46 protein-coding genes, 1 tRNA gene, 1 rRNA gene and 1 pseudogene (1 of these 49 cut by a window edge) are annotated in these 57,310 nt (G+C 71.8%); 17 read left to right on the top strand and 32 right to left on the bottom strand.

Translation table 11 applies throughout. The annotated features are described in order from the left end of the window. From ACZ5NW_RS00245 to miaA, 4 genes are all read right to left on the bottom strand, one after another. Nucleotides 1-1,091 carry the 5' portion of a RelA/SpoT family protein gene (locus ACZ5NW_RS00245; RefSeq protein WP_468741417.1) on the bottom strand. 1,138 nt of this gene lie to the left of the window's left edge, so the window shows 1,091 of its 2,229 coding nt (coding positions 1-1,091); the start codon lies at nt 1,089-1,091; its stop codon lies off the left edge, out of view. 297 nt (nt 1,092-1,388) lie between these two features. Continuing rightward, nucleotides 1,389-2,258: a diaminopimelate epimerase gene (dapF, locus tag ACZ5NW_RS00240; RefSeq protein ID WP_468741416.1), complete on the bottom strand. Its 870-nt coding sequence runs from the start codon at nt 2,256-2,258 to the stop codon at nt 1,389-1,391. A gap of 190 nt (nt 2,259-2,448) precedes the next feature. Beyond that, nucleotides 2,449-2,898 (bottom strand): hypothetical protein, encoded by a 450-nt coding sequence (locus tag ACZ5NW_RS00235; RefSeq protein ID WP_468742946.1) that lies wholly within the window; start codon nt 2,896-2,898, stop codon nt 2,449-2,451. 372 nt (nt 2,899-3,270) lie between these two features. Further along, nucleotides 3,271-4,209 carry a tRNA (adenosine(37)-N6)-dimethylallyltransferase MiaA gene (gene miaA, locus ACZ5NW_RS00230; protein ID WP_468741415.1) on the bottom strand — a complete coding sequence of 313 codons (939 nt, stop codon included), beginning with the start codon at nt 4,207-4,209 and terminating at the stop codon, nt 3,271-3,273. A 268-nt stretch (nt 4,210-4,477) separates the two neighbouring features. On the opposite strand from miaA, the gene ACZ5NW_RS00225 reads away from it, so the two are divergent. Further along, nucleotides 4,478-4,723 carry a gliding motility protein gene (locus ACZ5NW_RS00225; RefSeq protein WP_468741414.1) on the top strand — a complete coding sequence of 82 codons (246 nt, stop codon included), beginning with the start codon at nt 4,478-4,480 and terminating at the stop codon, nt 4,721-4,723. A 24-nt stretch (nt 4,724-4,747) separates the two neighbouring features. Next, nucleotides 4,748-5,008 carry an antitoxin gene (locus ACZ5NW_RS00220; protein WP_468741413.1) on the top strand — a complete coding sequence of 87 codons (261 nt, stop codon included), beginning with the start codon at nt 4,748-4,750 and terminating at the stop codon, nt 5,006-5,008. A 208-nt stretch (nt 5,009-5,216) separates the two neighbouring features. Here the strand turns inward: ACZ5NW_RS00220 and ACZ5NW_RS00215 are convergent, their stop codons facing one another. The 3 genes from ACZ5NW_RS00215 to ACZ5NW_RS00205 all read right to left on the bottom strand — a co-directional run bounded on the left by ACZ5NW_RS00215 (nt 5,217) and on the right by ACZ5NW_RS00205 (nt 8,347). Beyond that, nucleotides 5,217-5,951, bottom strand: coding sequence for a class III extradiol dioxygenase subunit B-like domain-containing protein (locus tag ACZ5NW_RS00215; RefSeq protein ID WP_468741412.1), 735 nt, complete (start codon nt 5,949-5,951; stop codon nt 5,217-5,219). Nucleotides 5,952-5,992: 41 nt separating this feature from the next. Then, complete coding sequence (miaB, locus tag ACZ5NW_RS00210) at nt 5,993-7,510, bottom strand: tRNA (N6-isopentenyl adenosine(37)-C2)-methylthiotransferase MiaB (RefSeq protein ID WP_468741411.1); 1,518 nt, start codon at nt 7,508-7,510, stop codon at nt 5,993-5,995. 87 nt (nt 7,511-7,597) lie between these two features. Next, complete coding sequence (locus tag ACZ5NW_RS00205; RefSeq protein ID WP_468741410.1) at nt 7,598-8,347, bottom strand: PP2C family protein-serine/threonine phosphatase; 750 nt, start codon at nt 8,345-8,347, stop codon at nt 7,598-7,600. A 600-nt stretch (nt 8,348-8,947) separates the two neighbouring features. Between ACZ5NW_RS00205 and ACZ5NW_RS00200 the strand changes: the two genes are divergently transcribed. Beyond that, the gene (locus tag ACZ5NW_RS00200; RefSeq protein WP_468742945.1) at nt 8,948-10,426 is read left to right on the top strand and encodes a hypothetical protein; all 1,479 of its coding nucleotides are present in this window, start codon (nt 8,948-8,950) and stop codon (nt 10,424-10,426) included. Between the two features lie 6 nt (nt 10,427-10,432). Here ACZ5NW_RS00200 and ACZ5NW_RS00195 read toward each other — a convergent pair whose 3' ends face one another. Beyond that, a complete protein-coding gene (locus ACZ5NW_RS00195; RefSeq protein ID WP_468741409.1) occupies nt 10,433-10,840 on the bottom strand; it encodes a pyrophosphohydrolase domain-containing protein in 408 nt (135 codons plus the stop codon). Between the two features lie 144 nt (nt 10,841-10,984). Here ACZ5NW_RS00195 and ACZ5NW_RS00190 point away from each other — a divergent pair, with 144 nt between their 5' ends. Continuing rightward, complete coding sequence (locus ACZ5NW_RS00190) at nt 10,985-11,983, top strand: TAXI family TRAP transporter solute-binding subunit (RefSeq protein WP_468741408.1); 999 nt, start codon at nt 10,985-10,987, stop codon at nt 11,981-11,983. Between the two features lie 32 nt (nt 11,984-12,015). Here the strand turns inward: ACZ5NW_RS00190 and ACZ5NW_RS00185 are convergent, their stop codons facing one another. Both ACZ5NW_RS00185 and ACZ5NW_RS00180 read right to left on the bottom strand, forming a co-directional pair. Then, nucleotides 12,016-13,425 carry a sensor histidine kinase gene (locus tag ACZ5NW_RS00185; protein WP_468741407.1) on the bottom strand — a complete coding sequence of 470 codons (1,410 nt, stop codon included), beginning with the start codon at nt 13,423-13,425 and terminating at the stop codon, nt 12,016-12,018. 9 nt (nt 13,426-13,434) lie between these two features. Beyond that, the gene (locus ACZ5NW_RS00180) at nt 13,435-14,121 is read right to left on the bottom strand and encodes a response regulator transcription factor (protein WP_468741406.1); all 687 of its coding nucleotides are present in this window, start codon (nt 14,119-14,121) and stop codon (nt 13,435-13,437) included. Nucleotides 14,122-14,433: 312 nt separating this feature from the next. Between ACZ5NW_RS00180 and ACZ5NW_RS00175 the strand changes: the two genes are divergently transcribed. The 8 genes from ACZ5NW_RS00175 (at nt 14,434) to ACZ5NW_RS00140 (ending at nt 20,962) form a co-directional block, all read left to right on the top strand. Continuing rightward, nucleotides 14,434-15,210, top strand: coding sequence for an amino acid ABC transporter ATP-binding protein (locus ACZ5NW_RS00175; protein WP_468741405.1), 777 nt, complete (start codon nt 14,434-14,436; stop codon nt 15,208-15,210). 110 nt (nt 15,211-15,320) lie between these two features. Further along, nucleotides 15,321-16,163, top strand: a complete 843-nt coding sequence (locus ACZ5NW_RS00170; RefSeq protein ID WP_468741404.1) for a glutamate ABC transporter substrate-binding protein — start codon at nt 15,321-15,323, stop codon at nt 16,161-16,163. Between the two features lie 117 nt (nt 16,164-16,280). Beyond that, nucleotides 16,281-16,946: an amino acid ABC transporter permease gene (locus tag ACZ5NW_RS00165; protein WP_468741403.1), complete on the top strand. Its 666-nt coding sequence runs from the start codon at nt 16,281-16,283 to the stop codon at nt 16,944-16,946. Beyond that, nucleotides 16,943-17,845, top strand: a complete 903-nt coding sequence (locus ACZ5NW_RS00160) for an amino acid ABC transporter permease (protein ID WP_468741402.1) — start codon at nt 16,943-16,945, stop codon at nt 17,843-17,845. Before ACZ5NW_RS00165 ends, ACZ5NW_RS00160 begins: the two co-directional genes overlap by 4 nt. A gap of 175 nt (nt 17,846-18,020) precedes the next feature. After that, nucleotides 18,021-19,637 (top strand): FAD-dependent monooxygenase, encoded by a 1,617-nt coding sequence (locus ACZ5NW_RS00155; RefSeq protein WP_468741401.1) that lies wholly within the window; start codon nt 18,021-18,023, stop codon nt 19,635-19,637. Nucleotides 19,638-19,749: 112 nt separating this feature from the next. Next, a complete protein-coding gene (locus tag ACZ5NW_RS00150; RefSeq protein WP_313960178.1) occupies nt 19,750-19,836 on the top strand; it encodes a putative leader peptide in 87 nt (28 codons plus the stop codon). A 92-nt stretch (nt 19,837-19,928) separates the two neighbouring features. Beyond that, nucleotides 19,929-20,471 (top strand): cupin domain-containing protein, encoded by a 543-nt coding sequence (locus ACZ5NW_RS00145; RefSeq protein WP_468741400.1) that lies wholly within the window; start codon nt 19,929-19,931, stop codon nt 20,469-20,471. 104 nt (nt 20,472-20,575) lie between these two features. Beyond that, on the top strand, nt 20,576-20,962 hold the full coding sequence (locus ACZ5NW_RS00140) for a rhodanese-like domain-containing protein (RefSeq protein ID WP_468741399.1): 387 nt from the start codon (nt 20,576-20,578) through the stop codon (nt 20,960-20,962). Between the two features lie 166 nt (nt 20,963-21,128). On the opposite strand, the gene ACZ5NW_RS00135 is transcribed toward ACZ5NW_RS00140, so the two are convergent. The 6 genes from ACZ5NW_RS00135 to ACZ5NW_RS00110 all read right to left on the bottom strand — a co-directional run bounded on the left by ACZ5NW_RS00135 (nt 21,129) and on the right by ACZ5NW_RS00110 (nt 28,642). Further along, complete coding sequence (locus tag ACZ5NW_RS00135) at nt 21,129-23,705, bottom strand: FtsX-like permease family protein (protein WP_468741398.1); 2,577 nt, start codon at nt 23,703-23,705, stop codon at nt 21,129-21,131. After that, the gene (locus ACZ5NW_RS00130) at nt 23,702-24,454 is read right to left on the bottom strand and encodes an ArsR/SmtB family transcription factor (RefSeq protein WP_468741397.1); all 753 of its coding nucleotides are present in this window, start codon (nt 24,452-24,454) and stop codon (nt 23,702-23,704) included. The genes ACZ5NW_RS00135 and ACZ5NW_RS00130 overlap by 4 nt, the downstream gene beginning before the upstream one ends. A gap of 296 nt (nt 24,455-24,750) precedes the next feature. Next, nucleotides 24,751-25,686 (bottom strand): recombination regulator RecX, encoded by a 936-nt coding sequence (gene recX, locus ACZ5NW_RS00125; RefSeq protein WP_468741396.1) that lies wholly within the window; start codon nt 25,684-25,686, stop codon nt 24,751-24,753. A gap of 3 nt (nt 25,687-25,689) precedes the next feature. Continuing rightward, on the bottom strand, nt 25,690-26,814 hold the full coding sequence (recA, locus tag ACZ5NW_RS00120; protein WP_468741395.1) for a recombinase RecA: 1,125 nt from the start codon (nt 26,812-26,814) through the stop codon (nt 25,690-25,692). A 317-nt stretch (nt 26,815-27,131) separates the two neighbouring features. After that, nucleotides 27,132-28,388 carry an AI-2E family transporter gene (locus ACZ5NW_RS00115; protein ID WP_468741394.1) on the bottom strand — a complete coding sequence of 419 codons (1,257 nt, stop codon included), beginning with the start codon at nt 28,386-28,388 and terminating at the stop codon, nt 27,132-27,134. 59 nt (nt 28,389-28,447) lie between these two features. Further along, nucleotides 28,448-28,642, bottom strand: coding sequence for a DUF3046 domain-containing protein (locus ACZ5NW_RS00110; RefSeq protein ID WP_468741393.1), 195 nt, complete (start codon nt 28,640-28,642; stop codon nt 28,448-28,450). Nucleotides 28,643-28,722: 80 nt separating this feature from the next. Here ACZ5NW_RS00110 and ACZ5NW_RS00105 point away from each other — a divergent pair, with 80 nt between their 5' ends. Beyond that, entirely contained in the window at nt 28,723-29,667 is a 945-nt protein-coding gene (locus ACZ5NW_RS00105) for a hypothetical protein (RefSeq protein ID WP_468741392.1), read from the top strand. 124 nt (nt 29,668-29,791) lie between these two features. Here ACZ5NW_RS00105 and ACZ5NW_RS00100 read toward each other — a convergent pair whose 3' ends face one another. Genes ACZ5NW_RS00100 through ACZ5NW_RS00090 form a run of 3 tightly spaced genes read right to left on the bottom strand, consistent with a single transcriptional unit; the run spans nt 29,792 to nt 31,787 of the window. Continuing rightward, nucleotides 29,792-30,100, bottom strand: coding sequence for an AzlD domain-containing protein (locus ACZ5NW_RS00100; RefSeq protein WP_468741391.1), 309 nt, complete (start codon nt 30,098-30,100; stop codon nt 29,792-29,794). Then, nucleotides 30,097-30,924 (bottom strand): AzlC family ABC transporter permease, encoded by an 828-nt coding sequence (locus ACZ5NW_RS00095; protein WP_468741390.1) that lies wholly within the window; start codon nt 30,922-30,924, stop codon nt 30,097-30,099. Before ACZ5NW_RS00095 ends, ACZ5NW_RS00100 begins: the two co-directional genes overlap by 4 nt. Next, nucleotides 30,894-31,787 carry an AraC family transcriptional regulator gene (locus ACZ5NW_RS00090; RefSeq protein WP_468741389.1) on the bottom strand — a complete coding sequence of 298 codons (894 nt, stop codon included), beginning with the start codon at nt 31,785-31,787 and terminating at the stop codon, nt 30,894-30,896. Before ACZ5NW_RS00090 ends, ACZ5NW_RS00095 begins: the two co-directional genes overlap by 31 nt. Nucleotides 31,788-31,949: 162 nt before the next feature. Here ACZ5NW_RS00090 and ACZ5NW_RS00085 point away from each other — a divergent pair, with 162 nt between their 5' ends. The 3 genes from ACZ5NW_RS00085 to ACZ5NW_RS00075 all read left to right on the top strand — a co-directional run bounded on the left by ACZ5NW_RS00085 (nt 31,950) and on the right by ACZ5NW_RS00075 (nt 38,702). After that, nucleotides 31,950-36,878, top strand: a complete 4,929-nt coding sequence (locus ACZ5NW_RS00085) for an ATP-dependent helicase (RefSeq protein WP_468741388.1) — start codon at nt 31,950-31,952, stop codon at nt 36,876-36,878. Between the two features lie 93 nt (nt 36,879-36,971). Further along, nucleotides 36,972-37,874, top strand: coding sequence for an Fpg/Nei family DNA glycosylase (locus tag ACZ5NW_RS00080; RefSeq protein ID WP_468741387.1), 903 nt, complete (start codon nt 36,972-36,974; stop codon nt 37,872-37,874). Between the two features lie 63 nt (nt 37,875-37,937). Then, nucleotides 37,938-38,702: an SDR family NAD(P)-dependent oxidoreductase gene (locus ACZ5NW_RS00075; protein WP_468741386.1), complete on the top strand. Its 765-nt coding sequence runs from the start codon at nt 37,938-37,940 to the stop codon at nt 38,700-38,702. Nucleotides 38,703-38,777: 75 nt separating this feature from the next. On the opposite strand, the gene ACZ5NW_RS00070 is transcribed toward ACZ5NW_RS00075, so the two are convergent. From ACZ5NW_RS00070 to ACZ5NW_RS00025, 10 genes are all read right to left on the bottom strand, one after another. After that, nucleotides 38,778-39,047, bottom strand: coding sequence for a hypothetical protein (locus ACZ5NW_RS00070; RefSeq protein ID WP_468741385.1), 270 nt, complete (start codon nt 39,045-39,047; stop codon nt 38,778-38,780). An 89-nt stretch (nt 39,048-39,136) separates the two neighbouring features. Then, nucleotides 39,137-39,607 (bottom strand): Dps family protein, encoded by a 471-nt coding sequence (locus tag ACZ5NW_RS00065; RefSeq protein ID WP_468741384.1) that lies wholly within the window; start codon nt 39,605-39,607, stop codon nt 39,137-39,139. A 193-nt stretch (nt 39,608-39,800) separates the two neighbouring features. Further along, nucleotides 39,801-40,181, bottom strand: a complete 381-nt coding sequence (locus tag ACZ5NW_RS00060) for a helix-turn-helix domain-containing protein (RefSeq protein WP_167997591.1) — start codon at nt 40,179-40,181, stop codon at nt 39,801-39,803. Nucleotides 40,182-40,290: 109 nt separating this feature from the next. Further along, nucleotides 40,291-40,836, bottom strand: a complete 546-nt coding sequence (locus ACZ5NW_RS00055; protein ID WP_468741383.1) for a CinA family protein — start codon at nt 40,834-40,836, stop codon at nt 40,291-40,293. Continuing rightward, the gene (pgsA, locus tag ACZ5NW_RS00050) at nt 40,833-41,561 is read right to left on the bottom strand and encodes a CDP-diacylglycerol--glycerol-3-phosphate 3-phosphatidyltransferase (RefSeq protein ID WP_468741382.1); all 729 of its coding nucleotides are present in this window, start codon (nt 41,559-41,561) and stop codon (nt 40,833-40,835) included. The genes ACZ5NW_RS00055 and pgsA overlap by 4 nt, the downstream gene beginning before the upstream one ends. Further along, entirely contained in the window at nt 41,558-43,027 is a 1,470-nt protein-coding gene (gene rimO, locus ACZ5NW_RS00045; RefSeq protein WP_468741381.1) for a 30S ribosomal protein S12 methylthiotransferase RimO, read from the bottom strand. The genes pgsA and rimO overlap by 4 nt, the downstream gene beginning before the upstream one ends. Nucleotides 43,028-43,112: 85 nt before the next feature. Further along, on the bottom strand, nt 43,113-43,949 hold the full coding sequence (locus ACZ5NW_RS00040) for a helix-turn-helix domain-containing protein (RefSeq protein ID WP_468741380.1): 837 nt from the start codon (nt 43,947-43,949) through the stop codon (nt 43,113-43,115). 259 nt (nt 43,950-44,208) lie between these two features. Next, a complete protein-coding gene (locus ACZ5NW_RS00035; protein WP_468741379.1) occupies nt 44,209-46,923 on the bottom strand; it encodes a DNA translocase FtsK in 2,715 nt (904 codons plus the stop codon). 124 nt (nt 46,924-47,047) lie between these two features. Beyond that, entirely contained in the window at nt 47,048-47,731 is a 684-nt protein-coding gene (locus ACZ5NW_RS00030; RefSeq protein ID WP_468741378.1) for a response regulator, read from the bottom strand. Nucleotides 47,732-48,004: 273 nt separating this feature from the next. Next, nucleotides 48,005-53,473 carry a HAMP domain-containing protein gene (locus tag ACZ5NW_RS00025; protein WP_468741377.1) on the bottom strand — a complete coding sequence of 1,823 codons (5,469 nt, stop codon included), beginning with the start codon at nt 53,471-53,473 and terminating at the stop codon, nt 48,005-48,007. Nucleotides 53,474-53,848: 375 nt separating this feature from the next. On the opposite strand from ACZ5NW_RS00025, the gene ACZ5NW_RS00020 reads away from it, so the two are divergent. Then, nucleotides 53,849-56,590, top strand: a complete 2,742-nt coding sequence (locus tag ACZ5NW_RS00020; RefSeq protein WP_468741376.1) for a SpoIIE family protein phosphatase — start codon at nt 53,849-53,851, stop codon at nt 56,588-56,590. 61 nt (nt 56,591-56,651) lie between these two features. Here the strand turns inward: ACZ5NW_RS00020 and ACZ5NW_RS00015 are convergent. The 3 genes and pseudogenes from ACZ5NW_RS00015 to rrf all read right to left on the bottom strand — a co-directional run. Beyond that, a tRNA-Thr gene (locus tag ACZ5NW_RS00015) sits at nt 56,652-56,724 on the bottom strand. Nucleotides 56,725-56,798: 74 nt separating this feature from the next. Further along, nucleotides 56,799-57,156 (bottom strand): annotated as a pseudogene (locus ACZ5NW_RS00010) (DegT/DnrJ/EryC1/StrS family aminotransferase); the annotation flags it as partial. Nucleotides 57,157-57,205: 49 nt separating this feature from the next. Continuing rightward, nucleotides 57,206-57,310 (bottom strand): 5S ribosomal RNA (rrf, locus tag ACZ5NW_RS00005); the annotation flags it as partial.

Raw genomic sequence — 57,310 nt, 5'->3', positions numbered from 1 at the left:
CCGGAGGCCGGGTCCGTACGGGTCTGGGGAAGGGCTACGGCGGTGTGCAGCGACTGGTACAGGTTGAACTTCGGTACGGCGATGAAGTCCTTGAACTCCGAGACCACGGGCGTCATACAGGTGTGCAGTTCGCCGAGGACCGCGTAGCAGTCGGCGTCCTCGTTGACCAGGACGAGCAGCCGGCCGAAGTCGGTGCCGCGCAGCCGGCCCCGTTTGCGGGCCACGCGGTGCACGGAGACGAAGTGCCGTGGCCGGATGAGGACTTCGGCCGGGATGCCGGCGTCGCGCAGCACGGCGCGCGTCGCGTCGGCGAACTCGGCGAGCGGATCGTCGGCGCGGGAGGCGTTGTCGACGATGAGCTCGCGCGTGTGCTCGTACTCCTCGGGGTGGAGGATCGCGAAGACCAGATCCTCCAGTTCGGTCTTCAGGGCCTGCACGCCGAGCCGTTCGGCGAGCGGGATGAGGACGTCGCGGGTCACCTTGGCGATGCGGGCCTGTTTCTCGGGGCGCATCACGCCGAGGGTGCGCATGTTGTGCAGCCGGTCGGCGAGTTTGATCGACATCACGCGCACGTCGTTGCCGGTGGCGACGAGCATCTTGCGGAAGGTCTCGGGCTCGGCGGCCGCGCCGTAGTCGACCTTCTCCAACTTCGTGACGCCGTCGACGAGATAGCGCACTTCCGCGCCGAACTGCTCGCCGACCTGATCGAGCGTCACATCGGTGTCCTCGACGGTGTCGTGGAGCAGAGAGGCCGTCAAGGTCGTGGTCTCGGCGCCGAGTTCGGCAAGGATGAGGGTCACGGCGAGCGGGTGCGTGATGTACGGCTCGCCGCTCTTGCGCATCTGGCCGCGGTGCGAGGACTCGGCGAGGACGTAGGCGCGGCGCAGCGGTTCGAGGTCGGCGTCGGGGTGGTGGGCGCGGTGGGCGTCGACCACGTGTCCGATCGCGTCGGGCAGCCGGTCGCGTGAGGCGGGGCCGAGCAGCGCCGCCCGGCCCAGCCGGCGCAGATCGATGCGGGGGCGGCTGCGCCTGCGGGGCGCGGCAGGCGCTACCGGGCCTGGGGTCGCGGGATTCGTGGCCTCCGCACTCATGGGCACCTCCGGCTGCGTGGACCGGCGGACGGGGTGTCCCAGGGCGGACACGGCTCAGGGGACTGGCAACGGTCCCCCGTCCGGGCCGGTGCTTGATGCTACCGAGCCCACCACGCGCGACAGACCCGCTCTCGCCGAGCGTGAAACGGATCACCCATTCGAGCGATGAAAAGGAGGTTTACGGTTTCACGCCACCCTGAGCGGGTGGGACGCGATGTCGAATGCACGGACGATCCCCGGGAGCGCACTCGTGCCGTGCACGCCCCCCGGGCCTGTGATCCGAAGCCTGGGCGCCGGTCAGCGCACGGCGGTTTCCAGCCACTGCGGATCGATCTCGCCCTCGGCGACGATCACGGCGGGACCGGTCATCTCGATCTCGCCGTCGGGCCGCTCGGTGATGACGAGGCGTCCGCCTGGCACGTCCACGGTGTACGTGACCGGTGTGCCGGTGACGGCCGGGTCGGCGCCGTCACGGCGGGCGGTGGCCACGGCGACCGCGCACGCGCCCGTGCCGCAGGAGCGGGTCTCGCCGGAACCGCGCTCGTGCACGCGCAGGGCGACGTGCCGGGGGCCCCGGTCGACGACGAACTCGACGTTGACGCCGTCCGGGTAGGCGGAGGCCGGGCTGAAGGGCGGTGCGGAGTACAGGTCACCCGCGTCCGCGAGGTCGTCCACGTAGGCCACCGCGTGCGGGTTGCCCATGTTCACGTTGCGCGCGGGCCAGCTGCGCTCGCCGACGCTGACCGTGACGTCGCCCTCGGGGAGGCGCGCCCTGCCCATGCCGACGGTGACGTCTCCGTCCTTGGCGATGTGCACGCTCTTCACGCCTCCGCGCGTGGCGACGGCGAGGTCGCCCTCGCCGACGTGTCCGGCGTGCTGGAGGTAGCGCGCGAAGACCCGGACGCCGTTGCCGCACATCTCCGCGATGGAGCCGTCGCCGTTGCGGTAGTCCATGAACCACTCCGCCTCGGACGCCATGTCCTCGGCCTCGGGGTGGGTGGCGGACCGCACGACGTGCAGCACACCGTCGCCGCCGATGCCGGCGCGGCGGTCGCACAGGGCGGCCACGGCGGCCGGGGACAGGTCGATGGCGTTCTCGGGGTCCGGGACGATCACGAAGTCGTTCTCGGTGCCGTGACCCTTGAGGAAGGCGATCCGCGTGCTCATGCCTCGATCGTACGGGGCGCTTCGCGGGGGGAGCCGAAGCAGGGGTGAGGGGTGCGGGGCCGTTGTGGCTGTTCGCGCGGTTCCCCGCGCGCCTTTCGGGGCGCGCCGTGCCGGGACGCGCTGCACCGGGGCGCGTTTCAGGACGCGCTGTACCGGGGCGTGCTGTAACGGGGCGCGTTTGAGGGCGTCGTCAGCGCAGGCGCGCCACGCGCCATACCGCCAGGCTCACGACCGCGGCCACCATCACGACGTAGGCCAGGACGACGCGCCAGTCCGGTCTGCGACCGGAGCCCCGCTGCGGCAGGCCCGGCCACGTGTAACCGACCCTGCGGGCCGCCATCATGCCCCAGCCGGCCGCGCAGGAGCAGATGAGCAGGCCCAGCATGGCGATCACGGCCCCGCTGTCGCCGAAGTCGAAGGCGAGCGGGAAGGCGAACATCAGGGAGCCGGTCGCGGCCAGGGCAACGATGGGGGCGAGCTGCCAGATGCGCAGCCGGCGCTGCGGGCGCAGCTCGACCTCGACCTCGGGGCCGCCGGCGAACATCTCCTCGGGCTCGGGACCGTCGTCGGTCACGCCGTCGACCATGTCGTCGGACGGGTCGTCGTCGAATCCGTCGGAGATGAGGGTGTCGGACGTCAGCGCGTCGGAGCCGAGCACGTCCGGGCCGAGGGCATCCGAGCCGAGCGCGTCGGAGCCCAGCGCCTCGGAGCCGAACGCGTCGGTGTCCCGCACTGCCCCGTCGTCGCCGTCGCCGTCACCGTCGCCCTCGCCGAGCGCGCGGTCGTCGGCCCGCTCCAGGGGTGCCTCGCCCCGGTCCGGACGGTCGTCGTCCGGCTCCGCTTCACCACACTCGGTGGTGAGGGGTTCGGTCCCTTGTGCGGTGTCGCGAGGGCCGGCCTCCATCGCCACGCGCCCTCCCAACTCGGACTCCACTTGGTCGATCGAAGCTCGATGATGGCACGGCACCGCATGCCCGGACGGCGGCCTGGGCGTCCCGATGCCATGACGTGATCAGGCTGTAACCGGTCGTTCGACCAACGCCAGTGCGAGGTGCGGAAGTTCTGTGAGATCCGCCGCAGCCCCACTCAACCAGTGCACCCGGGGATCGCGCCTGAACCATGAATCCTGGCGGCGCGCGAAGCGCTTGGTGGCACGGACGGTCTCGGCGCGCGCCTCGTCCTCGGTGCACTCCCCGGCGAGCGCCGCGAGCACCTGCTGGTAGCCGAGCGCGCGCGAGGCCGTACGCCCCTCACGCAACCCGCGCGCCTCCAACGCGCGTACCTCGTCCACGAGCCCGGCCTCCCACATCCGGTCGACCCGGCGCGCGATGCGCTCGTCGAGCTCTGGGCGGGCCACGTCCACGCCGATCTGGACGGTGTCGTAGACGGAGTCGTGGCCGGGCAGGTTGGCCGTGAAGGGCTTGCCGGTGATCTCGATCACTTCGAGGGCGCGGACGATGCGCCGGCCGTTGCTGGGCAGGATCGCCCGCCCGGCCTCGGGGTCGGCGGCGGCCAGGCGGGCGTGCAGGGCGCCCGGACCGCGCAGGGTGAGCTCCTCCTCCAGCCGGGCGCGGACCTCGGGGTCGGTGCCGGGGAACTCCAGGTGGTCGACCGCGCCGCGCACGTAGAGCCCGGAGCCGCCGACCAGGACGGGCCAACGGCCCTCGGCGAGCAGGGCGTCGATCCGCGCGCGGGCGAGTCTCTGGTACTCGGCGACGGACGCGGTCTCGGTGACGTCCCAGATGTCCAGCAGGTGGTGCGGGACGCCGCCGCGCTCCTCGGGCGTCAGCTTGGCGGTGCCGATGTCCATCCCTCGGTAGAGCTGCATGGAGTCGGCGTTGACGACCTCGCCGCCGAGCCGCTGGGCCAGAAAGACGCCGAGATCGGACTTTCCGGCCGCGGTCGGTCCGACGACGGCGATGACGCGGGGGGAGGGGGGTGCACTGCTCACCGGAACAGTCTCCCAAACCTCGGGCCCCACCCTCGAACGGGTTACGTGACGGCACGGGTTCCGCGTCGTTGCCCGTTGCGAGGTTTCCCGGCGCCGGGGCGCGCGCGGGCGGCGAACGCGGACGCTTCCCGCTTCCGGCTTCGCCCGATCAGGGGAGCCCGGACCACGCGGGATGTCGCCCGCACGAGTAACGTATGGAGTGGATATGGGCGTTTTTGCGCGACTTCTCCGGAGGTCGAAGGCCACTGAGGAGACGGTCACGGACGGCGTGACCGCCGAGGAGGCTCCGGCCGCCGGTGAGGCAGCGGCCGGTACCGCCGAGGCCGGGCCCGAGGCCGAGCCCGAGGCGGAGCGGACCGCGGCCGAGCCGGCGACGGAGCCGGACGAGGCCGGGGACGCGGCGGAGGCGGCGGAGGACGCCGGTCCCGTCGCTGCCGAGGGCGTCGAGATCCCCCGGCAGCAGTCCGCCGACGAGGCGGCCGACAGCGAGGCCGACGAGGGCGCCCGTACGTAACGGGCCCACAAGGGAAGGTGACCCATGGGTCTTGTGGACAAGATGAAGGCCAGGCTCGCCCCGGCGAAGGACAAGGTCTCGGGCCTCGCCCACCAGCACGGGGACAAGATTCAGCACGGTCTCGACAGGGCGGCGAAGGTCGTCGACGAGAAGACCAAGGGCAAGTACAGCGGCAAGATCCACACGGGCACCGACAAGGCGAAGGGGGCCATGGACCGGCTCGCGCACAAGGGCGGTAAGGACAGGTCCGCCCCGCCTCCGGACGCGCCCCCGCCGGCTTCCTGAAAGCTGCGGACACATCCCCGAACGGCGGACGGCCGCGGAGCACCCCGCTCCCGGCCGTCCGCCGTGTGCGGGGGCTGCGCGCGAGCGGGAGGCGGCTGTCGGGGATCACGGCCGGGAGGCACCGTCGGGAATCTACGGCTGGAAGGCGCCCCTCAGGGATGTACGGCCGGAACGCGACCCTCGGGGATCTACGGCCCGGCGACGTGAACTACGACCACGTGGCGACGACGTATCCCACGCCGTACGGCGCGTCCTCGTACAGCAGGGCGCCCGTCAGCCCGGCGTTCTCGGCGGCGCCCGCGAGGACCTGCCAGGGGGCGCGGCCGTACGCCTTGAGTTCGGCCGCGAGGCCGGTGTCGAGCGCGCGCAGGGCCGCCACATCGGCCGTGCCGAGGGCCAGGCCGGCCGCGGCGTCGAAGGGGGCGGCGCGCTCGTCGAGGTACCCCGGCGCCTTCAGCGTCCGGCAGGCGCTCGCGTCGCCCATCACGAGCAGCGCGACCCGCTCGGCCCGCGCGGCGATCTCCCGTCCCGCCGCCGCGCACTCCTCGGGGGCGAGGGAGGTTGCCACGCCGACCGCCTCGACCGGGGTGCCGGCCCAGCCGACGCGTCCCAGCAGCCACGCAGCGACCGCGAGCGAGGGCGGCAGCGGGCGCTCGTCGTCCGCCCGCACGGCGTGCGCGGCCTCCGCGGCCCGACGGCCGAGGTGTACGTCCATGTCGACGCCGAAGCCGCGGAACGACCCCCGCGCGCCCTCCGGGAACGCCCCCTGCCCCGGCTCCTCGGCCGGCCCGACGACCACGAGCCGGTCCGGCCGTGCGGCGGCGAGCACGCCCAGCGCGTCCACGCATGCGGCGCGCGCCACGTCCAGCTCGGGCGCCGCTCCCGCGGCGACCTCGGGCACGAGCAGGGGCGGGCAGGGGCAGACTGCGGCGGCGACAAGCATGATCGGCAGCGTATCCCCGCGAGGCCGCGGGGCGTCACTCCTCAGTCGCAGCCGCAGCCGCTGGTCGCCGCCGGAAGCGGTGCGGGTACGCCGATCTTCGGCAGGCCGAGCATGACGCCGGCGGGCTGGGCGGCCTTCTCCGCGGTGCGCTTCTCCCAGGCGTCGCCCGCGCGCGTGCGGCGCACGTCGAGGACGGCGCCCTCGGCGAGCAGGTGGTGCGGGGCCGCGTAGGTGATCTCGACGGTGACGACGTCGCCGGGGCGCACGTCCTGCTCCGGCTTGGTGAAGTGCACCAGGCGGTTGTCGGGGGCGCGGCCGGAGAGGCGGTGCGTGGCGCCGTCCTTGCGGCCCTCGCCCTCGGCGACCATGAGCTCCAGCGTGCGGCCGACCTGCTTCTTGTTCTCCTCCCAGGAGATCTCCTCCTGGAGGGCGACGAGGCGCTCGTAGCGCGCCTGCACGACCTCCTTGGGGATCTGGTTCTCCATGGTCGCGGCGGGGGTGCCGGGGCGCTTGGAGTACTGGAAGGTGAACGCCTGCGTGAAGCGGGCCTCCCGCACGACGTGCAGCGTCTGCTCGAAGTCCTCCTCGGTCTCGCCGGGGAAGCCCACGATGATGTCGGTGGTGATCGCGGCGTGCGGGATGGCGGCGCGGACCTTCTCGATGATCCCGAGGTAGCGGTCCTGGCGGTAGGAGCGGCGCATCGCCTTCAGGACGGTGTCCGAGCCGGACTGCAGGGGCATGTGCAGCTGCGGCATGACGTTCGGCGTCTCCGCCATCGCCGCGATCACGTCGTCCGTGAAGTCGCGCGGGTGCGGGGAGGTGAAGCGGACGCGCTCCAGGCCCTCGATCGTGCCGCAGGCCCGCAGCAGCTTGCTGAACGCCTCACGGTCGCCGATGTCGGAGCCGTACGCGTTGACGTTCTGGCCGAGCAGCGTGATCTCGGAGACGCCCTCGGCGACCAGGGCCTCGATCTCGGCGAGGATGTCGCCGGTGCGGCGGTCCTTCTCCTTGCCGCGCAGGGCCGGGACGATGCAGAAGGTGCAGGTGTTGTTGCAGCCGACGGAGATCGACACCCACGCCGCGTACGCGCTCTCGCGCCGGGTCGGCAGGGTGGACGGGAACGCCTCCAGCGACTCGGCGATCTCGACCTGCGCCTCCTCCTGCACGCGCGCGCGTTCCAGCAGGACCGGCAGCTTGCCGATGTTGTGCGTGCCGAAGACGACGTCCACCCAGGGCGCCCGCTTCACGATGGTGTCGCGGTCCTTCTGCGCCAGACAGCCGCCGACGGCGATCTGCATGCCGGGGCGCGAGGCCTTCTTCGGGGCCAGGCGACCGAGGTTGCCGTAGAGCCGGTTGTCGGCGTTCTCACGCACCGCGCAGGTGTTGAAGACGACGACGTCCGCGTCGCCGTCCGACCCCTCGGGCGCGGGTACGTACCCGGCCTCTTCGAGCAGCCCGGACAATCGCTCGGAATCGTGGACGTTCATCTGGCACCCGTAGGTGCGCACTTCATAGGTCTTCACGCCCACTGCCTGGCTCCGGTCGCTGCTGCTGGTCATGCGTCAAGGGTAGGTGGTTCCCGCGAGCCCCTGTTCCCGCGAGCCCCTTTCCCCGCAGGGACGGGCGGCTGTACCGCGCGGTCCGCGCTACTCGTCCGCGACGCGTACGACGGCCAGCGTGATGTTGTCGGGGCCGCCCGCCTCGATGGCCGCCTTCCACAGCTCGAAGGCCGCCCGTCCGTCGTCGTACTCCCCCATCACCTCCTCCAGGGTCTCCGGCGGCACGGGGTCGGTGAGGCCGTCGGTGCAGATGAGGTAACGGTCGCCGGGAGACAGGGACGCGGCCGTCACATGGGGTTGGACGGGGCGGTACGCGCGCGTGCCGCCCAGGCACTGGGTGACGAGGGACGTGGTGCGCTGCCCCGGGTCGAGCGGGGGGCTGTCGTCGACGCTCACCTGGCGCAGCCCGTCCGGGGAGGCCGCGAAGACCCGGCTGTCGCCCACGTTGAACACCATCACCGAGCCGGGCCTCAGGACGGCGCCCGCGACCGTGGTCCCCATGGCCGTGAGCTCACTTCCGGCGTCGCCGCCCGAGGCCTCGAACACGGCGCGGTTGCAGGCGTTCAAGGCGTCGCGGACGGTGTCCTCGTCGCTCAGGGCGGGGCCGACCGAGGCGATGCGGCGCGCCACCAGGGCGCTGGCCACATCACCGCCGGGGTGTCCGCCGAGCCCGTCGGCGACGGCGACGACCAGAGGCGTCCCGGTCGGGAAGACGAGGGTCTGCGGGCTCTCGGTCACCGTGGCGCACAGGGTCCACGGTCCGACGACCAGGCTGTCCTCGTTGCGTTCGCGGAGCAGGCCGGGATGGCTCAGCGCGCTCACCGCCACGTACCGCATGGAACGCCACCGCCTTCCCGTACGGGACGACGCATCGCGGCCGGTCGGCCATGCCTCAAGCGTAGGGGTTGCGCGCGTGTCCGGAGCCGTGGCGCTCGTCGCGCCGGGCGACGGGGGTGGCCGTCCCGCGCCCCGCATCCTGGGACGGGCCGTGCCGGTGGTGCCCCGGCCGGCGTCGGCCTGCTCATCGTGATCGCGGGCTCAAGGTCACCGCCGGGATCGAGCCGTCCCTGGCGACGGCCCACGTCGTCCTCCTGGTGGTGCTCGGCCCGCTCACCGCGCGTTGCACGGAGCGGCTCGCGACCCGCTGGTCGCGGTGCCGCGGGCCTCCGCCCGGGCGTGGGCATCCCGGGCGCGAAGACGACGGAGAAGACGCCGGTGGGCGCCTGGGGTGACGCGTGACACATCACGGTGTGGCCGGATTGTGGAGTGCCGGTGAGGCCGCCGTGGCATGCTCACGCCTTATTACCGGCCGGTAGGAAAACTGGAGTTCCCGCCTGCGCGCGACTCGGCGCCCCCGCCCGCCGGTGTCCCCTCACCACCCCCCACCACACCTCAGGACTGACCTTGCGCAGACGCACGAGGCCCGCACGCGCCCTCATGCCCGCACTGGCCGCAACCGCCCTCCTTCTCGTCGTGGGCTGCTCCGCCGCTCCGGGCGGCACCGACGACACAGCGGCCGCCGCCTCCACTCCCCGGGCCGACGCGGGGGCGACGGCCGCCTCCGAGGACCGCCCGATGGCCGTCGCCGCGGCCCCGGCGGACGCCGCGACCGCCAGTGCCCACCCGGGCGCGTCCGGCGGCCGGGCCCATACGACGACGCTCAGCGTCAGCTCGTACGACAGCAAGACCCGACGCGCCGTCATCTCCCATCGGCCGAAGGGCTTGCGGAAGCCGACGAGCCCGGAGAGCACGGCGACCCCGAACAGCGGAGAGAAGCAAGAGAAGCCTCCGCAGTCGGCGGACCCGGCCGCCACGTCACCCTCCACGACCGCGACCGCCACCGCGTCCGCGTCCGAATCCGCAGCCCCGTCCGACCGGCCCGCCGTCGGCGACGTGATCGCCAGTGCTCCGGCGCCCGGTGCGCCCGACGGGCTGCTCGCCAAGGTCACCGAGGTGCTCGGCGAGACCGACGGGGGCACGGCCGTACGGACCGAGCCCGCGCGGCTCAACGCGCTCCTCGGCGACGAGACCGCGCAGGGCGCCGTTCCGGTCGACCCGGCCGCCTTCACCGTGGACAAGCTGCTGCCCGATGTCGACGTCTCCTGGTCGAAGGCGGGCGACGTACGGGTCGGCCCGAAGGGCGCCACCGTGCCGCTCGGCAGTCTGCGGCTCGATGTGACGGCCGCCCTGCCGACGGCGGGCGGCTCCGTCGCGTCGGCCTCCGCCTCCGTCTCCGGGTTCGTGCAGGTCGCCCCCCAGGTCGACTTCCGCTACGGCGGCGAGGGCACCGGCGCCGCACCCGCCTCGGCCTATCTGGGCGTGTCCGGCGACTGGGCCTCCGGCTGGGCGCTGAAGGGTCGTGCCGGCGCCTCGGCCACGCCGGTCCGCATCCCCTTCGCCAAGCTGCACGCCGACCCGGTGCTGCAGGTCGGCCCCGTCCCGGTCGTCGTCAACCTCGACCTGACCTGCTACGTCGAGATCAGCGGCGACGGCAAGGTCACCGTCGATGTGCGGCAGAGCCTGAAGGGCGACTTCCGGGCGGGCGGCACCTTCGGCCCCGCGCGGGGCTGGACGCCGGTCAGCGAGTCCGGCATCACGAGCACACCGGTGCGCACCTCCGTCACGAGCGCCGGTTCCGTGCGGGCGGCGCTCGGCGCGCAGGCGAGCGTCGGCCTCTACGGCACGGTCGGCGTCCTCGCCGATCTGGCGCCGTACGTCCGTGGCGAGGGCGCCGGAACGGTCACCGGCACCGGGACGGTGTTCGGCGCCGACGGATCCTGGGCGGTGTACGGCGGGGTCGATCTGACCGGCACCCTGCGTCTTCAGCTGTCGGTGTTCGGCACGCCGGTGCTCCACCGGGACATCCCGCTGGGCACGCTGCACCGGGAGTGGAGGCTGGCGGGTTCCTCCTCCTGACCCGGGTCAGGCCGCGCCGTCGGGTATCCAGCCCTGGCGGCGCAGCACCCCGGTCACGTCCGGCGCCTCGTAGTGCTCGCCCTTGAGGACCTTGCCGTCGGCGCGGCGGGCCACCTGGCCGTCGGGGCCCAGCTTGGTCATGTTGGAGCGGTGGATCTCGGCGATCACCGCGTCGAGGTCGATGCCGTGGACGAGGGCGGTGCCGTAGGCGACGTAGACGACGTCCGCCAGTTCGTGCGCGAGCTTGTCCAGGGGGCCGCTCACCGAGACCTCGGCGACCTCGGCGGCCTCCTCCGCGAGCAGTTCCCCGCGGTGCGCGGCCAGCTCGGGGGCCACCGCCGTCGGCACGGTGCGGGCGTCGAGGCCGAAGGCGCGGTGGAACTCACGGACCAGGTGGACGGGCGAGGAACTCATGCCACCGACTGTATCGACGCCCACTGACAATCCCCCGGCACCGATCCCCACCGACCACGTCGACGGCACCGCTCCCCCCATCACCGGGCCCTCCTGTGACCTCGGCCCTGTTCAGCGCCCCGCGCTGCTGGCAGGATCGCCGCCATGGTCAGGAAGTTCCCCCGTATCGGCAGGCGGCGCGCGCTGCAGGGCGCGGGTGTCGGTGTCGTCGTGCTGGGGTTGTTGCTGTGGTGGCTGCTGCCGCTGGGCGAGGAGCCGCCGAGCGGGACGATCACCTTCAGCACGGGGACGCCGGCCGGGGTCTACCAGGACTACGGCAGCCGGTTGCGCACCGAGCTGGCCAAGGACATGCCCGGCCTCGACGTGAGACTGCTGACCAGCAACGGATCGCAGGAGAACGTGGAGCGGCTGGCGACCGGCCAGGCCGACGTCACCATCGCCGCGGCCGACGCGGTGCAGACATACGAGGCCGGGCACAGCGCCGCGCGGGCCCGGCTGCGCGGAGTCGCCCGGCTCTACGACGACTACGTCCAGCTGGTCGTGCCGCGTGACTCGGATGTGCGGTCGGTCGCCGATCTGCGGGGCAAGCGGGTGGCGACGGGGCTGCCCCGCTCGGGTGTGCGGCTGATCGCGGACCGGGTGCTGGAGGCGGCGGGCCTGGATCCGGCGAAGGACGTCACGGCGGTCGCGGAGGGCATCGACACCGGCCCGCAGCGGCTGAAGGCGGGCGGGATCGACGCGTTCTTCTGGTCCGGCGGGGTGCCGACGGCCGGTCTGGCGGAGCTGGCCGACGGCTTCGCCTTCCGGTTCGTGCCGATCAACGCCGACCTGGTGGCGAAGATGCACATCCGGGACGACGCCACCGGCTACTACCGGGCCACGAACATGCCCGAGTCGGCCTATCCCACGGTTCAGAACGGTGTCGCCGTGCCGACCATCGCGGTGTCCAATCTGCTGATCACCCGCGCGGACATGGACCCCCGCCTCACCGAATGGCTGACCCGCACGGTGATCAAGAGCCGGGACGGCATCGGCGCGCATGTGCACTCCGCCCAGCTCGTGGACCTGCGCACGGCGATCTACACCGACCCGCTCCCCCTGCACGAGGGCGCCCGCCGCTACTACCGCTCGGTCAAGCCGTGAAGCACCACTCGGTGCCGTAGCCCCGCCGTTCGCTACTGCTCCGCCGTCCTCGGCACCCGCACCGTGACCGTCAGGCCGTGCGGCTCGTGGCGGTCGTAGGAGATCGAGCCGCCGCCCGCCGCGAGCAGGGTCCGGGAGATGGAGAGGCCGAGGCCGGAGCCCTTGATGTTCTGGTGACGGCCACTGCGCCAGAAGCGGTCGCCGATGCGGGCGAGTTCCTCGTCGGTGAGTCCGGGCCCGTTGTCGCTGACGACGACGGTCGCGGTGTCTCCGTCGGCGGTGACGCCCACCTCGACGCTCTCACCCTCGGGGGTGAACTTCACCGCGTTGTCGATCACCGCGTCCAGGGCGCTGGACAGGGTGACGGGGTCGGCCCAGGCGGTGGTGGGCGGGCAGGTGCCGGTCAGGCGCACCCCCTTGGCCTCGGCGGTGGGAGCCCAGGCGGCGACGCGCTCGGCGGTCAGCGCGCCAATGTCGGTGATCCTCAGGTCGGCCTCGGTGTGCTCGGCCAGGGCCAGGTCGAGCAGGTCGTCCAGGACCTGGGCGAGGCGTTTGCCCTCGGCCTGGACGGAGGCGATCTCCTCGTTCCCCTCCGGCAGTTCGTAGGCGAGCAGTTCGATGCGCAGCAGCAGCGCCGCGAGCGGGTTGCGCAGCTGGTGCGAGGCGTCGGCGACGAAGGCGCGCTGCTGCTCCAGCACGTCCTCGACGTTGTCCGCCATCTCGTTGAACGAACGGGCCAGCCGCTGGAGTTCCGGCGGCCCGCCGGCGGCCGCGACCCGGGACTTCAGGCGGCCGGTGGCGATGTCGTGGGTGGTGGCGTCCAGGACGCGGACGGGCCTGAGGACCCATCCGGTCAGGCGCAGCGCGGCACCGATGGAGAGGAGCATCGCGGCGATCTCGCCGGCGCCGATGACCAGCCAGCCGTGCAGGATGCGGGAGCGCATGGGCCCGGTGGGCGAGTCGGTGACGACGACGGCGATGACGTCGCCGTCCCGGATGACCGGCGAGGCGACGATCAGATGGCGGCGCTGCCAGGGCCACACCTGCTGCGGATCGTGGCTGCGGCGGCTGAGCAGCGCCTCCTCGAAGGCGTCCCGGACCTCGCCCGTTTCGGGGAGGAACCAGTCCCTGGGCGCCTGAGCCATGGGGGTGTCGGTGCGGTAGAAGACACCGGCACGGACGCCGTAGACGTCGTAGTAGCTGGCGAGTTCACGGGCGAGCGTGCGGCGGCGCTCGTTCATCGACGTGGAGGTGGTGCCGTTGGCGTCGGTCGTGGCGGAGACGAACTGGGCGAGGGCCGCGAAGCGTGTGGTGTCGTCGATCCGGTCGACGACGACCCGCTGCTGTTCGGCGCCGGCGACGCTGACGGCGAGCGGGACGCCGAGGGCGAGCAGCACGGCCGCCATCAGGACGATGAGCAGCGGCAGCAGTCGTGTGCGCACCCGGGCCCGCTACGCGGCCGGGGCGACGAGCCGGTAGCCGACGCCTCGTACGGTCTCGATGAGGGCGGGCATGCGCAGCTTCGCGCGCAGGGAGGCGACATGGACCTCCAGGGTGCGCCCGGTCCCCTCCCAGCTGGTGCGCCAGACCTCGCTGATGATCTGCTCCCGGCGGAAGACCACTCCGGGGCGCTGGGCGAGCAGGGCGAGGAGGTCGAACTCCTTGCGGGTGAGCTGGACCACCGTGCCGTCCACGGTCACCCTCCGGGTGGGCAGTTCGATCTGGACGGGGCCGAGCCGCAGGGCGCCCTCGCCGCCGGTGGCCGCGTCCTCCGGGACGGTGCGCCGACTGACGGCGTGGATCCGGGCGAGCAGCTCGCCGGTGTCGTAGGGCTTCACGACGTAGTCGTCGGCGCCGAGGTTGAGCCCGTGGATGCGGGAGCGCACGTCGGAGCGGGCGGTCACCATGATCACCGGGGTGGCGGTGCGCTTGCGGATCTTGCCGCACACCTCGTAGCCGTCCTGGTCGGGCAGGCCCAGGTCGAGCAGGACGACGCCGAATCCGGGGCCCTCGGGCACCAGCGCCTGGAGGGCCTCTTCGCCGCTGCGCGCGTGGGTGACGTCGAAACCGTGCCGCTTCAGCACCGCGGACAGCGCGGCGGCGACATGGTTGTCGTCCTCGACGAGCAGCAGTCTCATTCCGGCCTCCTCCGGTTCATCGTGCGTACGGTAGGACTCACTACAAACACCTACGGGTGGGGCGTGTCCCGACACGCGTCCACGCGCGCGTGCATCAAGGCAGTCACGCTGATGGACGAGGACGCCGTCAAGTGGGTTCCGGTTGCGGGTGACGACCGTTATCCGCCCGATACGCGCACTGGTCGCAAGTGCTACGACACGTGTCCGATTGCTATCGGATCGTGATGCTCAGATTCCCCTCAGATGTAATGACGCTGGTCGCGGCCGGTCACTACTGTCCTGCGAAACCGAGGAGGACGGAGCCCGATAGCGATGACCGAAGTATCGGTGACCAAGGAAGACGCGGTCCCCACCGGCGATCTGGTCGTCCTGAAGAGCGTCAACAAGCACTTCGGCGCGTTGCACGTTCTCCAGGACATCGATCTGACGATCGCGCGCGGCGAGGTCGTCGTCGTCATCGGGCCCTCCGGGTCCGGCAAGTCGACGCTGTGCCGCACCATCAACCGCCTGGAGACGATCGACGCGGGCACCATCACGATCGACGGCAAGCCGTTGCCCGCGGAGGGCAAGGAGCTGGCCCGGCTGCGTGCAGATGTCGGCATGGTCTTCCAGTCCTTCAACTTGTTCGCGCACAAGACCGTGCTCGAAAATGTGATGCTGGGCCAGATCAAGGTCCGCAGGAGTGACAAGAAGAAGGCCGAGGAGCGGGCCCGTGCCCTCCTCGACCGGGTCGGCGTGGGCACCCAGGCCGACAAGTACCCGGCGCAGCTCTCGGGCGGCCAGCAGCAGCGTGTCGCGATCGCGCGGGCGCTGGCCATGGAGCCGAAGGTGATGCTCTTCGACGAGCCGACCTCGGCCCTCGACCCCGAGATGATCAATGAGGTGCTGGAGGTCATGCAGCAGCTGGCCCGGGACGGCATGACCATGATCGTGGTCACCCACGAAATGGGTTTCGCACGATCGGCCGCAAACCGCGTGGTGTTCATGGCGGACGGCCGCATTGTCGAACAGGCTGCGCCCGACCAGTTCTTCAGCAACCCGCGCAGCGACCGCGCCAAGGACTTCCTCTCGAAGATCCTGCACCACTGAGGACTTCCCTCTCGAAGATCCCTCACCAGTGACGGCGCGACAGCGCCTCCACGATCCGCGCCACCCGCACCGACGGCCCCGCATCTGACACCACTCAAAGGATGTTCACCATGAAGCTCCGCAAGGTCACCGCCGCCTCGGCAGCCGTACTCGCCCTGTCCCTGGCCGCCACCGCGTGCGGCGGCGACAACAAGGACGAGAGCAGCAGCGGATCCAGCGGCGGCGGCAAGATCAAGGTCGGCATCAAGTACGACCAGCCCGGCCTCGGCCTGAAGAAGCCCGACGGTTCCTTCGCCGGCTTCGACGTGGACGTCGCCACCTACGTCGCCAAGGAGCTCGGCTACAAGCCGGACCAGATCGAGTTCGTGGAGACCAAGAGCGCCGACCGCGAGAACGCCCTCTCGCGCGGTGACGTCAAGTTCATCACGGCCACCTACTCGATCACCGACGAGCGCAAGCAGAAGGTCGACTTCGCCGGCCCGTACCTGCTCGCGCACCAGGATCTGCTGACCAAGAAGGACGCGAACATCACCAAGGGCACGGACCTCAACGGCAAGAAGCTGTGTTCCGTGACCGGTTCCACCTCGGCGCAGAACGTCCAGAAGTCGATCGCCCCGAAGGCCGACCTGAAGGAGTACAGCTCCTACTCCGAGTGCATCGCCGCGCTGCAGAACGGCGCCGTGGACGCGGTCACCACCGACGACTCGATCCTCGCGGGCTTCGCCTCGCAGGACCAGTACAAGGGCCAGTTCAAGCTCGCGGGCCTGAAGCTCAGCAACGAGAACTACGGCGTCGGAGTCAAGAAGGGCGACACCGCGACCGTCGACAAGATCAACAAGGCGCTGGAGAAGATGGTCAGCGACGGCTCCTGGCAGAAGGCCGTCGACGCCAACCTCGGCCCGGCCGGCTACCACAACGAGCCCGCGCCGAAGATCGGCGTCATCGTCAAGTAACGCGGCCCCCGCGGCCCAGCCCCGCAGGGCTCCCCGGCGCGCCGCCGTCCGTCGCGATCACGGCGGTGGCGCGCCCCGCCCTTCACGTACGCCACCCACCCGGAAGCGCGGGAGATCGTGTTCGATTTTCTTGAAGGTTACGACGTCCTCGGGGCGTTCTGGATGACGGTGAAACTCACCGCCCTCTCCGCCGTGGGCTCCCTGATCTGGGGCACCCTGCTGGCCGCGATGCGGGTCAGCCCGGTCCCGCTGATGCGCGGGTTCGGCACGGCCTACGTCAACATCGTCCGGAACATCCCCCTGACGGTCATCATCCTGTTCTGTTCGGCCGGCCTCGCCGACGTGTTCGGTGTGACGCTGGGCGCCGACAACTTCAAGGCCCAGGGCTTCCGGCTGGCCATCCTCGGTCTGGTCGCCTACACCGCCGCGTTCGTGTGCGAGGCGCTGCGCTCCGGCATCAACACGGTGCCGCTGGGGCAGGCGGAGGCGGCCCGCGCGATCGGGCTCAGCTTCAGCCAGACCCTGCGGCTGATCATCCTCCCGCAGGCCTTCCGCGCGGTCATCGGCCCGCTGGCCAACGTCCTGATCGCGCTGACCAAGAACACCACGGTGGCGGCCGCCATCGGCGTCGCCGAGGCCGCCTACCTGATGAAGACGATGATCGAGAACGAGGCGCAGACGCTGGCCATCGGCGCGGTGTTCGCGTTCGGGTTCGTGGTTCTGACCCTGCCCGTCGGCCTGTTCCTGGGCTGGCTCGGCAAGCGACTGGCGGTGAAGCGATGAGCTCGGTCCTCTACGACACTCCCGGCCCCCGCGCCAAACGGCGCAACCTGGCCTTGTCGGTCGTCTTCTTCGCCCTGCTGATCCTGCTGGCATGGTGGGTGTGGAAGGTCCTGGACGACAAGAACCAGCTGACCTCCGCCCTGTGGAAGCCGTTCACCGAGTCCGACGCCTGGACGACGTATCTGCTGCCCGGCCTCGGCAACACGCTGAAGGCGGCCTCGCTCGCCATGGTGATCGCCCTGCCGCTCGGCGCGGTCTTCGGCATCGCCCGCCTCTCCGACCATGCCTGGGTGCGGGCCGTGTCCGGCACGGTGGTGGAGTTCTTCCGGGCGATCCCGGTGCTGCTGCTGATGCTGTTCGCGAACGAGTTCGTCGCCCGCTCGATGAACGTCCCCAGCGAGGACCGCCCCCTGTACGCGGTCGTCATCGGCCTGGTGCTGTACAACGCCGCCGTGCTCGCCGAGGTCGTCCGGGCCGGCATCCTCGCCCTGCCCAAGGGGCAGACGGAGGCGGCGTACGCGATCGGTCTGCGCAAGGGCCAGACGATGAGCAGCATCCTGCTTCCGCAGGCCGTGACGGCGATGCTGCCGGCCATCGTCAGCCAGCTCGTGGTCATCGTGAAGGACACCGCGCTCGGCGGTGTGATGATCGGCTTCACCGAACTGCTCAACTCGCGCGGCACGCTGGCGGCCAACTACGCCAACCCCATTCCCAGCTTCATCGTGGTCGGGGCCATCTTCGTCGTGCTGAACTTCGCCCTGACGAGTTTCGCGAGCTGGCTGGAGCGCCGACTGCGGCGCAGCAAGCGCGGTACGGGCGCGGTGGTCGGTGTCGAGGACATCGAGGAACTCAACGCGGCCGAGGTCGGCGGCTCCTACGGTTCGGGCGCGTCGGCCTGACGCCCACTCAAGCGGCATGACCTGGACGGGGGCAGTGGCGAGCGCGCCACTGCCCCCGTCGCTTGACGCAATCCGCGCGAATGGGTTGCATACGTTCTGTGATCGTGCACCCTGCTCCCACCTCTAGTTCACTCACGTCCCTGAGGGCATCGTCGCGGGCAGGGGGCGCCACGCCGTGGATCCGGTGATCATCGTCGGAGCGGGGCCCGTGGGGCTCACGCTCGCCCTGGCGCTGGCGCGTCAGGAAGTGCCGTCGATCGTCCTCGACGAGGGCCCGGGCAAGGACGAGCCGCGCCTGGCCCGCACCGTCGTCCTGCGGGAAGACACCACCGCCCTCGTGGAGCGGCTCACCGGCGCCCCCCTCGACGAGGCGGGCCTGCGCTGGACCGGCTGGCGGTCGATGCGGCGCCGCCAGGTGATGCGCGACCTCTCCTTCGACGAGGAGCCCGGCCCCGCGCCGCTGCACATCGCCCAGCATGTGCTGACCGGTGTCCTGCGCACCGCCCTCGCGCGCGAACGGCTCATCAAGCTCGTCGTCGACAGCCGCCTGGACACCGTCGAACAGGAGCCCTCCGGCGTCACCGCCCACACCCGGGGCCCCAAGGCCACCTGGTGGCGCGGCAGTTACCTGGTGGGCTGCGACGGCCCCCGCTCCACGGTCCGCAAACTCCAGGACATCCGCTTCCCCGGCCGCACGGCGGTGGAGCGACACGCCGTGGCCGCGCTGCGCGCGGAACTTCCGTGGGACGGTCGCGCGTTGCTCCATCGGATGCCGCCGTGGCGGACGTCCGGACCGTCGGCCGGGGAGGTGACCGCCCGCCCCCTCCCGGACGGCGTCTGGCGCCTGGACTGGCTGCTCCCGCCGGGCAAGGACCTCGTCACCCCGGAGTTGCTGCTGGCGCGCGTCCGCGAGACCCTGACCGGCTGGAGCGACGTCCCCTCCCCGGCGTACGACCTGCTGGACACCGGCGTCCACATCGTGCACCACCGTCTGGCCCGCCGGTGGCGCGCGGGACGCGTCTTCCTCGCCGGGGACGCCGCGCACCTGCTCGGCGCGTTCGGCACCCAGGGGCTCGACGAGGGCCTGCGCGACGCCGACAACCTCGCCTGGAAGCTGGCGGCCGCCTGGCACCACGGGCCGCACGAGACGCTGCTCGACAGCTATCAGGTGGAGCGGCGCGCCGCCGTCGCCGCCCGGCTGCGCGCGGCCGACCAGGTGCTGCCCCTGCTGCGCGGGGGCGGCGGCATAAGGGCGTACGTCCCCGGCGCCGCCCGGGGCCACGACGCCCTGCTCACCGACGGCCACCTCGGCCGGGGCCCGCTGGGCGAACCCGGGACGTACGCGGGATCGCCCCTGGCACCGCGTCACCTGGAGGCCGAGGTCCCGGTCGACACCGCGCCCGGCGCCCCGGTGTCGGACGTGCGCGTGACGGCGGAGGACGGCTCCTTCGTACAACTGCGCGACCGGCTGGGGCGGGGCGCGCTGCTCGTGGTCCTCGTGGCACCCGGCACGGGCGTATGGGAGCGCAAGCACTGGGTGGGCGCCGGCCTGATGCCCCGGCTCGCCGCCGCCGTCACGGCGCTGCCCCACCCCGCCGAGCTGCTCGTCACGGAGAGCTACCCCGGCGCCGCCGCCCACACCGTGCTGCTCGTACGACCCGACGGACACCTGGTCACCGCGCTGAACGGGGTCCGGCCGGCCGATCTGTACGCGGCGGCCGAAGCGGCCGTGGGCGGGCCGGCGCGGGCCGAGGCGGAGGCCGGCGCCACGGCGGGCTCCGCCGCGCGATGATCCTCCGGTCCCGTCGCCGCCGTACGGCGGCGGGACGCCGCGCTCACCGTCCCCGTGTCCACGGAGTGACAGCGAGTTGACCGGGCCGGACCGGCATGGTCTACTCCGGAGGGTGACCGACACCTGTGTGCGCCTGTGGCGGAGGGTCCATATGGACCTCGTCCGCTATGCGGGCTGCGTGTGTCGTCCGTCCTGCTGAATTCGCATCCCCCTCCTCCACGGCGTGCGCCGTCGCCGCGCTCTCGCGCAGCCGTGCGCGCCGTTCCGCGAACACTCATCAGGACGGTACCCGTGTCTGCCTCCCCCTCCGTTTCCGTTCCCGCGTCCGCGCCCGCGCCCGCCGTTCCGGCACAGGCGGACCTCCTCGACTTCGTCCGGCGCGCGGCCGCCGACGAGACGCTGATCTCCACCCTCCCGCTCGACCCGGAGGGCCGCACCTGGGTGCGCCTGGAAGGACCCGGCGGGAGCGAGGCGTGGCTGATCGGCTGGCCGCCCGGCACCGGCACGGGCTGGCACGACCACGCCGACTCCATCGGCGCCTTCGTGACCGCGCGGGGCGAACTCACCGAGAACTCCCTCGCCGCGCGGCTGCCCACCGACGGCTGGAAGACCCTGGAGCTGTCGGAGGACGTGGACCGCACCCGCCGGCTGACCGCCGGCCAGGGCCGCGCCTTCGGCCACCACCACGTCCACGAGGTCCTCAACGAGAACCCGCGGGAGCACGCGATCTCCGTCCACGCCTACTACCCACCGCTGCCCCGCATCCGCCGCTACAGCCGTACGGGGCCGGTGCTGAGGCTGGAGCAGGTGGAACGCCCGGAGGACTGGCAGTGAGGAACGACGTGAGGGATTCTTCGGTGGGGTCGGCGGGGGCTGTGGGCTCTGCGGGCTCTGCATACCGTGCCGGCTCTGTTTCTCCTGTGGGCGCTGCGGGCGCTGTGAGTCCTGTGGGCATCGACGAGTTGTTGGAGCGGGTCCGCTCCGGATACGAGCGCGTCGAGCCGGCCGAGGCGTACGCGGCCGCGCAGGCCGGTGAGGCGCTGCTCGTCGACATCCGGTACGCGGCCCTGCGCGAGCGGGACGGGCTCATCCCGGGCGCGCTGGTCGTGGAGCGCAACGAGCTGGAGTGGCGGCTGGACCCCCGGGGCAGCCACCGCCTGCCCGAGGCCACGGGCCATGCGCTGCGCGTCGTCGTCATCTGCAACGAGGGATACGCGTCGAGCCTCGCCGCGGCGTCGCTGCACCAGTTGGGGCTGCGCCGTGCGACGGACCTGGTGGGCGGATTCCAGGCGTGGAAGGCGGCGGGGCTTCCGGTATCCCGGTAAGGAGTGCGGGGCTCGGCCGCGCGGACACGGCGCCGTCGGGCGGGGTTTCGAACCCACGCGACACATCCTTCGGGGAACGCAAGTGATGCTGCGTTCCCCGAAGGATGTGAAGGACGTGGGGTGGGCCACGGTTGGCCGGAGCCGGGTCAGCAGTCGATCGGCGGGGCTAGTCCTTCGCCGTCGCCACCGTCACCGGCCGCACCCGCAGGGCCATGCGTCCCGGGAGGGCCGTCCCGACGAGGGCCAGGAGTCCGGCCGCGGCGACCACGGTGACATACATGAGCGACGTGACCGCCGGGGCCGCGCGGCCGGTCATGCCGAGGCTGAACGCCGTCAGCACCGCGAGCGCGATACCGCTGCCGAGGCCGGTGGCGAGGAGGAGGACCGACAGCGCCTCGGAGCGCAACATGCGCAGCACCTGACGGCGCGTCGCCCCGGCGAGCCGCAGCAGCGCCAACTCGCGGACACGTTCCGTGATCGACATGGCGAGCGTGTTGACCACGGCGATGGCGGTGAAGGCGAGCACGAGAACCATGGTGAGCTGGTTGACCTCGGCATTCGCCTGCTCACGGCGGGCCTGAAGGTCGTCGGCGGCAGCGGGCGAAAGAATTTCCAGACCCGGGAACTCACGCAGCGTAGTCGAGAGTTGTGTCTGTGTACGGTCCGTACTCACCAGGACGGAGGTGGAAAGAGGGTTGTCGGCGTGGCGTGCGACGAGGTCGTGCGCGAAGGTGAGATCCCCGAAGCCGAGCCCACGGGCGTAGACGGCGGCGACGGTCAGTGTGGCGGGCGTGCCGTCGCCCAGTGTCAGCCCGAGCTTGCTGCCGGGGGCCAAGTGGAGTTGGTCGGCGGCCAGTTCACTGACGGCGACGGTGTGCTCGTTCAGCCGGTCGAGGGAGCCCGCGGTGACGTCGGGGTCCCAGGTACGGGCGAGGCCGGCCGAAGTGACGCCCTGGGCCGCGTACTTGTCGAGCCCGACCCGGACGGTCGTGCGGACCACCTCGGTGACGGCGTCGTCTCCGGTACGCAGCCGCCGCGCGGCCTCGGCCGGGACACCGGGGCCCCGCGACGCGACGACCCAGTCGGCGCGGACACCCTCGCGGGCCTGGGCGCGGGCCGCGTCACCAAGAGTGGGCTGGACGAACAGCACGGTGCAGGTCATACCGATGAGCAGAGTGAGAGGAGTGACGACGGAGGCCATCCGCAGGGCGTTCCCCCGCAGGTTGGCGACGGCGAGCCGGCCGCCGTGACCGGTCAGCCGCAGCGGGCCGGCCAGGAGCAGCGCGGCCGCCCTGACCAGCAGCGGACCCAGCAGTGCGACGGAGGTGGACAGGACGACGACAGCGAGGAAGGTCACGGGAGTCGCGGCGGGCTCGGTCCGCAGACCGCCCAGCACCACGACGAGTACGGCGCCGCCGACGAGCAACAGCAGACCGGTGAGGGCGCGTCCGACCGGGAGGCGCGCGGGTTCCGCCTTGGCCTCGGTGAGCGCCTCGGTCGGGCGGATACGGGCGACCCTCCGGGAAGCGATGCGCGCGGCACCCCAGGCGCCGAACAGCGTCACGGCGAGGGCAGCGAGCGGCGGTACGACACCGGTGGTGTGCTGAAGCGTCGCGGGCACCGCGCCCAGGGCGACGAACCTGCCGTGCAGCCAGGCGCCCAGCGGCAGCCCGGCGAGAGCACCGATCGCGCCGCCGGCCGCGCCGACGAGCAGGGCCTCCCGGCCGAGCAGCGTGCGGATCTGTCCGGACGTGGCGGCCACGGCCCGCAGCAGGGCGAGTTCACGATGCCGCTGGCGGACGGAGAGAGCGAAGGTACCTACGACGACGAGCACGGCGACCAGGAGTGAGGTGCCGGCCATGGCACCGCCCATGCTGACCAGGCGTGTGCGGGCGGCGGCGGCATCGAGGAACTCCACGGGGCCTCGGGAGTCGCCGGTGGTGAGGTGGGGGCGGAGGGTGGGGAGGGGGGAGGGGGAGGGGCCCCCGGCATAGGCGTCGTCCAAGGCTCCCGCCACCGCCCGGCGCAGTTCCGCCGCCGTAGTCCCCGGCTCGCCCAGCACGCCGAAGGCGGTCACCTGTCCGGGGTGTGCGGCGAGTCGGCGTGCCTCGGCGGTGGCGAAGAAGAGGGCGGTCTGGTGGTGTACGGCTGTGGCGGGGGCGGCGATGCCGCTGACGCGGTAGGTGCGCGGGGCCTGGGTGGACTGGACGGTGAGCCGGTCTCCGGGCTTGAGGTGGGCGCGCTCGGCGAGGTCGTCGTCGATGACGAGATCGGTGGCGGCCCGGGGCGCGGTGCCGACGGTGAGACGGTAGGGGGTCAGTGCGGCGGAGTCCCAGGAGTGGCCGTAGGCGGGTCTGCTCGCGCTGCTCGCTGTGCCGTCCGGTGTCAATGGTTCGGCGAGGAAGGTGAGTTCGGGGATGACGCGGGCGACGCCGGGGGTTTCGGCGAGTGTGCGGCCGAGTCCTTCCGGAAGCCAGGCGCGTTCGGCGATCGGCTTGGCCTTGTGTTTGACCTTGGTCTTGCCCTTCTTGTGTTTGACGGTGGTCCGGTGGACGTTCTGGTCGGCGGAGACGACGAGGGGCGTCGCGGCGTAGCGTTCCGTGCGGATCGTGCCGCGCAGGCCGGTTTCGAGGAGGGTGCCGCACGCGGTGATGAGGGCGGCCGCGCACGTCAGGGCGAGGAAGGCGCCGAGGAAGCTCGCCTTGCGGGCGCGGACGGACTTCAGGGCGTAGCGCAGCATCATGAGGGCTTGTTCTCTTTTCTGTTGTGTGCGGGAGGGGTGGTTTCGCGTCGGCCGCCTGTGGGGGCCGGGGGGACTTCGGCCGCGTTGTGGTCGGCTTCGGGGGCGGGGAACGCGAGGAAGCGGGTGAGGAGGGTGCGTGCGCCGGGCGGGGTTTCGGGCTCGGGGCGCTTGTAGCGGTTGAGGAGGGCGATGTACTCCTCGAAGAAGTCCCGGAGTTCGGGGAGTGTGAGCCGGATGGTGCCGCGCGAGTAGGGGAAGGCGTCCCTCCACGGGTCGCTGTCGTCCGCCTGGCCGGCCTCTCGCTGGAGTCGTTCGAAGAGGTCCAGGTCGGCGGCGTAGGCATGGTGGTTGAGCTCGTCCATGACGTGCCGCATCTCGGGGCTCTGCCGGCTGCGGGGCGGGAAGCGGAGGTCTCCGGGGACGGCTTGCCACCAGCGTTCGCGGTAGCTGGCGGGTGCGGTGGGCGTCCGGTGCGGGGGCCGTGGGTCGGGCGGGCGGGCGGTGGTGCGGACGAAGCCGTACCGCTCCAGTTCGCGCAGGTGGTAGCTGGTGGCGCCGGTGTTGAGGTCGAGCGCTCGGGCGAGCATGGCCGAGGTGGCCGGGCCGTTCAGGGTGAGGTGCTGGAGGATGCGCTGGCGGCGGGGCTGTGCGAGCGCTTTGAGCGCGGCGAGGTCGTCGAGTTCGACGGGGGCGGGGGCGGCGGTGGGCCGGGTTGTCGGGGGCTGGTCCGCCGCGGGTTCCTCTGGCATGGCTCAACAGTCGCTTGTGCACAGGTGTCTGTGCAGTGCGGAGCCCCGGCGTCTTCGGTGGGGGGTTAACCCCACCCTTGGTGTGTGCGAGGCACCGGTCCGGCTCCTGGACGCGATCGGCGCCCCCGCGCGTCTACCGTGCCCGGAGCCGGTGAACCGGTGGATCTGTGAAGGAGGCGGGGCCGTTCGGACGTTGGTGCCCGGGGCCGATGGCCGGGTCGTGAGAGTCCGTGTCGTGCGGGCCCCGTCTCATGGGGGGCTGGTGTCCCGGAGCCCGTGTGCCGTGTGACGCCTCCTCAGAACTCCTCGTCGAGGAATTCCGTGTCCTCGCCTTCTTCCTCCAGTGCTTGGCGGACCACCCGGAGGGCCATGCCCTCGGGGTAGCCCTTGCGTGCGAGCATGCCGGCGAGGCGGCGGATGCGTTTGTCGCGGTCGAGGCCGCGGGTGGAGCGCAGTTTGCGGGCGACCAGTTCGCGCGCGGTCGTTTCCTCCTGCTCGGAGTCGAGCTGGGAGACGGCCTCGTCGATGAGTGCCGAGTCGACGCCCTTGGTGCGCAGTTCTCGGGCGAGCGCGCGGCGGGCCAGTCCTCGGCCGTGGTGCCGGGATTCCACCCAGGCGTCGGCGAAGGCGCTGTCGTTGATCAGCCCGACTTCCTCGAAGCGGGAGAGGACTTCCTCGGCGATGTCATCGGGGATCTCCCGCTTGCGCAGGGCGTCGGCGAGTTGCTTGCGGGTGCGTGGGGTCCCGGTGAGCAGGCGCAGGCAGATCGCCCGTGCCCGCTCAGCCGGGTCCCCTGAAGACTCCCCCCGCTCGGCCCTCGACGAGGAGGAGGCGCCTTCGTCCTCACGGGGCGGCTGCGCGGAGCGCCGCCCTCGGCGGGTGCCGCCGGTGGGCGGCTCGCCGTCACGCGTACCGCTGTGGGCGCCGCCTGCGCGGCGTGCCCTGGCGTTACTGCGGCGCCGGTTCTCGTACGGCTCGTCGCCGTACCGGGCGTCGCCGTCCGGTTCGTGGCCGCCGTACGGATCCCCCGTGCCGCCCGGCTCCCCCGCGGTGCCGGTCGGTGCGCCCCTGCCGTACGGCTCGCCCGCGCCGTACGGCAGTTCGGTGCGGGCGTGCGGGTCGTCGCCGTGGGTGTCGTCGTCCGTCCGGGCCGGGCCCGGTCCGCCCTTGCCCTGTCGCTCGCTGAGAGCGTCGAGGTGGGCGTACTCGGCCCAGTCGGTTCGCCGTGTCACGGGTCAGCTCTTGGCTGCCGCGGCCTTGGTCTTGGCGGCCTTGGCTGCGGGGGCGGGTGCGGTCTTGTCGGCCTCGTCCGCGGCCGTGGAGACGGCGGCGTCCGTGCCGGGTTCGGCGGCGGGCTCCTCGGGACGCACGCCGACGCCCAGCTTCTCCTTGATCTTCTTCTCGATCTCGTTGGCGAGGTCGGGGTTGTCCTTGAGGAAGTTGCGGGCGTTCTCCTTGCCCTGGCCGAGCTGGTCGCCCTCGTACGTGTACCAGGCGCCGGCCTTGCGGACGAAGCCGTGCTCGACGCCCATGTCGATCAGGCCGCCCTCGCGGCTGATGCCCTGGCCGTAGAGGATGTCGAACTCGGCCTGCTTGAAGGGCGGCGCGACCTTGTTCTTGACGACCTTGCAGCGGGTGCGGTTGCCGACCGCCTCCGTGCCGTCCTTGAGGGTCTCGATGCGGCGGATGTCGATGCGCACCGAGGCGTAGAACTTCAGGGCGCGGCCACCGGTCGTGGTCTCCGGGGAGCCGAACATGACACCGATCTTCTCGCGGAGCTGGTTGATGAAGATCGCGGTGGTCTTGGACTGGTTGAGCGCGCTGGTGATCTTCCGCAGGGCCTGGCTCATGAGGCGGGCCTGCAGGCCGACGTGGCTGTCGCCCATCTCGCCCTCGATCTCCGCGCGCGGGACGAGTGCGGCGACGGAGTCGATGACGATGAGGTCGAGGGCGCCGGAGCGGACCAGCATGTCCACGATCTCCAGGGCCTGCTCGCCGTTGTCGGGCTGGGAGAGGATCAGGTTGTCGATGTCGACGCCGAGCTTGCGCGCGTACTCGGGGTCGAGGGCGTGTTCCGCGTCCACGAAGGCGACCTGGCCGCCCGCCTTCTGCGCGTTCGCCACCGCGTGCAGGGTCAGGGTCGTCTTGCCGGACGACTCCGGACCGTAGATCTCGACGACTCGGCCGCGCGGCAGGCCGCCGACGCCGAGGGCGACGTCGAGGGCGGTCGACCCGGTCGGGATGACCTCGATGGGCTCCCTCGACCGCTCGCCCATGCGCATGACCGCGCCCTTGCCGAATTGCCGTTCAATCTGTGCGAGTGCGGCGTCCAGGGCCTTCTCGCGGTCGGTTCCTGCCATGGGTTCCACCCGGTTTGCTTGAGTCGATCGCTTCACGTCAAAGACGCTAACGCCTGCCACTGACAATGCGCCCCGACGCTGGTCCGGCCTGTGGATAACTCGGGCACTTAGTCGCCCAAAATGGGGCGAATTCCCCACCGAGAGCGCCGCCGGAGCCTCCATAAGAATGGATGTTCGATTTTCGTGTCAAGCGCACCCCGCGGCACTGCGGGACGTGTCGCGGGGGCAGCACCTGGCGGGCGCGGGCCGTGCCCAGCGCCGGGCGGCACGGGTCGCGGGGCGGCCCGTTGGCTCATCGGAACCGGGCACGGGGCCCGTCAGTCGGAGCTCTCCTGCGCCGCCGACGTCCGCGATCTCCCCCTGCCCCACAGGCGCCGGGCGCGGGCGAGGGGGCTCGTCCGTGCGCCGCGTTCGCGGTGGCCGTGGACGCGGGGGTCGTCGGTGACGTCGTAGCGCTTCACGTACGCCCCGAGGAACGCCTGCAGGGTGGCGACCGCCGGGATGGCGACCAGCGCACCGACGGCGCCGAGGAGGGCGGTTCCGGCGATGACGGAGCCGAAGGCGACGGCGGGGTGGATGTCGACGGTCTTCGCGGTCAGCTTGGGCTGCAGCATGTAGTTCTCGAACTGCTGGTACACCACGACGAAGATCAGCACCCACAGCGCGTACCAGGGATTGACCGTGAAGGCGATCAGCATGGGCAGGGCGCCGGCGAGATAGGTGCCGATGGTCGGGATGAACTGCGAGACCACACCCACCCACACGCCGAGCACGGGCGCGTAGGGGATGCCCAGCGCCTGCAGGAGTACGTAGTGGGCGATACCGGAGATCAGCGCCATCAGCCCGCGCGAGTAGAGATATCCGCCGGTCTTGTCGACGGCGATCTCCCACGCGCGCAGCACCTCGGCCTGCCGTGCGGGCGGCAGCACCGAGCAGATGGTGCGCCGCAGCCGCGGTCCGTCGGCGGCGAAGTAGAACGAGAACAGGGCGACCGTCAGCATCTGGAAGAGCCCGCCGAGGACCTGCCCGGAGACGTCCAGGACGCCGGCGGCGCTGTTCTGCGCGTACCGCTTCAGCCAGTCGGAGCGCAGCAGGCCCTCCTGGATGTCGACGCGTCTGAGCTCGGTGTGGAACGTGGTGTTGATCCAGTTGATGACGGAGTCCAGATAGTCCGGGAATCCCTCGACCAGCTTGATGATCTGGCCCGCCAGCATCGAGCCGAGCAGCGCGAAGAAGCCGGCCACGACGATCAGCAGGCCGAAGAAGACCAGGAAGGTGGCGAGTCCCCTGCGCACGCCGCGCGAGGCCATGTAGCTCACCGCGGGCTCCATGGCGAGGGCCAGGAAGAACGCGATGAGGATGTTGATCAGCAGGCCGGTCAGCTGGTGGAAGGCCCATATGCCCAGCTGGAACCCGCCGATGAGGGTGAGCGCGAGCACCATGGCGCGCGGCAGCCAGCGCGGCATGCGCGCACCCGGCGCGGCGGCGCCGTCGGCCGGAGGCCGGGTGGGCGGCGTCGGGCCGAGCGGGGATCCGTGCTGGGCTTCGTGCCCGGTGTCGTCAGTGGGTGCCACGGACCAAGTCTCACTCACGCCACCGACAATGGGACGCCCCCCGCGATCTTCGTTACGGATCAGCGCCTCTCGTGCGGCACGTTCATCACCGTGCACACCACACGCCACACGTCCTTCGCGTCCCAGCCGGCCGCCAGCGCCTCGTGCACCGTGCGCCCGCCGAGCTCCGACATGACGTGATCGCGCGCGAAGGTCTCGGCGTATCCCGTGCCGAAGTGTTCGTCCATCCGCTGCCAGAAGACCGTCAACCGCATGACATCCAGTATCCCGCGCCCGGGGGTGGCCCCGGCCAGGGCCGCCTGTCGCGGGCGCCTCTCCCCCTACGGTCTGACGCATGGCCGAAACAGGAGCATCCCCACTCCCCCCGACGCCCTCGGCGCGCTCCCCGCTCTTCCGCGCCGAACACTTCGTCTGGCTCACCGCGCGCGTGCTGGAGCAGCGCCTCTTCGCGCACCTCTTCCTCAACGGCGCGGCCGACCCCGTCGAGACCGCGCTCGACGCCTACCGCAACGAGGACGGCGGCTACGGCCACGCGCTCGAACCCGATCTGCGCGGTCCCGTGAGCCAGCCCCTGCACACCGCGCACGCGCTGCGTGTCCTGGACTCCGTCGGGCGCTGCGGCGGACAGCGGGTGGAGCGGGTGTGCCGCTATCTGACGTCCGTGTCCACGGCGGAGGGCGCGCTGCCGGCGATCCATCCGAGCCAGCGGGGCTATCCGGCGGCGCCGTTCATCCCGATCGTGGACGATCCGCCCGGTGAGCTCCTCGCCACCGGGCCGGTGGTCGGCGTTCTGCACCGCAACGAGGTGTGGCATGCCTGGCTGTTCCGGGCCACGGACTTCTGCTGGCAGGCGGTGGAGTCCCTGGAGAAGTCCCATCCGTACGAGGTGGAGGCGGCCGTGGCGTTCCTGGACTCCGCCCCCGACCGGGCACGCGCGGAGGCCGCAGCCGACCGGCTGGGCCGCCTGGTGCGGGACGACCGGCTCGCCGCGCTGGACCCGGGCCGGCTGGAGGAGTATCCGGTCGCGCCCGGGTACGCCCCGGGGGAGCACCACTTCCCGCACGATTTCGCGCGGACCCCGCACTCCCTGGCGCGCGCGTGGTTCACCGACGACGAGATGGCCCGTTCCCTGGACTTCCTCGCCGCCGAGCAGCGGGAGGACGGCGGCTGGCCGGTCCGCTGGCGCAGCTGGGCGCCGGGCACCGCGCTGGAGGCGCGCCCCATGGTGACGATCACGGCCCTGCGTACGTTGAGGGCGTACGGCCGTCCCATCGGCTGAGCCTCCACGCGCGCGTGAACCGGCCTTCGTGACCGGACGCGGCCACGCGCGCGTGCGAGGTCGGCCGCGGGGTGGCCCGCCCGCGCCGTCACTCACCCACCGCTCCCCGCCCCGGCCGGCGCCCTCACCCGCCCACGGCCCGCACCCCCGCCGTCACCACGACGGCCGCGGCGACGACCAGCAGGAAGGGGGCCCGCAGCAGGAGCGCCACGGCGGCCGCGGCGAGCCCGGCGGTGCGGGCGTCCAGCACGAGGGCGTGCCCGTCGGCGAAGGTCTGCTGGGCGGTGAGGGCGGCCAGGAGGGCGACGGGCAGCAGGGCCGCCAGGCGCCGTACGAGGGGCCGTTCCAGGACGCCCGCGGGGACGAGCAGCCCGGCGAGTTTCACGGCGTAGCAGCCGAGGGCGGTCGCGCCGATAGCGATCCAGGTGTTCATCGCCCGCCTCCTCGCGCGTCGTCACGGGCGGCCCCGCGCCGTCCTGCGCCTCCGCGCGCCTCGTCACCGGCGGCCCCGCGCCGTCCTACGCCTCCTCGCGCCCCGTCACGAGCGACCCCGCGCCGGCCTTCGGCCCACAGCACGGTTGGCGCGGCGAGTGCGGCGATCAGGACGGGCACCCCGGCCGGCAGCGTGGGCAGCAGACCGAGTCCGAGCAGTACCGCCAGGCCGGCCACGGCGCGTTCGGTGGACGTCTTCAGCATCGGGGCCAGCAGCGCCAGGAAGACGGCGGGTCCGGCGGCGTCGAGCCCCCAGGCGTCGGTGTCCCCGATGGCCTCGGCGCCGAGCGCGCCCAGCAGGGTGGTGAGGTTCCACAGTACGTACAGGCTGAGCCCGGTGACGGCGAAGCCGATCCGCGCGCCCCGCCGGTCGCGCTGCGCGAGCGAGACGGCCGTCGTCTCGTCGATGACCCATTGGGCGGCGAGCGGGCGCACCGCGCGCGGGAGGGCGAGCAGCTGGGACAGACGCAGCCCGTAGAAGGCGTTGCGCACGCCCAGGAAGAAGGCGCCCGCGGCCGCGGTGAGCGGGTTGCCGCCCGCGGCGAGGGCGCCCACGAGGGCGAACTGGGAGGCGCCGGTGAACACCAGGAGGCTGAGGGCGCAGGTCTGCCACACCGTGAGGCCGCTGCCGGCCGAGGTCACCCCGAAGGCGAACCCGGACAGTCCCACGGCGATCCCGACCCCGAGGGCGTCCCGGACGACGGCGCGGTCGGGCCGGGGCGCACTGTCGGCGCTCATGTCTGCGCGTGCTGTCTGTTCTGCCACGCGTCGGACGGTAGGCGCGGCGGGCCGGGCGCGTCTTGTACGTTCTTGCGCTCGCGTTGGTAGGCGCCCGGCGGCACGCCCACGATCCGGGTGAAGTGGCGATTGAGGTGCGGCTGGTCGGTGAAGCCGACGGCGAGGGCGGCCTCGGCGGGTGTCGTGCCGTCGTCCAGCAGCCGGCGTGCCTGGCGCACCCGGGCGTCGGTCAGCCAGGTGTGCGGCGGCATGCCGTAGGCGTCCCGGAAGGCGCGCAGCAGGGCGAAGGGGCTGGTCCCCAGGTCGGAGGCGAGTTTCTCCAGGGTGGGGGGTTCGGCCATGCGGTCTTCGAGCACGGCACGCGCGTGTGCGGCGACGCGTGCTCCGGCGGTCGAGATCCGGCGGGTCGGCAGGGGGCCGCCGTTGAGCCGGAGCAGCCGGGTCACGGCGACTCTGAGCAGGGTGTCGGCGGCGAGCGCGTTGCCCTCGTCGGCCGCCCGCAGCACGTGGTGGACGAGCCCGACGGTGTACGGGTCGTGGAGGACGGGGTGGGCGAAGCCGGGAGTGCCGCGCAGGGTCGTCGTCTCGGCGGCGATCGCGGAGACGACCTCGGGCGAGGGGTACACCGCGCCGTACCGCCATCCCTCGGGCACTCCGGCCCGCCCGGTGTGCGGGGTGTCCGGGTTGACGAGTGCGAGGGCGCCGGCTCCCACGTACTGGTCGGCGCCTCGGCAGCGGAAGACCTCGGCGCCCTCGGCGACGGCGGCGATCACGAACTGCTCGTGCGTGTGGCTCACGAACGTCTTGTGGACGTACCGGGCCCGCAGCAGGTCGACCTCCGGCAGCTCCGGATACCGCCAGTGCCGTGCCCGCTCGCTCGAACCCGCCATACCCCCCATTGTCCGCCGCGCCGATCGGCCGTCCCGGAGGCAGCCCTCCGGTCGGGGCGGCCGAACAGGGCCACGGCCCCCGAGGGCGTCTCCCTTCGGGCCTCTCCGGCCGCATCTCCGCAGGTCGGGGGCGTTGTCAGTGGCGGGGTGCAGGATGGACGCATGGTCGGATCCGCACATCGAGCCCTCGACGGCTTCTCCCCCGCGACCCGCGGCTGGTTCACGGGGGCGTTCTCCGCGCCCACCGCGGCCCAGGCGGGCGCGTGGCAGGCCATCCGTGAGGGTTCGGACGTGCTGGTGGTGGCCCCGACGGGTTCGGGAAAGACGCTGGCCGCCTTCCTCGCCGCGCTGGACCAGCTCGCCTCGGACCCTCCGCCCGCGGACCCGAGGAAGCGCTGCCGCGTCCTGTACGTGTCCCCGTTGAAGGCGCTGGCCGTGGATGTGGAGCGCAACCTCCGCAGTCCTTTGACGGGCATCCGCCAGGAGTCCGTGCGGCTGGGCCTGCCCGAGCCCGAGGTGAAGGTGGGCATCCGTTCCGGCGACACCCCGGCGGCGGAGCGCCGTGCGCTGTCCACGCGCCCGCCGGACATCCTGATCACCACCCCGGAGTCCTTGTTCCTGATGCTGACGTCGGCCACGCGTGACGCGCTGACCGGCGTGGAGACGGTGATCCTGGACGAGGTGCACGCGGTCGCGGGCACCAAGCGCGGCGCGCACCTCGCGCTGTCGCTGGAGCGGCTGGACGAGCTGCTGCCGAAGCCGGCCCGCAGGATCGGCCTGTCGGCGACGGTCCGTCCGGTCGACGAGGTGGCCCGCTATCTGTCTCCACGCCGCAAGGTGGAGATCGTCCAGCCGGAGTCCGGCAAGGAGTTCGATCTCTCGGTGGTCGTCCCGGTCGAGGATCTGGGAGAGCTGGGCGGCTCGCCGGTGGCCGACGGTTCGGAGGGTGCCGAGCGCCCCTCGATCTGGCCGCATGTCGAGGAGCGCATCACCGATCTGGTGCAGGCCCACCGCTCCACCATCGTCTTCGCCAACTCCCGCCGTCTGGCCGAGCGGCTGTGCAACCGCCTCAATGAGATCGCCTACGAGCGGGCGACCGGCGAGACCCTGGAGGAGCATCACGCGCCCGCCGAGCTGATGGGTGGCTCCGGGGCGGCTCAGGGCGCGCCGCCCGTCATCGCGCGCGCCCACCACGGCTCGGTCTCCAAGGAGCAGCGCGCCCTGGTCGAGGAGGACCTGAAGGCGGGCCGGCTGCCCGCCGTGGTCGCCACGTCCAGTCTGGAGCTGGGCATCGACATGGGTGCCGTGGACCTGGTCGTGCAGGTGGAGTCACCGCCGTCCGTGGCCTCCGGTCTGCAGCGCGTCGGCCGCGCGGGTCACCAGGTCGGCGCGGTCTCCACGGGTGTGGTGTTCCCCAAGTACCGGGGCGACCTCGTGCAGGCGGCCGTGGTCACCGAGCGGATGCGGCAGGGGGCGATCGAGTCGCTGCGGGTCCCCGCCAACCCGCTGGACGTGCTGGCGCAGCAGCTCGTCGCGATGACGGCCATGGACAGCTGGCAGTTCGACGATCTGCTCGCCGCGGTCCGCCGCGCGGCGCCCTTCGCGTCGCTCCCGGAGTCGGCGTTCACGGCCACGCTGGACATGCTCGCCGGCCGCTACCCGTCGGACGCCTTCGCCGAGCTGCGCCCGCGCGTGGTGTGGGACCGCGTCACCGGCACGGTCACCGGCCGCCCCGGCGCCCAGCGCCTCGCCGTCACCTCGGGCGGCACGATCCCCGACCGGGGCCTGTTCGGGGTCTTCCTCGCGGGGGCCGACCCGAAGAAGGGCGGCGGCCGGGTCGGCGAGCTGGACGAGGAGATGGTCTACGAGTCGCGCGTGGGCGACGTCTTCACGCTCGGCACCAGCTCCTGGCGCATCGAGGACATCACGCGCGACCGTGTCCTGGTCTCCCCCGCCCCCGGCGTTCCGGGCCGGCTGCCGTTCTGGAAGGGCGACCAGCTCGGCCGCCCGATCGAACTGGGGCGCGCGGTGGGCGCGTTCCTGCGCGAGGTCGGCTCCCTGCCCAAGGACGACGCCCGGCTGCGCCTGCTCACCGCGGGCCTGGACGCGTGGGCCGCCGACAATGTGCTGTCCTACCTGGACGAGCAGCGCGCGGCCTGCGGCCACGTCCCGGACGACCGCACGATCGTCGTGGAGCGCTTCCGCGACGAACTGGGCGACTGGCGGGTCGTCGTGCACTCGCCCTTCGGCGCCCAGGTCCACGCCCCCTGGGCTCTCGCCCTCGGCGCCCGCCTCGCCGAGCGGTACGGCATGGACGCGCAGGTCATGCACGCCGACGACGGTCTCGTACTGCGCCTGCCGGACGCCGACCTGATGGGCCTGGACCTGCTCGACCAGGAACCGATGAAGGCCGGCACCGAGTACGACGCCGACCAGGCCCCGGTCGGCGCGGCGGACGTCGTCTTCGACAAGGGCGAGGTCGACCAGATCGTCACCGACCAGGTCGGCGGATCGGCGCTGTTCGCGTCCCGGTTCCGCGAGTGCGCCGCCCGCGCGCTGCTCCTGCCGCGCCGCAACCCCGGCAAGCGCACCCCGCTGTGGCAGCAGCGCCAGCGGGCCGCGCAGCTGCTGCAGGTGGCGAGCGAGTTCGGCTCGTTCCCGATCGTCCTGGAGGCGGTCCGCGAGTGCCTGCAGGACGTCTTCGACGTCCCCGGCCTGGTCGAGCTGATGGGCGACCTGGAGTCCCGCAAGGTGCGCCTGGTCGAGGTCACCACCCCCGAGCCGTCGCCCTTCGCCCGCTCCCTCCTCTTCGGGTACGTCGCCCAGTTCCTGTACGAGGGGGACTCACCGCTCGCCGAGCGCCGCGCCGCCGCCCTGTCGCTGGACTCCCGGCTGCTGGCCGAGCTGCTCGGTCAGGCGGAGCTGCGGGAACTGCTCGACGCCGAGGTGCTGGCCGAGCTGGAGCGCGAGCTGCAGTGGCTCACCGAGGACCGTCGCGTCAAGGACACCGAGGGCGTCGCCGACCTGCTCCGTCTCCTCGGCCCGCTGACCGACGCGGAGCTGGCCGAGCGCGGCGCCGAGGAGCACTGGGCGCGGGAGCTGGCCGCCGCCCGCCGTGTGATCAAGGTGCGGATCGCCGGCGCCGACCACTGGGCGGCGATCGAGGACGCGGGCCGGCTGCGCGACGCCCTGGGCACCGCCCTGCCCGTCGGCGTGCCGGAGGCCTTCACCGAGCCGGTGAAGGACCCGCTCGGCGACCTCCTCGCGCGCCATGCCCGCACGCACGGCCCGTTCACCTCGGCCGCGGCCGCGTCCCGTTTCGGCCTGGGCGTCGCGGTCACCGAGGGCGCCCTCCAGCGTCTCGCTGCCGGTGGCCGGGTCGTCCAGGGCGAGTTCCATCCGGCCGGTATCGGTCAGGAGTGGTGCGACGCGGCCGTCCTGCGCCGGTTGCGCCGCCGTTCCCTGGCCGCGCTGCGGCACGAGCTGGAGCCGGTGCCGCCCGCGGCGCTCGCCCAGTTCCTTCCGCAGTGGCAGCACATCGGCAAGGGCCACGCCCTGCGCGGCATCGACGGACTCGTCCGCGCCGTCGAGCAGCTCCAGGGTGCTTCCGTCCCCGCCTCGGCGCTGGAGAAGCTGGTCCTGCCCTCCCGTGTCACGGACTACACCCCGGCGATGCTCGACGAACTCACGGCCGCCGGAGAGGTCGTCTGGGCCGGCGCGGGCGGGCTGCCGGGCAAGGACGGCTGGGTCTCCCTGTACCTGGCGGACGCGGCCCCGCTCCTCCTGCCTCCGCCGCACCCCTTGGAGCTGACGGCGCTTCACCAGTCCGTCCTGGACGCCCTGTCCGGCGGCTACGGCCTGTTCTTCCGGCAGATCGCCGACCAGGTCCGCGCCACCACCCACCCCGACGCCACGGACCCCCAACTGGCCGACGCCGTCTGGGACCTGGCCTGGTCGGGGCGGCTCACCAACGACACGCTCGCCCCGATGCGCGCCCTGCTGGGCTCCGGGCGTACGGCGGGCTCCACCGCCCATCGCGCCAAGCGGTCGGTTCCGCGCGGCCGTTACGGCTCCCTCACCGCCGCCGCCCGCCCGGCGTCGCGCACCGGTCCGCCGACCGTCGCGGGCCGCTGGTCGCTCCTCCCGGCCCATGAACCCGACCCGACCGTCCGCGCCCACGCCCTGGCCCGCGCCCTCCTCGACCGGCACGGCGTGGTCACCCGGGGCGCGGTCTCCGCCGAGGGCGTCGAGGGCGGCTTCTCGGCGACGTACCGCGTGCTGTCCGTCTTCGAGGAGAGCGGTCAGGCCCGCCGGGGCTATGTCGTCGAGGGCCTCGGCGCCGCCCAGTTCGCCATGGACGGCGCCGTGGACCGCCTGCGCGCGGTCGCCAACGCCCGCGACCGGGGCGACGGCCGCCCGGTCCCCTTCGGCAACGGCGCCGACGGCGGCTTCGGGGTGCCCACGGACCCCGCCGTGCCCGACTTCAGCACGCCCGCCCCGTACAGCGCGCTGGAGGGCTTCGACGACGCGTTCCCGGAGTTCCCGGACTCCGCGCGGCTCCCCGCCCCGGGTGACTACGTCTCCCCGCGCGACCTCGCCTCCTCGCCGGGAGCCGGCGGTCCACGCGGCGGCGGATCCTCGTACGGGTACGCCCCGGCCTTCCCGGATCGCGACCGCGGGCGTTCCTCGCCCGCGTCCCGGACGGTCGTCCTGGCCGCCGCCGACCCGGCGAACGCGTACGGTTCCGCCCTGCCCTGGCCCGAGCCGCCCACCGGCGCCGGACACAAGCCGGGCCGTAAGGCGGGCTCCCTGGTCGTCCTCGTCGACGGCGAGCTGACCCTCTACATGGAGCGCGGCGGCAAGACCCTGCTGGCCTGGGCCGCCCACCCCGACGGCGACACCGCGCCCGCCGACGACCCGCGCCTGCACAGCGCGGCGGAGGCCCTCGCCAGCGCGGCCCGCGCGGGCTCCCTCGGCACGGTCACGGTGGAACGGGTCAACGGCACCCCGGCCCTCACCTCACCCCTCGGCACCCTCCTGGAAGCGGCGGGCTTCATCGCGACCCCCAGGGGCCTACGACTGCGAGCATGACAACCCCACCATCCGAATCAACCCGATTGGTCCGCCCGCCCCGACACCAGCACCCAGCGCTCAGTCCCCAGCCCCCCATGCCACCCTTGACCCATGCCCGAAGGTGACACGGTCTGGCAGACCGCGAGGCGTCTGCACAGCGCCCTCGCGGGCGAGACGCTGACCCGCTCCGACCTCAGGGTCCCGAAGTACGCCACCGTGGACCTCACCGGCCGGAATGTCCTGGACGTCACCGCGCGCGGCAAGCACCTCCTCACCCGCGTCGAGGGCGGCCTGACGCTCCACTCGCACCTGATGATGGACGGCGCCTGGCACGTCTACGCGCACGACCAGCGCTGGAGCGGCGGCCCCGCGCACCAGATCCGCGCGGTCCTCGGCACCCTCGACCGCAGCGCCGTCGGCTACCGCCTGCCCGTCCTGGAGCTCCTGCGCACCGCCGAGGAGGAACAGGCCGTCGGTCACCTGGGCCCCGATCTCCTGGGCCCGGACTGGGATCCGGACCGGGCCCTCGCCAACCTGCTCGCCGACCCCGCCCGCCCGCTCGGCGAGGCTCTCCTCGACCAGCGCAATCTGGCCGGTATCGGGAACATCTACAAGAGCGAGCTGTGCTTCCTCCTCGGCGCCACCCCCTGGCTCCCCATCGGCACCCTCCCCACCGACCGCGCCGCGAAGCTCCCCGCCCTCGCCAAGCGGCTCCTGGAGGCCAACCGCGACCGCCCGGTCCGCAGCACGACCGGCCGGCGCGGCCAGGACCTGTTCGTCTACGGCCGCGCGCCCCGCCCCTGTCTGCTGTGCGGCACCCCGGTCCGTGTCGCCGACCAGGGCGACGCCTCCCGCGAGCGCCCCACGTACTGGTGCCCGACGTGCCAGACCGGCCCGGCGCCCGCCTGGCCACGGACCCCAGCCCGCCACCGTACGACCGGCCCCGCGCCCAAGACCGGCCGCCCAGCCAACACCCCCTACCCACCCAACACCCCGCGTCGGCCCAACACCTGACCCCCACCCCCAATGACGACCGAGTAATTGACGACCCGTCAGAAATCCTCGTACGGTCGGTTCATGGCCGTGAAGGCGTACGACCTCACCGGGCGCACCGCGTTCGTCACCGGCGCCGCGAGCGGTATCGGGCGCGCCTGTGCCCTGTTGCTCGCCGAGGCGGGTGCCGTCGTGCACGGCGCCGACCGCGACGCGCAGGGACTGCACGACACGGCGACCCTGATCAAGGCGCAGGGCGGCACCGCGCACACGCACGCCCTCGACGTCACCGACCGGGCCTCGCTGCGGCGGGCCGTCGAGTCCTGCGGCGAGGTGCACATCCTGGCGGCGGTCGCCGGGATCATGCACAGCAGCCCGGTCCTGGAGACCCGGGACGAGGACCTCGACCGCTTGCTGAACGTCAATTTCAAGGGTGTGCTGTACGCCTGCCAGGAGGCGGCCCGTCTGATGATCGCCCGGGGCACGAGGGGCAGCATCGTCACGATGGCGTCCGGCGCCGTGGACACCGGCGGCCCCGGCCTGCTGTGCTACTCGGCGGCCAAGGCGGCCGTGGTGCAGCTGACCCGCACGCTCGCGACCGAGACCGGCCGCCACGGGATCCGTGTGAACGCCGTCGCCCCGGGCTGGATCCGCACCCCGATGACCGACCGCCACGACGCGGCGGCCCAGGAGCACACCGAGTCCTTCATGGCACGTCTGTCGCCACTCGGCCGGGTCGGCGCCCCTGAGGACGTGGCGCACGCGGTGCTGCACCTGGCCTCGGACGCGTCGGCGTTCACCACGGGCCAGATCCTCCGCCCGAACGGCGGCGTGGCCATGCCCTGGTGAGTCACAGGTCCACGCGGCCGAAGCCATCGGCGCTGTGGCCATGCCCTGGTGCATCACAGGTCCACACTGCCGATGTCACGGATCCGCGAGCCCGGAACCACCGGCGCTGCCGGTCGTCCCACGCTCGCCCCGCCAAGCCGCCCGCCACCGCCCCTGCGCCAGGGCCCCGACGGCGCGCGCCTTCGGTACGCAGTGGACCGGCAGCAGGCTAAGCCCCCATCCCCCGGCCGCGACGGCTCCTTCGACGAGCCCGGCGCCAGGGGCGACGACGAGTCGCACGGCGGCCCACCACCACACCGCCCCGAGCCCCAGCTGGAGCCACCGGCGCACTGTTCGCCCGACCACGGCCACCACCTCCGCCCCACCGGAACGACACCCGCAGGAACACCGAGGCCCGTATCCCCAGGCCCCGCAGGCGCCCCCGCCCCCAGCCCTCAAACATTCTCGGCCTGGAACATCCAGTGGTGCTTCTCCAGATCCGCGGTGATGCCGATGAGAAGGTCCTGGCTCACGGGATCCGCGTCCCCGGTGGCCGCCACCCGTTCCCTCATACGAGTGATCACCGCACCCAGTGCGGCCACCAGCGCCCCGACCGCGACCGTGTCCTTGACCCATCCGGCGTCCACCGCGCCGATCCCGCTGCCGGCGGCGACCGTCGCCGCCCGCGCGTCCGGGGACACCCCGAGCGCAGAGGCCCGCTCGGCCACGGTGTCGGAGTGGAGGCGGGCACTGTCCACGACCTCGTCGAGCTGGAGGTGGATGGACCGGAAGCGGGGCCCCACGACGTTCCAGTGGACCTGCTTGGCGACGAGTGAGAGATCGACCAGGTCGACGAGCGCCCCCTGGAGCGCCCCGGCCACCGTCTTCAGATCGGCTTCGGACAACGGGCTCTTCACGCCGTACATGCAGGACCTCCGGGTCGTCACCAGCCCCCGCCACGCCCTCCACGATGACCGCACCACCGGACACCGGCAAACGCACACCCAGGCGCCGGACAGCAAGAAGCCCGGGAACGCGAAAAGCCCCGGCCACCCTCCCCGGGTCTCCCCGGAGAAGCCCCGGCCGGGGCCTCACCTACGCCTGTGTCGGCTCACACACTCACGCGGCGACCACGTCGACCGCCTCGGCGGGAGCCTTGATGGTCACCCGTTCCGGTGGCACACCGGTCACCGACACGGAACCCAGCATCGGACGAACCGGCGTGGGCACAGGTTCGCTGGGGGTGGCCGCAGCAGACTGGGCCAGCTCCGCGAGGGCGAGCTCGTCGCTCACTTCCCGCATGAGCTCGGACATCCGTACGTCCAGCGCGTCGCAGATGGCGGCGAGCAGCTCGGAGGAAGCCTCCTTCTGCCCCCGCTCCACCTCGGAGAGATAGCCGAGCGAGACTCGGGCGGACGAGGAGACTTCGCGCAGAGTACGGCCCTGGCGCTGGCGCTGCCGACGCAGCACGTCACCCAGCAGGCGACGGAGCAGAATCATCGGTGGCTCCCTCCTCGGACCGCGTAGCCGCATCCTTCACGCCCCACCGTACCGCCTCGCGCTGCGGCCGTGCGGGGAGCGATGTCGTGTTCACTCAGGGCTGCAAACATCAAAACCCCCCGTTCTGTTCCGTATCCTGTGCCCGCTCATTCCCGGTGAGTTCGCCCGCAAGCTCTTTCAGGAGCAGTGCGAGTACGCTCCGTACACTCTCTCTACGGATTTCCGCGCGGTCGCCGTTCAACCTCAGGGCCTCCACTTTTCCGCCAGCGGCGGAACCGGAACCAGGGCCGAACGGCCCGTCCACGGCGACGAAGACGGTGCCCACGGGCCGGCCGTCCTGCGGCTCGGGGCCGGCCACTCCGGTGGTCGCGATGCCCCAGTCCGCGCCGAGCGCCGCGCGCACTCCGGCCGCCATCTGGGCCGCGACCTGCGCGTCCACCGCGCCACGGGCGGCGAGCAGGTCGGCGTCGACGCCGAGCACGGCGTGCTTGAGCTCGGTGGCGTAGGCGGTCACGGAGCCCCGGAAGGCCTTGGACGCCCCGGGGACCGCGGTGATCTCCGCCGCTACGAGACCACCGGTCAGGGACTCGGCCACGGCGAGGCTCTCGCCCCTCACCGTGAGTAGTCGCACCACGTCGGCGGCCGTGGAACTCACGCTTCCGTCTCCTCCGGCGCTGTCTCGCGCGCGGCGATTCCCCGCCTGCGCAGCACAATGGCCTGTCTCACATAGTCGAGCCCGGTGACGACGGTCAGGACGACCGCCACGGCCATCACCCACCACCTCAGGGTCGCCAGCCATCCCGTCAGCACCAGGATGTACATGCCGACCGCCACGCCCTGCGAGAGCGTCTTCAGCTTGCCGCCCCGGCTCGCCGGGATCACGCCGTACCGGATGACGAGAAAACGCAGCAGGGTGATCCCGAGTTCCCGGCCGAGGATGACGATCGTCACCCACCACGGCAGGTCGCCCAGCCCGGAGAGACAGATCAGCGCCGCTCCCATGATCGCCTTGTCGGCGATGGGGTCGGCGATCTTCCCGAAGTCGGTGACGAGGTTGTACGTGCGCGCCAGATGCCCGTCGAACAGGTCGGTGATCATCGCGACGGAGAAGGCCGCCCAGGCGAAGGAACGCCAGGCCGGGTCGTGTCCGCCCTCGGCCAGCATCAGCACGACGAATCCGGGCACCAGCATGAGCCGCAGCATGGTCAGCAGGTTGGCGACGTTCCACAGGCTCGCCTGGTTGACGGCGGCGGCCGCCAGCTTCGCGCCCCGGGGCGGCCGGTCGCCGTCGTTCCCGCCGCGCGCGGGACGGTCGCCGGCGGAGGGCGTCTGGTTCGCGTGCGAGGAGCCGCCCGCGGCCGATGCCGGGACACCCGTCATCTGCCCGCCTCCTCGTGACACCCGGACGAGCCCGGCAGGGGCTCGGCGACCAGGTCGACGCCTTCGGTGCCGACCACCTTCGCCTCGACCATACGACCGACGCTCAGGGACTCGCCGCTCGTGAGGCGCACCTGGCCGTCGGTCTCCGGCGCCTGGTGGGCCGCACGGCCGTACACGCCGTCCTCCTCGAAGGACTCGACGAGCACGCGCACGGTCTCGCCGACGCGCTCCTCGGCGCGCTGCGAGACGAGTTCCTCGGCGAGCCGGGAGATGTGGGCGAGGCGTTCGGCGACGACGTCCTCGTCGAGCTTGCCGTCGTAGGTCGCCGCCTCGGTGCCCTCCTCGTCGGAGTAGCCGAAGACGCCGATGGCGTCCAGGCGGGCGTGGGTGAGGAAGCGCTCCAGTTCGGCCAGGTCGGCCTCGGACTCGCCGGGGAAGCCCACGATGAAGTTGGAGCGCACGCCCGCCTCGGGCGCCTTGCTCCGGATGGTGTCGAGCAGTTCCAGGAAGCGGTCGGTGTCGCCGAAGCGGCGCATCGCGCGCAGGACGTCGGGCGCGGAGTGCTGGAAGGAGAGGTCGAAGTAGGGGGCGACCTTGGGCGTGGAGGTCAGCACGTCGATCAGACCGGGCCGCATCTCGGCGGGCTGGAGGTAGCTGACGCGCACCCGCTCCAGGCCGTCGACCTCGGCCAGCTCGGGCAGCAGCGACTCCAGCAGGCGGATGTCGCCGAGGTCCTTGCCGTAGGAGGTGTTGTTCTCGGAGACCAGCATGATCTCCTTGACGCCCTGTTCGGCCAGCCACCGGGTCTCGTTGAGCACGTCGCTCGGGCGGCGGGAGATGAAGGAGCCGCGGAAGGACGGGATGGCGCAGAAGGAGCAGCGGCGGTCGCAGCCGGAGGCGAGCTTGACGGAGGCGACCGGGGCGCCGTCGAGGCGGCGGCGCAGGGGCGCGCGGGGGCCGGACCGCGGGGCGAGACCGTCCGGAAGGTCGGTCGGGGCGCCGTGCCCCGGCAGGGCCACGTCGGTCGCCGTCTGCCGCTCGGCGGGGCTGATGGGGAGCAGCTTGCGGCGGTCGCGCGGGGTGTGCGCGGCGTGGATGCCGCCGCTCAGGATGGTCTGGAGCCGGTCGGAGATGTCGGCGTAGTCGTCGAAGCCGAGCACGCCGTCGGCCTCGGGGAGGGCGTCGGCGAGCTCCTTGCCGTACCGCTCGGCCATGCAGCCCACGGCCACGACGGCCTGGGTTCTGCCGTGGCCCTTGAGGTCGTTGGCTTCCAGGAGGGCGTCGACGGAGTCCTTCTTCGCGGCTTCGACGAAGCCGCAGGTGTTCACGACGGCGACATCGGCGTCCTCGGCGGACTCCACGAGCTGCCAGCCGTCCGCCTCCAAACGGCCTGCGAGCTCCTCCGAGTCCACCTCGTTACGGGCGCAGCCAAGGGTGACGAGTGCGACGGTACGGCGTTCAGGCATGGGCTCAAGACTACTTTGTCCCACCGGCACCGAACGTCGACGGGGTTGGCCAAGATCGCCAACCCCGTCCGCGCGCGGTGCGGTCTCAGCCGACCTGCGGGTCGCCCTTCGTGTAGGTCAGGCGTTCCACGGCGCCCGGCTGGAAGTCCTCGTCTAGCTTCTTGCCGTTCACGTACAGGTCGATCGCCCCGGCGTCACCGAGGACCAGGTTGATCTTCTGGCTGTCCTGGAAGGTCTTGGACTCGCCCTGCTTGAGCAGCCCGTCGAAGAGCAGCCGGCCGTTGTGGCCCTTGACGGCGATCCAGCTGCGGCCGTCGGTGGCGCTGACCTGGACGGTGACCTTGTCCTGGGGGGCGGCGGCGATGGCGCTGTCGGAGGGGGCGGGGGTGTGGTCGGCGGGCTTGTCGGTCTTCGGCGTGGCGTCGGCGGACTTGGTCGCCGCGGGCGTGCTGCCCTCGGCCACCTGGTCCTTCGCGCCGTCGCCGTCGCCGCCCTTGAAGGCGGTGAAGCCGACGAATCCGATCACCGCGACGATCGCGGCGACCATGGCGGCGGTCCAGTTGGGCCCGCGCCGCTCGGGGCGGATGCGTTCCGCTTCGAACAGCGGTGCGGCCGGGGTCGGCGCGGGACGGCCGCCGTGGGCGGCGTCGTACCGCGCGATCAGCGGGGCGGGATCGAGGTGGACGGCCCGGGCCAGGGTCCGGATGTGGCCGCGCGCGTAGACGTCGCCGCCGCAGGGCGCGAAGTCGTCGGCCTCGATCGCGTGGATGATCGCGATCCGGACGCGGGTGGCGGTACTGACGTCGTCGACGGTCAGCCCGGCCGCGATGCGGGCCTGGCGCAGCGCGCGACCGATGGAGGGGGCGTCCTCGGACGCGTCTTCGAACGGACGCTCGTCTTCAGGGGAGTTGCCGATGGACACGGGGGCGCCTTTCGAGCGTGTAGCCACCTGTGCTGGAGGTTCAGTCTAGGGGGGGTGCGAAAGGGTGGGGCAACCGGGCGGTGGGACTTTGTACGCCATCGGTATGGCCGGACACACCGATGGTCGGCCAGGTACGGACCCCGAGGATGGGACCCGGACCTGTCCTCTCGCTCAACTTGACGTGCGACAAAGGGAAACGGTTGCCCGCGGCTCTCTAACGGGTGAGTCACGGCGGACTCGCCCTTGGGTCACGAGATGCCTACCCGCCCTCCCCGCGGATCACCGCGAGTACTCCGTCCAGTTCATCCGGCTTGACCAGGACGTCACGCGCCTTGGATCCCTCGCTGGGCCCGACGATGTTCCGGGACTCCATGAGGTCCATCAGCCGTCCCGCCTTGGCGAAGCCGACGCGCAGCTTGCGCTGCAGCATGGACGTCGACCCGAACTGCGTGGAGACGACCAGTTCGGCCGCCTGGCACAGCAGGTCGAGGTCGTCGCCGATGTCCTCGTCGATCTCCTTCTTCTGCTTGGTCCCGACGGTGACGTCGTCCCGGAAGACCGGCGCCATCTGGTCCTTGCAGTGCTGGACGACCGCCGCGACCTCGCCCTCGGTGACGAAGGCGCCCTGCATGCGGGTGGGTTTGTTCGCGCCCATGGGCAGGAACAGCCCGTCGCCCTTGCCGATGAGCTTCTCGGCGCCCGGCTGGTCGAGGATGACCCGCGAGTCCGCCAGGGACGAGGTGGCGAACGCGAGCCGTGAGGGCACGTTCGCCTTGATCAGACCGGTGACGACGTCGACCGAGGGGCGCTGGGTGGCGAGCACCAGGTGGATGCCGGCCGCGCGCGCGAGCTGGGTGATGCGCACGATCGAGTCCTCGACGTCGCGCGGCGCGACCATCATCAGGTCGGCGAGCTCGTCGACGATCACCAGCAGGTACGGGTACGGCTGGAGCACCCGCTCGCTGCCCTCGGGCGCCTTGACGGTCCCCTCACGCACGGCCTTGTTGAAGTCGTCGATGTGCCGGTAGCCGTACGCGGCGAGGTCGTCGTAGCGCAGGTCCATCTCGCGTACGACCCACTGGAGGGCCTCGGCGGCCCGCTTGGGATTGGTGATGATGGGCGTGATCAGGTGCGGGATGCCCTCGTACGCGGTGAGCTCGACGCGTTTGGGGTCGACGAGGATCATCCGGACGTCCTCGGGGGTGGCCCGCATCATGACCGAGGTGATCAGGCAGTTGATGCAGGACGACTTGCCGGAGCCGGTGGCGCCGGCGACCAGCATGTGCGGCATCTTCGCCAGCGAGTGCATGACGTAGCCGCCCTCGACGTCCTTGCCGAAGGCGACCAGCATCGGGTCGTCGTCCTCCGCCGACTCGGCGAGCCGCAGCACGTCGCCGAGGTTGACCATCTCCCGGTCGGTGTTCGGGATCTCGATGCCGACCGCCGACTTGCCGGGGATCGGGCTGATGATCCGTACGTCCGGGCTGGCGACGGCGTACGCGATGTTCTTGGTGAGGGCGGTGATCCGCTCGACCTTCACGGCGGGGCCGAGCTCGACCTCGTAGCGCGTGACCGTCGGACCGCGGGTGAAGCCGGTGACGGCGGCGTCGACCTTGAACTCGGAGAAGACGTTCGTCAGCGCGGCGACGACGGCGTCGTTGGCGGCGCTGCGGGCCTTGCCGGGTCCCCCGCGCGTGAGGAGGTCCAGGGAGGGGAGCGCGTAGGTGATGTCGCCGGAGAGCTGGAGCTGCTCGGCGCGCGGCGGCAGGTCGCGCGTCTCCTGCGGGGCCGACTTGGTCAGGTCGGGCACGATGCCCGAGGTGAGCTTCTCCTGCTTCGGGCGCGCGGCCGGGCTCGGCACGGGCGTCGGTGTGGTCGGCTCGCGGTCGCCCACGCTGACGCCCTGGGTGAGGTCGGCGACGATCGGCGAGGGCGGCATGCCGTGCAGGACGGCCCCGTCGAGGTCGGCGGCGGCAGCCGCGGCGATGTCCACGGCGTCCATGCGGCGGTCCATCGCGGGCTGCGGCACCGCGGAGCGGCGGGGGCGGCGGCGCCGGGTGAGGGCCTCCTCCTCGGCGCTGTCGGGGTCGTAGGACGGGGAGGCGCCCGGGCGTCTGCGGGAGCGCGCGGGCAGTGCCTCGCGCCACTGCTCGTCGTAGCGCGCGTCGTCGTCGCCGTACTCGTCGTCCGTCTCGGACTCGTGGTCGTGCAGCACGCCCAGGCGCACGGCGAGCTGCCGCAGCCGCTGCGGGATGGCGTTGACGGGCGTGGCGGTGACGACCAGCAGGCCGAAGACCGTCAGCAGGACGAGCAGCGGTACGGCGAGGACCTCCGTCATGGCGAAGGTCAGCGGGGTCGCCGCCGCCCAGCCGATGAGGCCGCCGGCGTCCCTTATGGCCTGCATGCCGGCGCTGCGGGCGGGCGAGCCGCATGCGATGTGGACCTGCCCGAGCACGCCGATGACGAGGGCGGACAGACCGATGACGATACGGCCGTTGGCCTCGGGTTTCTCCGGGTGGCGGATGAACCGCACGGCGATCACCGCGAGGAGGATCGGCACGAGCAGGTCCAGACGGCCGAAGGAGCCGGTTACCAGGATCTCGACGAGGTCGCCGACGGGGCCCTTCAGGTCGGCCCAGGTGCCGGCGGCGACGATCAGCGCGAGCCCGAACAGCAGCAGCGCGACGCCGTCCTTGCGGTGGGCCGGGTCGAGGTTCTTGGCGCCGTTCCCTATGCCGCGGAAGACCGCGCCCACGGCGTGCGCCAGGCCGAGCCAGACGGCGCGCACGAGCCGGTACACGCCCCCGGTGGGGCTGGGGGCCGGCGGAGGCGCGGGCTTCTTGGCCGCGGCCTTCTTGGCGGGTGCCTTCTTCGCCGGGGCCTTCTTCGCGGCGGCCTTCTTCGCCGGACCCTTCGCGGGAGCGGCCGCCTTCTTCGCGGGCTGCTTCTTGGCTGCGGAGGGACGTGAGGCCATAGGTGTGAGGTTACCGGTGGAGACGACAGGGGACACGCGTGACCACCGCTTCACCCGTTCGTGTCGCCCTTGGCGCGGCGCGGAGCTGACGCGGACTCACGCACAACTCCGCGCGCCGGTCACATCAGTTCTGCGACGGCACCGAGGCCGGGCCGGTGCCGGTGCCCGGCTCCAGCGCGTCCAGCGCCCGGCGCAGGCCGGTGAGTTTGCGCTCCAGATGGGCCGCCGTGGCCACCGCGGCCGCGTCCGCCGACTCGTCGTCCAGCTGCTTGGACAGCGCCTCGGCCTGCTCCTCGACGGCCGCGAGCCGCGCGCTCAGCTCGGCGAGGAGCCCGGCGGGTTCCTTGGCGCCGCCGGCCGCGGACTTGCCGCCGCCCTCCAACTGGAGCCGCAGCAGCGCCGCCTGCTCGCGCAGCTGGCAGTTCTTCATGTACAGCTCGACGAAGACCGAGACCTTCGCGCGCAGCACCCACGGGTCGAACGGTTTGGAGATGTAGTCGACCGCGCCGGCCGCGTACCCGCGGAAGGTGTGGTGCGGGCCGTGGTTGATCGCGGTGAGGAAGATGATCGGGATGTCCCTGGTGCGCTCCCGGCGCTTGATGTGCGCGGCCGTCTCGAATCCGTCCATTCCCGGCATCTGGACGTCCAGCAGAATGACCGCGAAGTCGTCCGTCAGCAGTGCTTTGAGCGCCTCTTCCCCGGACGATGCCCGCACCAGCGTCTGATCGAGCGCCGAGAGGATCGCCTCCAGCGCCAGCAGATTCTCCGGCCGGTCATCGACCAGGAGGATCTTGGCCTTCTGCACCATGGCCCGCCCTCCTCGCCCCGGCAGTGCACCGGGCGCCGCCCCTGGGGACGACTCCTTTGCGCCGCCCTTCCTTGTGCCGGTCATGGTAGCCGCACCCCGACCGCCGCCACACCCTGTCACCGCGATGTCACTGTGCACGTAGCAGGAACGCAAGCGGAGACCAGAAGGTTCCCCGAATCCCGGGTCCCTACACGGCCTCCGCCACCCTGAGTCAGCAACTCCGCGTGAGCGCCGGGAGTTCCCGTACCTCCCTGTCGCCCCAGGTCATCGCCGTCAGCCCTCCCGCATCCACTGCCGCATCACCGTCAGCAGGTGATCGGGGTCGACCGGCTTCGTGACGTAGTCGGAGGCACCCGACTCGATCGCCTTCTCCCGGTCGCCCTTCATCGCCTTCGCCGTCAGCGCGACGATCGGCAGCCCGGAGAACTGCGGCATCCTGCGGATCGCCGTCGTCGTCGCGTAGCCGTCCATCTCCGGCATCATGATGTCCATCAGGACGACCGCGACGTCGTCGTGCTGCTCCAGGACCTCGATGCCCTCGCGGCCGTTCTCCGCGTACAGCACCGACAGCCCGTGCTGCTCCAGGACGCTCGTCAGCGCGAACACGTTGCGGATGTCGTCGTCGACGATCAGCACCTTCTCGCCGCCGAAGCGCAGCCCCACGCTCGCGTGCGGCGCGCCGTCCTGCTCGGCGCCCGCCCACTGCTCCCCCGGCTCGCCCGCGGCCGCGGAGCGGCGCCGGCGCCGGAAGAGCGCCGCGGCGCCGTTCTGCGTCTCCTGGTACGACTTCACCTCGGCCGGCGTCTCGATGTGCGCCTCGGCCAGCTCGCCCAGCTCGCCGGCCCCGTTCTCCGACGCCACCAGGTCGCCGGCCTCCAGGGCGGGCAGGTTCTGCTGGTAGCCCTGCGGCGGCAGCTCGCTCGGGTGCAGCGGCAGGTACAGCGTGAAGGTGGACCCGCGTCCCGGTTCGCTCTGCGCGTGGATCTCACCGCCGAGCAGCTGCGCGATCTCCCGCGAGATGGACAGCCCCAGGCCCGTACCGCCGTACTTGCGGCTGGTGGTGCCGTCGGCCTGCTTGAACGCCTCGAAGATCACCCGCATCTTGCTGGCCGCGATGCCGATACCGGTGTCGGTCACCGAGAAGGCGATCATCGGCGCGTCCGGGTCGGTCAGCGAACCGGCCTCCAGCAGCTGTTCGCGGATCGACTGCGGCACATCGGCGCCGGAGGGCCGGATGACCAGCTCGACCGATCCGGAGTCGGTGAACTTCACCGCGTTGGACAGCAGGTTGCGCAGCACCTGCAGCAGCCGCTGCTCGTCGGTGTGCAGGGTGGCGGGCAGCTCCGGCGAGACCCGCACCGACAGGTCGAGGCCCTTCTCCGCGGTCAGCGGACGGAAGGTGGCCTCCACGTAGTCGACGAGCTGGACCAGCGCGATGCGCGTCGGGGAGACGTCCATCTTGCCCGCCTCGACCTTCGACAGGTCGAGGATGTCGTTGATCAGCTGGAGCAGGTCGGAGCCGGCGCCGTGGATGGTCTCGGCGAACTCGACCTGCTTCGGCGAGAGGTTGCCCTCGGCGTTGTCGGCGAGCAGCTTGGCCAGGATCAGCAGCGAGTTGAGCGGCGTACGCAGCTCGTGCGACATGTTGGCGAGGAACTCGCTCTTGTAGCGCATGGACACCGCGAGCTGCTCGGCACGCTCCTCCAGGACCTGGCGCGCCTCTTCGATCTCGGTGTTCTTCACCTCGATGTCGCGGTTCTGCTGGGCCAGCAGTTCGGCCTTCTCCTCCAGTTCGGCGTTGGAGGCCTGGAGGGCCTTCTGCCGCTGCTCCAACTCCGCGGAGCGCTCGCGCAGTTGCTCGGTCAGCTCCTGGGACTGCTTCAGCAGCAGCTCCGTCTTGGTGTTGACGGAGATCGTGTTGACGCTGGTCGCGATCATCTCGGCGATCTGGTTGAGGAAGTCCTTCTGGATCGTCGTGAACGGCGTGAAGGAAGCCAGCTCGATCACGCCGAGGACCGTCCCCTCGAACAGCACCGGAAGGACGATCACCTGGGCGGGCGGGGCCTCCCCGAGCCCCGAGGAGATCTTCAGATAGCCGCTGGGCGCGTTCTCGACGAGGATCGTGCGCTTCTCCTCCGCCGCCGTGCCCACGAGCGCCTCACCGGGCCGGAACGACGTCGGCATGGAGCCCATCGAGTAGCCGTACGAGCCCATCATCCGCAGCTCGTACTGGTTCTCCGCGCCCTCGGCGTCCTTGCCTTCGACGAACGGCATGGCGAGGAAGAACGCGCCGTGCTGGGCGGCCACCAGCGGCGGCAGTTCGCTCATGATCAGCGACGCCACGTCCTCCAGGTCGCGCCGGCCCTGCATCAGCGCCGACACGCGCGCGAGGTTGCCCTTGAGCCAGTCCTGCTCCTTGTTGGCGATCGTGGTGTCGCGCAGGTTGGCGATCATCTTGTTGATGTAGTCCTGCAGCTCCTGGATCTCGCCGGACGCGTCGACGTCGATCTTCAGGTTGAGGTCGCCGCGGGTCACCGCGGTCGCCACGCGCGCGATGGCCCGCACCTGACGGGTCAGGTTCCCCGCCATCTCGTTCACGGACTCGGTCAGGTCGCGCCAGGTGCCGTCGACGTCGCGCACGCGTGCCTGGCCGCCCAGCGCCCCCTCGGTGCCCACCTCGCGGGCCACGCGCGTGACCTCCTCGGCGAACGACGACAGCTGGTCGACCATGGTGTTGATCGTCGTCTTGAGTTCGAGGATCTCGCCCCGGGCGTCGATGTCGATCTTCTTGGTCAGATCGCCCTTGGCGATGGCGGTGGTGACCATCGCGATGTTGCGCACCTGGCCGGTCAGGTTGGAGGCCATCTGGTTCACCGACTCGGTGAGGTCCTTCCAGGTGCCCGCCACACCCGGCACATGCGCCTGGCCGCCCAGGATGCCGTCCGTGCCCACCTCACGGGCCACTTTGGTGACCTGGTCGGCGAACGAACTCAGCGTCTTCACCATGGTGTTGAACGTGTCGGCGAGCTGCGCGACCTCACCGCGCGCCTCGATCGTCACCGTACGGGTCAGGTCACCGTTGGCGACCGCCGCCGCGACCTGGGAGATGTTGCGCACCTGCATGGTCAGGTTCTTGGCCATCAGGTTCACGTTGTCGCTGAGGTCCTTCCAGATGCCCGTGACACCCGCCACGTGCGCCTGGCCGCCCAGGATGCCCTCGGTGCCCACCTCACGGGCCACCCGGGTCACCTGCTCGGCGAAGGACGACAGCTGGTCGACCATCGTGTTGACCGTGGTGACCAGCTCAAGGATCTCGCCCTTGGCGTCGACCGTGATCTTCTTCGACAGGTCGCCCTTGGCGACCGCGGTCGTGACCTCGGCGATGTTGCGCACCTGAATGGTCAGGTTGTTCGCCATGAAGTTCACGGACTGGGTGAGGTCCTTCCAGGTGCCGGAGACACCCTGCACCTCGGCCTGACCGCCGAGGATGCCCTCCGTGCCCACCTCACGGGCCACCCGGGTGACCTCCTGGGCGAACGACGACAGCTGGTCGACCATCGTGTTCAGCGTGTTCTTCAGCTCCAGGATCTCCCCGCGCGCGTCCACGGTGATCTTCTGCGAGAGGTCACCGCGCGCCACCGCCGTGGCCACCTGCGCGATGTTCCGCACCTGGGCCGTAAGGTTTCCTGCCATTCCGTTCACGGAGTCGGTCAGGTCCCGCCACACACCGGCCACGCCGGGCACCTGCGCCTGACCGCCCAGGCGCCCGTCGGTGCCCACCTCGCGCGCGACCCGGGTCACCTGGTCCGCGAAGGCGGAGAGCTGGTCGACCATCGTGTTGATGGTGTTCTTCAGCTCCAGGATCTCCCCGCGCGCGTCCACGTCGATCTTCTGCGACAGGTCGCCGCGGGCCACGGCGGTCGTCACCTGGGCGATGTTGCGCACCTGGGAGGTCAGGTTCCCCGCCATCGAGTTGACGGAGTCGGTGAGCTCCTTCCAGGTGCCGGAGACGCCGTCCACGCGCGCCTGACCGCCCAGCCGGCCCTCGGTGCCCACGTCCCGGGCCATCCGCGTCACCTGGTCGGCGAAGCTCGACAGCTGGTCCACCATCGTGTTCACGGTGTTCTTCAGCTGAAGCATCTCGCCCGACACGTCGACGGTGACCTTCTGCGACAGATCGCCGTTGGCCACCGCCGTCGTCACCTGGGCGATGTTCCTCACCTGTCCGGTGAGGTTACGGAACGCCGTGTTGACGGAGTCCGTCAGGTCCTTCCACGTCCCCGCCGCGCCCAGCACCTGCGCCTGGCCGCCCAGCTCGCCCTCGACACCGATCTCGCGCGCGACCCGCGTCACCTCCGAGGAGAACCCGGAGAGCTGGTCGACCATCCCGTTGACGGTGTTCTTCAGCTCCAGCATCTCGCCGGCTACATCGACGGTGATCTTCTGCGACAGATCACCGCTGGCGACCGCCGTCGTCACGGCCGCGATGTCCCGCACCTGGATGGTCAGGTTGCGGAAGACGGTGTTCACCGAGTCGGTGAGGTCCTTCCACGTCCCCGCCGCACCCGGCACGTTCGCCTGGCCGCCCAGCTGGCCCGCCGCGCCGACCTCGTTGGCCACGCGCGTGACCTCGTCGGCGAAGATCCGCAGCGTCTCGGTCATCTGGTTGATCGTGTCGGCGAGCTGCGCGACCTCGCCGCGCGCCGGAACCGTCACCTTCCGTGACAGATCACCGTTGGCGACCGCCGTGGTCACCTCGGCGATCCCGCGCACCTGGGCCGTCAGATTGCCGGCCATGGTGTTCACCGAGTCGGTGAGTTCCTTCCACACCCCATCCACACCGGAGACCTGCGCCTGACCGCCGAGAATGCCCTCGGTGCCCACCTCACGCGCGACCCGCGTCACCTCCGAGGAGAACGCGGAGAGCTGGTCGACCATCGTGTTGACGGTGTTCTTCAGCTCCAGCATCTCGCCGGCGACGTGAACCGTCACCTTCCGTGACAGATCACCCTTGGCGACCGCCGTCGTCACCAACGCGATGTCCCGCACCTGGGCCGTCAGCCGGTACGCCATCGTGTTGACGGACTCCGTCAGGTCCTTCCACGAACCCGACATGCCCCGCACCTGGGCCTGCCCGCCCAGCTTGCCCTCGGTGCCCACCTCGCTGGCCACGCGCGTGACCTCGTCGGTGAACGTCGACAGCTGATCGACAAGGTTGTTTACAGTCCGCCCGACCTTCAGGAACTCCCCGCGCAGCGGATGCCCGTTCCCCTCCGGCGTGTGCGCCCGCAGCTCCATGCGCGGCGACAGATCGCCCTCGGCCACCGCCGACAGCACCCGGCCGACCTCGGCAACGGGCCGTACCAGGTCGTCGACCAGCGCGTTGGAGTGATCGATGGCGGCCGCCCAGGAGCCCTCACAGGCACCCGTTTCCAGCCGTTCCGTGAGCTTTCCCTCACGCCCCACCACCCGCCGTACGCGCGACAGCTCGCCCGTGAGATGCAGATTGCGGTCGGCGACCTCGTTGAAGACCGCCGCGATCTCGGACATCACACCGTCGCCGGACACCGTGAGCCGCTTGCGGAAATTCCCGTCCCGCATCGACACCAGGGCCGCCAGAAGCCGGTTCAGGGCCGCCGTGTCCACCACCGTGGTACCGCCCCGGGACGGTCGCGGCTTGCCCAGGGAGGGTCCGCCTTTCGCGCGCGCCTTAGTGCTCCGCGTCGCTGCGCCAGACTCCACTTGTCCCTCCCGCAGGGGTTCGACCGTTACCGCTGTGCTCAGGTGCTACAGATCGCATACCAGGTACTGCTGCGTATTTCTGCCCGATGTAAACAGGCTGCCGCGGGGCTGCTGCCCCCCGTCCACAGCAAACACCCACTCCGCCCGGACCTTCTCAAGAAGCCTGCCCAGTGTTTCACCCTCACCGAACCAGGCCATAACAGTTCGGCAGCTTCGCACATCGTCCGCACACCCAGGGGGCGGAAACACTGGTGACCGGCATCCGCTCGGGCAGGGAAGGTAAGTAACCTTGCATGCGGCTGTCCAGCCGCGCCGGTCCGACCGGTCTGGGCGGTGGCACGAGCACGAGCGGGCATCGGAGGGGCGGCCGCACACATGACCACCGGACTGATCCCTGGGGGACAGCCCCCGGACCCCCGGCCGACGGGAGCGCGACCGCCCCACCAGCGGCGCGACCCGGACAGCCGGGCAGCCCTGCACGTCGACGACCGGCCGAGGAGTTCTGTGATCACCGCGCGCGCGGCTGCCAGTTTCGAGCCCGTGGGGCGATCGGTAGCGACCGCCCGCTCCTTCGTCCGCGACACGCTCCAGGGCTGGGGCTTCGCCGACATCGTCGACGACGCCGTCGTCCTCACGAGCGAACTCGTGACCAACGCGGTCGTCCACGCGGGCACCCACGCCGACGTCCTGTGCCTGCGCAGCGACGACGGCGTACGCATCGAGGTCGCCGACCGCTACCCGGAGCGCGAGATCCCCCTCCAGGGCTCCCCCGCCACCATGGGCAGCCCCGACCGCGAGGGCGGCCGCGGACTCCAGCTGTGCGCGGCCCTCGCCGGCCGCTGGGGCGTGGAATACACCCCCACCCACAAGAACGTCTGGTTCCAACTCGCCCTCCCCGAGCGCCCCGTCGGCACACGCGCGGCGGGCCCCTCCCTGCCGGCCGACCTCCTGCCGATCGCCGACGGCCGCGTCCGCGTCGCCGTCGTGCAGATCGACCGCACGGCCGCCATCTCCGCGTGGAACGAGGACGCCGAGGAACTCTTCGGCTACCCGGCCGACCAGGTCATCGGCAAGCCGCTCACCGACCTCGCCGCCTGGCCGCACACCCCGGGCACCGGCACCGGCATCGCCGAGGCCCTGCAGCTCTCCCGCTGGGAGGGCAGCTACGGCATCCGCGCCGCCGACGGCCGCGTCACCCCCGTCTACGCCTCCCACCTCCGCGTCCGCGACACCGACGGCGAACCCTCCACCGTCTGCCTCCTGGTCCGCGACCACGAACGAGCGGTCCTGCAGACGCCGCTGCGCATGCCGACGTCCGACCCGGCGCCCACGAGCGACGGCCAGAACACCGACCCCTTCGAGGTGTTCATCGGCTCCCCGGCCCCGGACGACCTCGACGGCCTCCTCCAGCGCACCGTCGAACGCGCCCGCGACATGCTCGACGGCGACTCCGCCTTCCTGCTCCTCGCGACCGACGACGAGACGGAACTGGAGGTCCGCGCCTCCACCGGCCTGCCCTCCGCCCGGCAGCGCTTCGCGCGCGTGCCCGTCGAGGCCGGCCCCGGCCGCTACGGCTCGGCGCGCATGCCGGCCGTCCACGAGGACCTCCTGGCCGTTCCCGGCGCGGTCCCCCTGCTCAACGGCACGGGCATGCGCTCGGTCGTCACCGTCCCCCTCAAGGTCGAGGGCCGCCTCACGGGCTCCCTCGGCGTCGCGGCCGAGTCGCCCGGCCGCTACTCCAACGAGGAGGCGCTGCGCCTGCAGTTCGCCGCCGACCGCATCGCCCTCGCCGTCGAGTCGGCCCGCCTCGGCGAGCTGGAACGCCTGCGCCGCGGCTCGCTCAGCTTCCTCGTCGAGGCGTCCGACCTGCTGGCCGGCACCCTGGACCGCGACCAGACGCTCGCCCTGATGGCCCAGATGACCGTCCCGACCCTCGCCACCTGGTGCGCGGTCTACACGATCGCCGACCAGGCCTCCGAGCCGTATCTGTCGTACGTCCTGCACGAGGACGAGGAACTCATCGACGGCATCAAGTCGTTGCTCTCGAAGATCCCCCCGCCGGACCCGGTCCCCACGCCCGGCGCCCGCGTCTGGCCGGCCCCCGGCGAGGCGGCGCACGACGCGGCCCTGCGCAGCTCGATGCGCAGCCTGGGCCTCACCGGCGGTTCCCCCCATCAGGTCGCCTCGGGCATCGGCCCGACCCTCGCCACCGCCTCCGCGGTCGGCGGCGAGACCGTCGTGCTGCCCCTGGTCGCCCGCAACCGCGTCATCGGCATGCTGACCCTGGGCAAGCCCACCGACGAACACTTCCGCCAGGAAATCCTCGAACTGGCCGAGGACTTGTCCCGCCGGGCGGCCCTCGCCCTGGACAACGCCCGCCTGTACTCGGAGCGCACGGCCATCAGCCAGTCCCTCCAGCGCAGCCTGCTCCCGCCGGAACTGCCGGAGATCGACGGCGTCGAGGTCGAGGTCATCTACCGCGCGGCCGGCGAGGGCAACGAGGTCGGCGGCGACTTCTACGACCTCTTCCCGATCAGCGACGGCGCCTACGGCTTCGCCATCGGCGACGTCTGCGGTACGGGCCCGAACGCGGCGGCGGTGACCGGCCTGGCCCGGCACGCCCTCAGACTCCTCGCCCGGGAGGGCCTCAGCGGTCCCGCGGTCCTGGAGCGCCTCAACTCCGCCATCCTGGACGAGGGCGCCCGCAGCCGCTTCCTGACCCTCCTCTACGGCGAGATGCGCCCCCAGGAGGACGGCAGCGCCGAACTGAAGGTGGTCTGCGCCGGCCACCCGCTCCCGCTGCGACTGCGCCAGGACGGGACGGTGGAGGCGGCCGCCGAACCGCAGCCGCTGCTGGGTGTGCTCGAGGACCTGGAGCTGTACGAGCAGACCCTCACCCTCGACCCGGGCGATGTCCTGCTGTGTGTCACGGACGGCGTCACCGAACGCCGCGAGGGCTCCCGCATGCTCGGCGACGACGGCCTCGCCGACGTCCTGACGACCTGCACGGGCCTGACCGCGGGCGCGGTGGCGGCCCGCATCATGCGCGCCGTGGAACGCTTCGCGTCGGACGCCCCGTCCGACGACATGGCGATCCTCGCGATGCGCGTGGCGTGAGAGGGAAACATGAGAAAGCCCCCGCCCGGAAGGGCGGGGGCTTTCTCATGGATTTCTTCTGAGCCCCCAAACGGAATCGAACCGTTGACCTTCTCCTTACCATGGAGACGCTCTGCCGACTGAGCTATAGGGGCCTGTCGCTTTCGAGGTTTCCCTCGCGGCAACGGAATAGATCATACCCCGAACAAGCCCGCATTCCCAAACGCGTTCAGAAGGCCGGCTGGAGCAGCCCGCCGAGCGCGTTGCAGGCGGCCACGATCCGCTGCATGTCGCGTCGGGTCAGTGCGCCGGAATTCGGGCAGCTTGTGCACCAGTGTCTTCACCGGAACCCAGCAGCCAACTCCCTTGCTCCGCAGGGCCCGTGCGAAGGCGTCCCGATCGGGCCGGCCGTTTCCCGGCACACGCACCACATACTGCTGATACGTGTGGCCGTCCCCGCCGTCCGGCGTCCGCACCCCACGCAACCGGCCCATCTCGGCGGGCCGTCCGAAGCGGTGTACGGCAACGACGGCCGCGGTCCTCGGAGTTACGTCGGCCTCGGCAACTGGGGATGACGGAAAGCAAAAAAGGGTGGAACCCTGGATCGAAATCCGGGGTTCCACCCTTTGAAGAATTGTTCGGCGGTGTCCTACTCTCCCACAGGGTCCCCCCTGCAGTACCATCGGCGCTGTGAGGCTTAGCTTCCGGGTTCGGAATGTAACCGGGCGTTTCCCTCACGCT

The sequence above is a fragment of the Streptomyces sp. NPDC032126 genome (assembly GCF_055580085.1).
The sequence above is the reverse complement of the archived record's forward strand: the minus strand, read 5'-3'. Positions and strand labels throughout refer to the sequence as shown.

What these genes read in the sequence shown, in the direction of transcription:
- ACZ5NW_RS00190 (WP_468741408.1), top strand. Translation starts at nt 10,985, where the DNA reads ATGGTCAGGAAGTTCCCCCGTATCGGCAGGCGGCGCGCGCTGCAGGGC.
- ACZ5NW_RS00170 (WP_468741404.1), top strand. Translation starts at nt 15,321, where the DNA reads ATGAAGCTCCGCAAGGTCACCGCCGCCTCGGCAGCCGTACTCGCCCTG.
- ACZ5NW_RS00105 (WP_468741392.1), top strand. Translation starts at nt 28,723, where the DNA reads ATGGCCGAAACAGGAGCATCCCCACTCCCCCCGACGCCCTCGGCGCGC.
- ACZ5NW_RS00195 (WP_468741409.1), bottom strand. Translation starts at nt 10,840, where the DNA reads ATGAGTTCCTCGCCCGTCCACCTGGTCCGTGAGTTCCACCGCGCCTTC.
- ACZ5NW_RS00090 (WP_468741389.1), bottom strand. Translation starts at nt 31,787, where the DNA reads ATGGCGGGTTCGAGCGAGCGGGCACGGCACTGGCGGTATCCGGAGCTG.
- ACZ5NW_RS00130 (WP_468741397.1), bottom strand. Translation starts at nt 24,454, where the DNA reads ATGCCAGAGGAACCCGCGGCGGACCAGCCCCCGACAACCCGGCCCACC.
- dapF (WP_468741416.1), bottom strand. Translation starts at nt 2,258, where the DNA reads ATGAGCACGCGGATCGCCTTCCTCAAGGGTCACGGCACCGAGAACGAC.
- miaB (WP_468741411.1), bottom strand. Translation starts at nt 7,510, where the DNA reads ATGACCAGCAGCAGCGACCGGAGCCAGGCAGTGGGCGTGAAGACCTAT.
- recA (WP_468741395.1), bottom strand. Translation starts at nt 26,814, where the DNA reads ATGGCAGGAACCGACCGCGAGAAGGCCCTGGACGCCGCACTCGCACAG.
- ACZ5NW_RS00175 (WP_468741405.1), top strand. Translation starts at nt 14,434, where the DNA reads ATGACCGAAGTATCGGTGACCAAGGAAGACGCGGTCCCCACCGGCGAT.
- ACZ5NW_RS00220 (WP_468741413.1), top strand. Translation starts at nt 4,748, where the DNA reads ATGGGTCTTGTGGACAAGATGAAGGCCAGGCTCGCCCCGGCGAAGGAC.
- ACZ5NW_RS00110 (WP_468741393.1), bottom strand. Translation starts at nt 28,642, where the DNA reads ATGCGGTTGACGGTCTTCTGGCAGCGGATGGACGAACACTTCGGCACG.
- ACZ5NW_RS00215 (WP_468741412.1), bottom strand. Translation starts at nt 5,951, where the DNA reads ATGCTTGTCGCCGCCGCAGTCTGCCCCTGCCCGCCCCTGCTCGTGCCC.
- rimO (WP_468741381.1), bottom strand. Translation starts at nt 43,027, where the DNA reads ATGCCTGAACGCCGTACCGTCGCACTCGTCACCCTTGGCTGCGCCCGT.
- ACZ5NW_RS00060 (WP_167997591.1), bottom strand. Translation starts at nt 40,181, where the DNA reads ATGATTCTGCTCCGTCGCCTGCTGGGTGACGTGCTGCGTCGGCAGCGC.
- ACZ5NW_RS00135 (WP_468741398.1), bottom strand. Translation starts at nt 23,705, where the DNA reads ATGATGCTGCGCTACGCCCTGAAGTCCGTCCGCGCCCGCAAGGCGAGC.
- ACZ5NW_RS00065 (WP_468741384.1), bottom strand. Translation starts at nt 39,607, where the DNA reads ATGTACGGCGTGAAGAGCCCGTTGTCCGAAGCCGATCTGAAGACGGTG.
- ACZ5NW_RS00205 (WP_468741410.1), bottom strand. Translation starts at nt 8,347, where the DNA reads ATGCGGTACGTGGCGGTGAGCGCGCTGAGCCATCCCGGCCTGCTCCGC.
- ACZ5NW_RS00030 (WP_468741378.1), bottom strand. Translation starts at nt 47,731, where the DNA reads ATGGTGCAGAAGGCCAAGATCCTCCTGGTCGATGACCGGCCGGAGAAT.
- ACZ5NW_RS00035 (WP_468741379.1), bottom strand. Translation starts at nt 46,923, where the DNA reads ATGGCCTCACGTCCCTCCGCAGCCAAGAAGCAGCCCGCGAAGAAGGCG.
- ACZ5NW_RS00085 (WP_468741388.1), top strand. Translation starts at nt 31,950, where the DNA reads ATGGTCGGATCCGCACATCGAGCCCTCGACGGCTTCTCCCCCGCGACC.
- ACZ5NW_RS00075 (WP_468741386.1), top strand. Translation starts at nt 37,938, where the DNA reads ATGGCCGTGAAGGCGTACGACCTCACCGGGCGCACCGCGTTCGTCACC.
- pgsA (WP_468741382.1), bottom strand. Translation starts at nt 41,561, where the DNA reads ATGACGGGTGTCCCGGCATCGGCCGCGGGCGGCTCCTCGCACGCGAAC.
- ACZ5NW_RS00200 (WP_468742945.1), top strand. Translation starts at nt 8,948, where the DNA reads ATGCCCGCACTGGCCGCAACCGCCCTCCTTCTCGTCGTGGGCTGCTCC.
- ACZ5NW_RS00160 (WP_468741402.1), top strand. Translation starts at nt 16,943, where the DNA reads ATGAGCTCGGTCCTCTACGACACTCCCGGCCCCCGCGCCAAACGGCGC.
- ACZ5NW_RS00180 (WP_468741406.1), bottom strand. Translation starts at nt 14,121, where the DNA reads ATGAGACTGCTGCTCGTCGAGGACGACAACCATGTCGCCGCCGCGCTG.
- ACZ5NW_RS00020 (WP_468741376.1), top strand. Translation starts at nt 53,849, where the DNA reads ATGACCACCGGACTGATCCCTGGGGGACAGCCCCCGGACCCCCGGCCG.
- ACZ5NW_RS00100 (WP_468741391.1), bottom strand. Translation starts at nt 30,100, where the DNA reads ATGAACACCTGGATCGCTATCGGCGCGACCGCCCTCGGCTGCTACGCC.
- ACZ5NW_RS00080 (WP_468741387.1), top strand. Translation starts at nt 36,972, where the DNA reads ATGCCCGAAGGTGACACGGTCTGGCAGACCGCGAGGCGTCTGCACAGC.